Origin of the sequence: Streptomyces sp. NPDC002138 (assembly GCF_040296485.1) — a bacterium.
GTDB lineage: Bacteria > Actinomycetota > Actinomycetes > Streptomycetales > Streptomycetaceae > Streptomyces.
The window spans coordinates 57,119-114,789 of record NZ_JBEOXE010000024.1 but is presented as its reverse complement, the minus strand read 5'-3'; the positions used below and the strand labels follow the sequence as shown (position 1 = coordinate 114,789).

Below are 57,671 nucleotides of genomic sequence, written 5' to 3'. Positions count from 1 at the left end.
TTGACGTAGAACGCCTCCGCGGCCGTGCGGCCGAACAGCGCACCGCGGCGCCACTCCTCGGTGAGGAACGCGGTGACGTTGCGCCGGATCGACGACCAGAGCCGGTCGTCGTTCGGCTCGAAGACCACCCACTGGGTACCCAGGAGGATGGACTCCTCCAGGTAGTTGAAGAGGCGGCGCACGTTCAGGTAGCGCCAGGCCGGGTCGGAGGAGAGGGTGCGGGCGCCCCAGATCCGGATGCCCCGGCCCGGGAAGGCCCGTACGCAGTTCACACCGATCGGGTTGAGCAGGTCCTGCTCGCCCTTGCTCAGGCGCAGTTCCAGGTCCACCGCGCCGCGGATCACCTCGTTGGCGGGGGCCTTGTGCACGCCTCGCTCGGCGTCGCTGCGCGCCCACACACCGGCGACGTGGCCGCTCGGCGGGACGGTCGTGTTGTGCCCGGCGGCCGGGTCGAAGACCCGCACCCACGGGTAGTAGAGGGTGGCGTAGCGGGAGTCGTAGCCCGCCTCGTCGTTGCGCCAGGTGCGCACCTGCTGCGCGGAGAGGCCGGGCGGGGTGTCCAGGACGGCCACCCGGTCGCCCATCTGCTCGCAGTGCGAGATCACCGCGAGCTGCACGGTGCGTACGCCTTCGGAGTCGATGTCGCCGCGCTGGTACGCGCTCATCAGGTCCGGCACCGCGACCATGGTGATCTCGTCGATGGTCTCCAGGCCGGCGAACCCGGTGCGGGCGGCGGAGTCGCCGACGTACTCGGCCGGGTCGAGCCGTGCCACGCCGCCGTGGTCCGTCGGAGCGGGCGACGCGGCGGGGGCGTCGGGCAGGACGACGGTCTGCCCGGCGGGCCGGGTCTGGCTCGCGCCCCGCTGCTCGGTGACCTCGATCAGGTTCGAGGCGCGGGCCTGGGTGACGAGGTAGCCCTTGACGTTCTTGCGGGCGGACACCTCGTAGGTCTCGGCCACCTGCTGGCTCTGGCGGACCAGGACCTTGAAGCGGTCCTCGGCCGGGTTCTCGCCGTCCGCGTCGGCGATCTCCACGGACACGCCGGTGACACCCGGCCGGGCCGCGATCAGGAAGCCGCCGAGCTCGACCGGCTCCGCGGCGCGGGGCTGGGGGGCCGCACCCGGAGCGGCCGGTGCGGAGGCGCCCTGGGCCGGCCCGCCGATGCGGACGACGTACGCGGCGCCACCGCCGTTGGCGAAGTATCCGTAGACGGAGTGGGGCAGATAGGTGCCCTCGGTGAAGCCGCCGAACCGCTGGGTGTACTGGTCCCAGTTGGTGACCAGCGTCGGCTCGTGGAACGGGCCGCTCTGGGCGAATCCCACGAACGCGGCGACGGCGGTGCCGACCCCTTCGATCGGGCGAGCACCGGACTGCACCTCCTCCACGTACACGCCCGGGGTGAGGTACGTCGGCATGCTCGCTCCTTGGGTCACGTTTCACCATCAGGTCTGTCCACAGCCTTTCCGGCGGTCCCCGCCGCGGGCAAGGGCGTTCGGACCCGGCCGGGGGCAAGCACACTGCCCTCCCGGTCGCCCCCGCCGGACCGGCCAGGCACCGCGCCCGGCCCCTCGCCGCCCTGCTCACAGCTGCGTGACCTGGCCCAGGTACGGTCCGAACTCGCCGTCCAGGAGCAGGCGGCCGAGCTTGCGGTACTCCTGGGCGACCGCCGTCACCACCTGACCCATGGTCAGCGGTTCACCCGACGCGGCCGCGAAGTAGGCGGCCGTCACCGCGCAGGCCCGGATCGAGCCTCCGGCCAGCTCGAACCGGTCCGCACAGAAGCCGAGATCGAGGTCGTCGGCCCGGGGCAGCGGGTCGCCCAGGCACCGCTCCCACAGGGCCAGGCGCTGGGCGGCGTCGGGCACCGGGAAGTCCGCGACCACGTCCAGGCGGCGGGTGAACGCCTCGTCGAGGTTGGCCCGCAAGTTGGTGGTGAGGATCGCGATGCCGTCGAACGACTCCATCCGCTGGAGCAGGTAGGCGGACTCCATGTTGGCGTGCTTGTCGTGGGCGTCCTTCACCTCCGAGCGCTTGCCGAAGATCGCGTCGGCTTCGTCGAACAGCAGTACCGCGTTGACGGCCGACGCCTCGGTGAAGATCCGTTCGAGGTTCTTCTCGGTCTCGCCGACGTACTTGTCGACGACCGTGGACAGGTCCACCACGTACAGGTCCATGCCCAGGTCGGCCGCCACGACCTCGGCGGACATCGTCTTGCCGGTGCCGGAGGATCCGGCGAACAGTGCGATCACCCCGCGCCCGCGCCCGCCGCCGGGCCGCATGCCCCATTCCCCGAGCACCTGGTCGCGGTGGCGGGCGCGCACGGCGAGTTCACGCAGCCGGCGGTGGGTGGGGGCGGGCAGTACCAGGTCGTCCCAGCCCACCGCGGGCTCCACCCGGCGGGCGAGACGGGCGAGCCCCGCGCCGTTCTGGGCTCGTACGGCGGTGCGCAGGTCGTCGGGGGAGAGCGGGCGGCCGTCGAGCGCGGCGGTGCGCACCGCGGCGTCGGCGGCGCGCCGCCGCTGCCCGGCGTCGAGGCGGTGCGCGGACACGGACCGGGCGAGCGCGTCGGCGTCCCCGCCGCCCGCGCCGTGTTCTCCGGCGGCCCGCTCCAGCGCGTGCCGCCAGCGGGTGACGTGCCGGTCGGGGGTGGGAGCCGCCACCGTCAGCGTGACGGGGGTGTCGGCCGCCCAGGCGGGTTCCCAGCCGTTCGTGCCGTACGTGAACAGGGGGACGCCGCGCAGCACGGTGCACAGCGTGCGCAGGACGCGGGCCCGCTCGTCGGGCTTGTCGGGCAGTTCCTCCAGCGGCCCGAGCAGCACACCGGCACCCGTCAGACGGGCCTCGCGGGCGGTGGCGCGGGCGAGTTCGGGCACGGCGCGGGCGTGGTCGGCCAGCGCCGCCGCGTCCAGGGCCAGGGGGATGCGCCCGCACGCGTGCAGCGCGGCGGCGGCCAGGCCCTCGGGATCCCCGCCGCGGGCCCGCAGGTGGACATGGCGGCTGCCGCTGCCGGCCGCGGCGACGGCCCGCCGCAGCTCGGCCGGGTCGACGGCCGGGTCGGTGGTGGCCCGACCGAGCACATCGGCCAGACGCGGGTCGGGCGAGGCGTCGCCGAGCAGATGGGCGGTGACCCGGTCCGGGACGGCCAGCACCCTCGACAGGGGCGGCCGCTCGGGCTCCGTGACCTCCAGCAGACCGCCCGCGACGAGCGGTGCGCCGGGGGAGAGCCGGAACCGCGCGGCCGCCACCCCGGTGCGGCCGGCCAGTTCGAGGGCGAGACCGACGGTGGGCCGGCGGCGGGTCAGGTCGTCGTTGAGGTAGCCGTAGAGCCGTTCGAAGCGGGCGTCCAGGTCCGGCGCCATGGCGACCAGGAGCAGGTCCAGGTCGAGCGGCGCCAGCGCGAAGCGCGCGGCGAGGACGTCGAGCGGCGAGCCGGGTGGAGGCGGGGCCGGTGCGAGCGCGGGCAGGCCGGGGCCGTGCGGCGGCTCCAGGATGCGGGACACCGCCTCGGGCGTGAGGTACTGGCCCCGGTAGGGGTCGTCGGGGTCGGGATCGACGGCCCGCCGGAGCTCCACGGCCCGGCGCACCCGCTCCTCGACGAACCGGAGCCGTGCCCACAGGTAGGGGGTGGTGTCGGCCGGGACCGCGGGCGCGGTCGCGGGCTGGACGGTCCGCGTCACGGCTGCCGTTCCCCCCGTCGGCGGCGCGCGGGCACGCTGGGCCGTTCCCGGGAGCCGCCGAAGCCTTCCGGTCCCGGCTCGCTCAGCTCGGCGTAGCGCAGCCGGCGCCCGCTCGCGGCCCCGTCCGGTTCGGCCTGCGGTACGGAGTTCACGACGAGCCCCTCCGTGACGGGCGGGGCCGTGACCCTGCTGATGCCCGCCAGCGGTGCCTTCACGCGCAGCCCGAGGGACGGCTTCAGATCGCCGCCCAGCGCCGACCACACGTCGGAGGCGGCCGGCGCGTCCATGCCGGTGGCGCCCGCGTCCACGTCCACGAGCAGGCCGAGTTCGGCGAGCGTGCCGGTGAGCAGGCGCGGGGGCAGCGTGTCGGTGTGCACGAGGCAGGAGAGCACCTGGGAGAGCAGCCGGTGCTCGTCCTGCGGCCGGCTCGCCCACGCGGTGACCAGATACGTCAGCTCGAACCAGCGCGGCGGGGTGCGGCGCGCGACGACGAACCCGTCCGCGTCGTACACCTCGCCCGCGCCGCTGCCGCGCCGGGTGTGGTCCTCGCGGATGTCGTACAGGAACACACAGACCGTGGGCGCGCTGCGGCGCGCCGCCCAGTCACTGGTCGGGGCGTCGAAGACCACCTCGACGCCCGACGCCTCCAGGCCGGACTCCGCCAGCAGTCCGCGCAGCCCCTCGTCGACTTCGTGGATCACCGGCGGGTCACCCCGTCGGGCGGCTGCACCGAGCCGTTGACCACGAGGAAGTCGGTCTGCACCGGCGAGAAGCCGGGACCGCTCGCGGTGATGACACGGGGGCCCGTCTGGTCCTTGGCCAGGATCAGCAGCTGGCCGATGAACGTGCCGTCGCGCTGCGGGAAGGTCGGTGCCGCCGCTGCGGTGATGCCCGGCTTCCACGTGAACCGCACCGGCACGCCGGGCGGGAAGTCCTCGCCGCGCACCGAGGTGACGAAGCCGGGCTTGCCGATCGGCGGCACGGCGACGATGCGCGGCTGGAGGATGCGCAGTTGCTGCTGGGCGGTGTTGTCGCCGGGGTCGGCGTCCGTGCCGGTGGTGGTCAGGCTGCCGGTGACCACGGTGGTGAGCGCCTTGTCGGGGCTGAGGACGACCCGTAGGACGGTCCGGGCGCCCGGTGCCAGGTCCGGCAGCGCGCACTCCCCGTTCCGGTCGCAGCCCGGCGGCGGCCCGTCGTGGGGCACGCCCTGGGGGAGGCCGATGCGCAGTCGCAGGCCGGTGGCCAGGGCGTTGCGGCCGTTGCTGACGGTGTACGTGACGACGACGCGGCCGCCCACGTAGCCGGGGTTCGGCTGCGCCGTGACGCGCAGCCCGGGGCCGGCCGGGGGCGCGGGCGGCTCCGGCCGCGGCGTGGGCGTGGGCGTGGCGGGCGGCGTCGGAGTCGGAGGCGTGGTGGGCGGAGTCGGACTCGGCGTCGGGGTGGGGGTCGGTGGTACGGGTGCCTCGCGCACCGGCACCACGGTCCGGCCGGCGTTGTCGCTGGGGCGGGGGTCGAGGACGGTGCCGGTGACCGACCAGTCCACCGGCTGGTCCCCGGGGGTGACGCCGGTGAGGGTGACGGTCACCGGCACGGTGACGCCGGGAGGTACCACGCCCAGGGCGCAGGTCAACGCCGCCGCGTCACAGGTGGCGCCGGGTGCGGTGAGCGCGGTGACGCCCACGCCGAGCGGCGGCGCGACGGTCAGCCGGGTACCGGGTGAGGCCGCCGGGCCGTGGTTGACGACGTCCACCCGGACGGTGCCGGAGCCGCCCACGGTGAGCGGCGCCGCCTTGTCGGGAGCGCGCACCGCGAGGTCCACCGACTGCTGCACCCCGGGTTCCTTCTGGCGGCCCGGCAGGCCGGTGACGAGCAGGGTGTGGTCGCCGGAGGCAACGTCCACCAGCTTCAGCTTCTCCGGGCTGTTGGGGGCCCGTGACCCGCGGGCGCTGAGCACCAGGCTCTTGCCGTCGGCGGTCCATGCGGCGTCGCGGGGCTGGAACGGTCCCTTGGCCGTGGGTTCGGGCAGTTCCCGGCCGCAGGCCCCCGGCACGTCGCGGGCGGCGTCGGGCAGCAGGACCCGGCAGGCACCGCCGGCCGCCGAGGCGAGCAGGATGCCGTCGCGCTCGTCGACGCGGCCGCCGCCGTTCTTGCGGTTGAAGGCGATGGTGGCGCCGTCCGGTGAGAACGCCGGGCTGTCGTCGATGACTTCGCAGGCTCCGGGACACAGGGTGGCGCTCAGGTCGCGCTGCCGGTCCAAGTGGTCCACGGGGACGGTCCAGATGTGCTTGTTGCCGCCACCGCCGTTGATGACGAGGTTGCGGGTGAAGGCCAGCGCGGTGCCGTCGGAGGACCACGTGGGCTGGGCGTCGCCGCCCCGGGCCTGGCCGGCGGGCGGGGTGATCTCGCCGCGGATCGCACCGGTGGCGGCGTCCGCGATCAGGATGCGCGGGATGCCCGTGTCACCACCGGCGCCGCCGGGCGAGGTGCGGGTGAAGGCCAGGAACCGGCCGTCCGGGGAGAACGTCGGGTCGGTGTCCCAGTCCCTGGGGCCGCGGCCCGCGAGCGGCAGCGGCGCCGCGCGGGAACCGTCGGCGTCCGCGATCCAGATCCGTTCGATCCGGCCGTCGGGCGTGTCCTCGAAGCGGGTCAGCACGATCCTGCGCCCGTCGGGCGTGTAGTTCTGCCGCTCGGTCCACGGGTCGTACCCGGGAGCGGGCTGGAACAGCGGGTCCTTGGCGGGGTCGGTGTTGCTGTCGGCCGACGGGTCCTCCTTCAGGATGGTCAGGCCGAGGTCGCGGGGGTCGGAGCCGTCCATCCGGGCGTCCTGCAGGGTCGCCACGTGCGTCCCGGCCGCCGAGGTCCGCTCGACCACGACGCCGCCGCCCTTCAGCGGCCCGAGCCAGGTGGCCGAGCCGACCTCGCGGTCCTCGCTGAGCACCACCTGGGGGGTGTCCGCCGAGTGCACGGGCACCTGGAAGACGTGGTCCCAGTCCCCCTCGCAGGTACAGGTGCGGTCCGGGCTGAGGAAGAGCACACCGCTCCCGTCGGGCAGCCATGCCGCCCCGTGGGTACGCCAGCCCGCCTGGGCGCCCGCCAGCAGCGGACCGTCGCCCCGTCCGTCGGTCCACCGCAGGCGGGGCCCGGCCGGTCCGGTGGCGGTGTAGGCGATCACGTCCCGGTTCGCCGCGTCGTCCACGGGCTTCCACACGGGCTCGGTGGCCTCGCCGTTGGCGGGGTCGGTGACGCGGGTGGCGGCGCCGCCCCGCAGCGGCCGTACGTAGACCTGCCGTCCGGTGGCCCGGTCGCTGTCGGAGGAGTACGCCAGACGCCCGCCCTCCGGTGAGACCGTGGGGTGCTCCTCGTTCGCGGGGGAGTCCGTCAGCCGGGTGAGGCCGGTGCCGTCGGTGCGCACCGTCCACAGGTCGCGCTGGGTTGCGCCGGACCCGGTGGACCGGGCGGCCGAGTCGAAGACGACCGACCGGCCGTCCGGGGTCAGCCGGGGGTTCGCCGCGTCCAGGCCGCTGGTCAGCCGGCGCACCGAGCCGTCCGCGGACCGCAGGTACACCTGGGGGGCCGGCTCGTCGCGGCGGCTGGCGAAGACCAACTGGTCGCCCCACGCGGCGGGCTGGAGGTCCTGGTGGGCCGGGCCCTCGCCGAACAGGGGGGTGCTGGACGTGCCGGTCGCCACCCGGCCCAGGCTGCGGTGGCGCGTACCGGCGTACGTGACCCGGGTGTTCCCGGCGTCGGCCGCGACGGTCCGTGTCCCGGCGTCGCGGGGCCCGGAGGCCGCCGTCACCGCGAGCAAGGGGATCAGCAGCAGCAGTGACGACGCGCCGACCCTCCCCCAGGGGGGTCGCCGACCGCCGGATCCACCCGTGCCCATCAGGGTCCACCTCACCGTCCGGTGCAGTAGCTACGTATGACCCCGCCACCTTGCCGGTCCGCACGTGCGGACCGGCAGGGCCGCGGGGCCGGACCTGGGGGAAGCACCCGGTGCGCTTTCGGGCAGTGGCGGGGGCGGCCCGCCGCCGGGCCGGGCCCCGCCGTGCGGTCAGATCAGCCCGTGGCGCAGGGCGTAGCCGACCGCATGCGTGCGATTGCGCAGTTGGAGCCGCGTGATGACCTCGTGGAGCACGTTCTTGACGGTCCGCTCCGAGTACGAGGTCTTGCGCGCGATCTCCGCGGTGTCCAGGCCTTCCGAGACCAGGCGCAGCATGTCCGCCTCGCGCGGGGTCAGGGTGGACAGGGACACCGCGCGCGGGTCGAGCGCCGAACGCTGCAGGCTGCCGACGTGGTCGATGAGCTTCGCGAGCAGGTCACCGGGCAGCACGCCCTCACCGTTCGCTATCGCCAGGACCAGACGCAAGAGCCGGTCCTGGTCGCCCTCGGAGCGCCGGAGCACCGCGGTGACGCCGGATTCGATGGCGCGCTGCAACGCGTCCCCGGATTCGAACGTGCCGACCACGAGCCCGGTGCGCGTGCCGGAGTTGTGCCGCAGCCGGTACAGCAGGGCGGCCGTCTCGTCGTCCACACTGTCCACGGCCACGAGAGACACCTGCGCGTCGGCGGCGTCGGCGTCGTCGACGAGCTCGATCTCCGGCCGCTGGCGCAGCTGGTGGACGACCCCGACGCGCAGGATCGGGTCGGACGCGTACACGGCCACGGTGATCCGTTGGCCGGCGGCCGACGAGGAGGCGGGTCCGTTGTTCTCGGGCTGGGCCATGTGCCGTACCTGTTTCCTGATGCGTATGTCGGAATATTGAGGGCAACCGAGGGTCAACATGGGTCAACGCGCGCGGAGTTGTGGACAGCCCGCGGGGGCATGCGGGCTGCCCGGAGCGTTGCCCTCACGCCCGTGGAAGTGGCCACGGCGTCGCCGTAGCGTGGTGGTGTGATATCCCCAGCGACCTCTCCCAGCCCTGGCACCCCCGGCCTCGACATCCCGCCGGTGTCGGTGACGCCGGGCGGTACCGCGTCCACCAGCCTGACCGTCCGCAACGACAGCGACATCGTCGAGGCGTACCGCCTGGAGGTCGTCGGCGACTGCGCTGGGTGGACCACGGTGGAACCCGAGCGCGTCTCGCTCTACCCCGGTACCTCGGAGACGGTGACGATTCGCCTCGCTCCGCCGCGTTCGTCGCAGGTGCGGGCGGGTGATGTGCCCCTCGCCGTGCGTGTGCTGCCCACCGAGAACCCCGAGGCCGTGCGGGTCCCCGAGACCACCGTCCACGTCGAGGAGTTCCGGGAGCTGCGCGCGGAGTGCGCTCCCAAACGCCGCCGCGGCTGGCTGCGCGGACGCTATCGACTGGCCGTGCGCAACGAGGGCAACTGCCCCGTCACGGTGGCCTTCACGCCCGCCCAGCCGGGCGAGGAGCTGAAGTTCGCCTTCACTCCCGCGGCGTTGACGCTGGAGCCGGGGGAGTCGGCGGACGTGGGGCTGCGGGTCCGCGCCGGCAAGCCGGTGTGGTTCGGGGCGCCGGCGACCTGGCCGTTCAGCGTGGACGTGGCCGAAGCCCGTGACGGGAGCGGTGAGGACGGTGACGAGCGGCCGCAGCCGGACCCCGTCCGGGCGCCGCTGGACGTGGAGTTCGTCCAGATCCCGGTCTTCCCGAAGTGGCTGCTCGCGGTGCTGGCCGCGTTGCTCGCGCTGCTGCTCGCCTGGTTCCTGCTGGTGCGTCCGGCGGTGCGCAGTACGGCCAAGGAGGCCGCCGACGAGGCGGTCCAGAACAAGCCGACGCCCAGTGCGGACCTGAACGGGCAGACCCCGGTGACCGGCGGGGGCAAGCAACCGGTCGGCGGCAAGGGCACCCAGCCCGGTGCGGGCGGAGCCGGTCCGGGATCCGCTACGGGGGGCGGTACGGGGGGCGGTGGCACGGGATCCGGCGGCCAGCAGAGCTCGGCCACCATCGATCTGAAGACCGCCGGTGGGGAGACCGGGACCGGTGTCTACACGGTGCCTGCGGGCAAGGCCTTCGGGATCACGGACATCGTCGTCGCGAACTTCCAGGGCGACGAAGGGGTGGTGACCATCAACTTCGGCGACCGCAAGATCACGACGATCGCGCTCGAGACGTTCCGCAACCAGGACTATCACTGGGTGACCCCCATCAGCATCGCCGAGACCCGGACCGTGACCGTCGAGGTGACCTGCGCGAAGCCCGGCACCCCGGCCAGCGGTCGTCAGGCGCAGGAGTGTCACGAGGTGCTCAACGTGAGTGGAGTGCTGAGCGACCTCCGCTGACCCGAGCGGCACGGACATCGTCGGTCAGGTTGTACGCCAGGCCAAGGCGGCCCTGTGGCCCGGCGTCCGGAAGTCGGTATTCCTGAGGGTGGAACGGGCGTTCTACTCGCGACCGCCGGCTTTCGTTTCCGCAGTGCCCGGAACGGTTAACCCCGGTAAGCACGGACTGGTTGACGAAGGAACAAAGACGACCTGATATCGACTCTCTCCTGTGCTCCGGTCAGTGCGTGGGGACTCCCACCTGCTGGCCGGACGCCAGGACCACCGTGGCCGCGCCGAGGTCGACCGTGTTCGGCAGCATCGCCTGCGGCCGCAGCAGGTCCTTGAGGAGGAAACGCATCAGATCGGCGCCGGACATCGTCTTGAGCCGGTCCGCGAGCTGCGGGTTCACCTCTTCGAGGCGCTGGATCTCCACGACGGCCCGCTCCACCAGGCCGGGCACGATGTCCCGGCCCATCAGGGTGTTGGACCGCAGCCGCTCCGGATGGACCTGCTCCCGCGCACCGGATCCATAGGTCATGGTGCTGTGCGCGTCCGCCAGTGCCTGGGTCTGGGAGAACATGATCTGCGTCCTGCGCTCCTGGTCGGGCTCGTTGCCCATCGCCTCCATGACCGCTTCCATGTCCAGCGAGTCGGCCGCGGCACCCGCGCCGACGTCGAACTTCCGCACCGGCAGCGTGAACCCCTCCGAGAAGCCGTCCTCGCGGGTGTTCAGCTTGCTCTCCGTCTGCGCCGGGTCCTCGGGCCTCGCGCGCACGGTCGGGTACTCGCGCTGCGCGAAGTCGCTGAGCATCAGCCAGCCCTGGCTCATCAGGGGGGACGCGGTGAGCGGGATCTGGATCCGGGCCGCCTCGTCGTCGCCGCTGAACCGCGTCGCCCGGAACGGGCTGTCCTCCACTTCCAGGAAGAAGAAGACGAAGCCCTCGTTCGCCAGAACGTGCTTGTCGTACGCCTCCGAGTTGTTCGGCGCGTCCGGATTCGCCTTGAGCAGCTCGGTCTTGGACTTCATCTGCCCCTGGGCGAGCATCGTCTCGGCCCGCGACCTGCCCGTGTAGTGGCACAGCACGCTCCGCTGGAGCGCGGTCGTCAGCTTGGTCCTGACGTCGGGGACCCAGTTCCGGGCGCCCTGCCCCCCGGAGATCTCCTTGGCCATCCCGGCCCGGTTGAGCTCCGACAACTCGCGGAAGTAGCTCGGCCCGTGCATGTGGAACGCGGCCGCGCTGTCGGCCCACTGCGCCTGCTGCCACAGCATGCCGGACGCGGTCATCGCGCTGAACGCCTCCCCTGCCTCGGCAGGGAACTCGGCGTCGCGCACGAGCTGGTCGTTCACCAGCACCAGTTCCGCCTTGACGATCTCCAGCGCGGCGGTCAGCCAGGGCTTGACGGCCTCCGGCGCGTCCTCCGCGGCCGGGGCGATCTCCTGAGTGAGGCGCGACAGCTCCATCATGCAGTGCATGGGGTCGCGGACGGGATCGCTGTCGTACGCGGCGATGCTCGCCCGCACCTCCCCCACCAGCGGGTCGGCCGTCGGCGCCGGGTTCCGCTGCATGAGCCGGCCGAGCAGCCCCCCGGGACGCGGCGGGTCGGCCGGCAGCGTGGGGCCGAGTTCCTCGGGCCCCTTGCGCTGCACGACGGCCCGCCCGCCGGACCCCGGCGCGTGCGTGCCGTGCTCCTCGCAGGCGGCACGCTGCACCGGCGCGGGAGTGGCCATGACCCGGCTCGCGTTGGCCTCGGCCTCCCGCTCGAAGCGGTCGCCGGGGTCGCTGACCCGCAGCCCGTGGCCGGTGTCCGCCCCCGCGACCGGCCCCTGCCGCTGCTGGATGACGTGGGTGAGCTCGTGGGCGAGGGTGTGCTTGTCCTTCCCGCCGTCCGTGACGACCACATGGCTGCCCGAGGTGTACGCCCGCGCGCCGATCTCGGCCGCGGACCGCTGCGCGAGGGGATCGGAGTGGACCCGTACGTCGGAGAAGTCGGCGCCGAGCCGGTTCTCCATCTCCTCGCGCAGGGCGCCGTCGAGCGGCTGCCCGGGCGACCGGAGCACGTCGTGCGCCGTCGCCCGCTGGACCGGGGCGCCCTCGTGCCCGGGGCCGGCGCCGTGGCCCGCCGCGAGCATGCGTGTCACCGCGGCGTTGCCGATGGACCGCTGGAGCGCCACAAGCGTCGCGCGCGCGGGAGCGGCGGGGGGCCGCTCCTCACCCCGGAGCGGCTGCCGGGACGGGGTGGAGCTGTCCTTGGCGGCATCGGCTGCCGCCTTGTCGCGGGCAGGGGTACGCATGGGGCATGCCTCTCGGGGGATGCGGCGGGACGTACACCTGCTTACCCCGCGAAAGGCGCCTGGCGGCATGCCCCTTCGGGCAGACCAGGGGGAAGACCCCGCCGCTCCTGACGCGCCACCCGCCCGCGGGCGTCCTCTCCCCGGACGCGCTGCCGGTCAGCCAGGCCTGAGGGCGCCTGGCGCCGGGGTGAGGGTGCGCAGGGTGTCCTGGAAGCCGCGGATGAGGGCGGACAGGCCGGTCTCGAAAGCGATCTCGCGGTAGTCCGGCGGGGCGTTCAGGATCGGGCCGAGGCCCGGCAGCAGGTCCTCGGTCCTCAGCGGGAGGTCGGTCGCCGCGTCGACGAGGGCGAGGGCGGACCCGCTGAGGAAGTACTCGACGGACTGGACCAGCGGCAGCAGGTGCTCCTCGGGCCAGCCGCCCTCGCGCAGCAGATCGAAGGCCTGCGCGTAGCGGTTCAGCACCGTCAGGGACCGCACCGGACGGCCCGTCAGCAGCGGGATGGTGCGCGGGTGCGCCGCGAAGGCGGCGCGGTAGGCGCGGGCCCAGTTCTCCACCGCGGCGGTCCACGGACGGACGGTCAGATCCAGGTCCATTTCGGACAGGATGAGCTCGCGTATTCCCTCGAGGATCTCCTCGCGCCCGGAGACGTGGTGGTAGAGCGAGGGGCCCTTGACGCCGAGTCGCGCGGCGATGCGCGGGGTGGACAGGGCGTCGGGGCCTTGCTCGTCCACCAGCTCCAGGGCGGCCCGCACGATGTCTTCCCGGGTGAGCGGCGGTCGGGACGGTCTGCCCATGATCTGTTCTCTTCTCCTCGCCCCGTGGCCTGATCCGGTCGGTCCCCACACGGTATCGGCTGCCCGGGTTTCGGCGGCGATGCCCGGCTGATGTACCGTCACCCCCAGTAAAACTACTGCCTATAGTTTTACGGCCCTGATGACATGGGCCTGACATTCCGGTGCCTGGTGTGTCGGCGCCCCGGCCCTGACGCGACCGCGCGTACGACACCCCTCCCGGCCCCCCGTGTGCATTGCCTTCCTGACGGACCCTCAAAGCCGAAGGTGACCCCTCCGCATGCCCCCACGCACCCGCGGCGCGCTCCCCGCGCTCCTCATAGCCACCGCACTCACGCTCACCGGCTGCGGCACGGCGACACCGAAGACCACGTCGGCCGGCACCACGACCGTGGCCGATCAGGCCGAGCCGGGCGCGACGCCGCCGGCCGAAGCGGTCGCCGCCGACACTGCCACCGCCCCCGCCGAGCCGAAGGCCCGGTACACCCCCACCGCCGGCAGCCTGCCGGTCTCCGTGGTGCCCGAGGGGAAGCCGGCGAAGCTGGCCCTCGTCGCCCCCGCCCCCGCCGGGTCCGGCCGGCCCGCGCCCGAGGCCGGCGCCCCCGACCTCAAGCTGACCTCCTACGACCAGCGGACCGGCGAGGCCGTACTCGCCCCCGCCGAAGGCGCCCCGCAGCCCGGCAGGACCGCGGCCGCGGCCGCCGTCAAGGCCGGGCAGCTGATCGACAGCCCGCCGTCCCCGGCCGCGCCCCGCGGAGCCCTGGTCGCGATCACCGCGGTGAAGCGGGCCGAAGGGGGGAAGACCGCTGTCAGTACCCGTCCGGCCACCGTGTCGGAGCTGCTCGGTGACAGTTCCGCAAGCCTGCACACCGCCCTCGATCCGCGCAGTATCACGGTCGAGCCGCAGGTCAAGGACCTCAAGGTCTCCTTCACCCCGCGGGCCGACGGCGGGAACGGCTCCGTCTCGGGCGGCCTGAAGCTGGATGCGAACACCAAGGTTCCGCTCCCTCACGGGGCCTCCGTGGACCTGTCCGGCTCGGTCCGGATCGACCCGTCCATCGACTTCTCCTACGACGGCCACGCGCTCAGCCCCCGTCAGGCCGGTGTCGGCTTCCAGGTGGGTGCCCGCGCCAACTGGCGTGTCAGCACCGCGATCGCCGGGTCTGCCGAGCCGATCCGGATCCCGCTCGCCAAGCTCCACTCCACCCCCACGGTGATGGCCGGTCCCGTGCCGGTCGTGTTCACCCTGGACCTGACGCTCTACGCCACCGTCGGAGCCGACGGCAAGGTCACGGTCGACGTCGAGCAGCGGCTCGCGGCCGACTGGGGCATCCACTCCGACTACACGAAGGGCAAGGGCTGGACGACGGAGGTCGAGCCCGGCACCACGAACATCTCCCCGGTACGGGCCGAGCTCAACGGCTCGGCGACGGTCCGTACCGGCCTGGATCTCGAAGGCTCGGTCGCCCTGTACGACGCGGTGGGTGTGAAGGCGGCGATCAAGCCGTATCTCCGGTCCGCCGTCGAGGGATCGGTCGTCATCGAATCCGGCGGCGCCGCGCCGGTCGTCCACGGCAAGGCCGGCCTCCACGGCGGTCTCGGCATCGACGGAGCTCTGATGGCCCGCATCGCCATCTTCGGCACCCCGCTCTTCGAGAAGGAGATCCCCCTCGCGGGCTTCCGGCGCGAATGGCCGATCGTGACCCGCTCCACGGGCACCACGACGGCCACCCCCGCCCCCGCCCCGACGAAGAGCTGACGACCCTCACACCACGACCCGGGCGGTCACGGCCGCCGCGAGGCCTTCGGCCGCATGTCGGTCCAGGTCCGCTCGACGTACTCCAGGCACGCCTCCCGGCTGTCCCCGGCGCGGGCGACGGACCAGCCCGCCGGGACGGTGAGGGAGTCCGGCCACAGCGAGTGCTGGTCCTCCTCGTTGACGAGGACCAGGTACGCGCCGTCGTTGTTCTCGAAGGGGTTCGTCATGGGGGCTCCTCAGTGGAGGGGGGACGGAGTCGGTATGCCCAGGTGACGCAGGGCCGAGCGGGCGGCGTGGTAGCCGCACATCCCGTGGACGCCGGGGCCCGGCGGGGTCGCGGCCGAGCACAGGAACACGCCCGGTATACCGGTGCTGTAGGGGTCCAGCGCGGCGCGCGGGCGCAGCGCCATCTGGGCGAGGGTGTTGGCGCCGGTGAGGATGTCACCGCCGATGTAGTTGGCGTTGTACGCCTCCAGCTGCGCCGCGGACGTGGTCGCGCGGGCGAGAACGCGCTCGCGCACCCCCGGCGCGAACCGCTCCAGCTGGCCGAGTACGGCCTCGGTGGCGTCCCCGGTGTAGCCGTGCGGGACGTGCGCGTAGGCCCAGAGGGGGTGCACGTCGCCCGCGGAGCGGACCGGGTCGGCGAGGTACTGCTGGGCGACGAGGACGAACGGGCGCTCCGGCATGCGGCCGCGGGCGACGGTCCGCTCGGCGTGCGCGACCTCCTCCAGCGTGCCGCCCAGGTGCACGGTGACGGCCCGGCGGCAGGCCTCGTCGCGCCACGGCACCCCGCCCTCGACGGCCAGGTCGACCTTGAAAGCGGCCGGGCCGTGCCTCCAGCGCGCGTAGGCGCGCCGGGTGCGGGCGGGCAGCCGGTCGCCGCACAGCGCGAGAGCGGTACGCGGTGCCACGTTCAGCAACGTGACCCGGCTGGGCGGGAGTTCCGCGAGGGAGCGGACCCGCACGCCGGTCTCCACCGTGCCGCCGAGTTCGGTGAGGCGCGCCGCCAGGGCGTTGGTGACGGCCTGGGACCCGCCGTGCGCGACGGGCCAGCCGTGCCGGTGCGCGGCCGCGACGAGCATCAGGGAGATGGCGGCGCTGCCGGGCGCGGTCAGCGGCTGCAGCGCGTGCGCGGCCACACCGGCGAACAGGGCCCGGGCCCCGGGAGTGTGCCAGCGCTCCGCGACGGCGGTGGCGGACCGCAGGGCGCTGAGCCCGAAGCGGGCCAGGGGGAGGGGATGGCGGGGCAGGTGGAGCGGGGGGCCCATCAGCTCGGCGGCCAGGGAATCGTAGTGCCGCGCCAGGGGTGCGAAGAGCCGCCGCCACGCGTCGCCGTCCGCGCCGAGGCCGCGTACGGTCTCGTCCAGCGAACGCCGCAGCACCGCCGCGGGGCCCCGGTCGAGCGGATGCGCGAGGTCGGTTTCGGGCAGGTGCCACGTCAGGCCGTGCCGCTCCAGCCCGAGCGAGCGCAGGAACGGCGAGGCGACGGCCATGGGGTGGACGGCGGCGCAGTGGTCGTGGAGCAGGCCGGGCAGGGTCAGTTCGCTGGTGCGGGTACCGCCGCCGATGGTCCCGGCGGCCTCCAGCACGGTGACCGAGAGCCCGCGCTGGGCCAGGGCGACGGCGGCGGCCAGCCCGTTCGGGCCGGCCCCCACCACGGTAGCGTCCACGGCCGTCACGGCCGTCCACCGGGGCGCCGGAACCGCTGGAGGTAGCCGGGCGAGGGCGAACCGAGCCCGGTGGCGTAGTCGTACCCGGGGCCCGCGTGCAGGCCGTAGTCGCGGCCCAGGGCGTACAGGACGTAGCGCTGCGTCTCGTCGTCCGAGGGCCCGTAGTCGCGTACGGCGGTGAGCGGGCCGGGGCCGGCCGCCGGCGGCTGGTCCGTGACGTCGCGGAAGGCGCCCGTGCCGCCGAGCGAGTACAGCAGCGGGTTGGCGAAGCCGAGGGGATGGCCGGTCTCCTGCTGGGCGTCGGCCTGCAGGGCGGCGAAGGCGGGGGCGGCGGCGGAGGTGCCGCCGAAGCCCACGAGCTGGAACGTCCCGGAGTCGGTCAGCCCGACGAGGACGGGCAGGGCGCCGTCGCCCTCCATGGACACGTCGGGGGTGGCCCGGCGGGCCGGTGTGCCGGCGGCCGGGGCGGGGACGCGGCCGTGCTGGTACCACGGCTCGGGGGCGTCGCCGAGCCCCCCGCCGCCGCCGAAGGCGAAGACCCCGGGGACGGGGCCCCAGGCCCGCTGGGCGCCGGTGCCGGTGAGGACCGACAGCTCGTCGCCCATGCTGGTCTCCCAGGCGTAGTCGCCGTGCTGGTCCAGGGCCAGGGTGGTGCCTCCGACGGAGGTCACCCAGGGCGAGCCGCTGGGGAAGTCCGCCTGGGCCGCGGTGGTCTTCACATCGCAGTTGACTCCGGTCTCGGCCGCGCCGGGCGAGGAATCGCCGCAGTCACCCGCGGCGAAGTAGATGCCGATGCCCTCGGCGGCGGCCTGCTGGAACAGCAGGTTCCAGGCGTTGACCAGGTCCGGCGTCAGATGCCCGGGCTCGGAGTGGATGATCTCCGCCCAGGAGTTGGAGACGGAGTCGGCCAGGTGCCGGTCGATGACGGCGGCCTCGGCGTCCATGAGGTCGTCGTCCAGGCAGGAGTTGGCGCCGATGTAGAGCACGTCGGCGTCGGGCGCGAGGCCGTGGGCCATGTCCACGTCCAGGGCCTGCTCCCCGGCCCAGGCCGCGGGCGGAGCGCACGCGGGGCCCACGTTCCAGTCCTTCGGCGTGACCTGTTGGCGGTACTGGCCAGGGCGGAAGGGCTGGTCGCCGGTGGCCCGGGCGAACCGGTCGGCGTCGGCGGGCATGGTGGGGGACCCGTAGGCGTCCACGATGGCGATGGTGGAGCCCTTGCCGGTCGCGCCGGGGCCGCCCGCCCCATAGGCGCGACGGAGCTGCGCGGGGACGTACGGGCAGGAGGAGTAGGCCGCCGTCCTGCCGTACGCCGGGGGCAGGTCGGCGGCGGGCTTCTGCCCGAAGTGGTCGGAGCAGACGGCGGGCGCGGGGGCGGACGCGTCGGCGGGCGCGCCGGAGGGTGCGCCGACGGGTCCGGTGGCGCGCGAGGAGAGGGGGCGGGCCGCCGCGGGCGCGGACAGTCCGGACACGGCGACGATGTCGGCGCCCAGGGCACCCGGCACGCTCACATCGCCGCTGGGGGCGCTGACGGTCCCGCCGGAGGTCCGGTAGCGGTGGACCGGGCTGCCGAGGGCCTGCTGCACGGCCTTCGCCGGGCCGGAGATCTCCAGGTAGTGCGGGGTGTCCCGGGTCACGGTGAGCCCCGCGCCGGTGAGCCAGTGGGCGATGGCCCGGTGCTCCTGGGGGCTGAGATCGAAACGCCGCCGGTACTGGTCGGGCGTCAGGAAGTGGCGGTAGGAGCGGCTGTGGGGGTCGCTGACGTCCTTGATGAAAGCCGCCAGACCGGCCGGGTCGCGGGAGCCGAGATGCAGGCGGGCGGTGAGGCGTTCCTCGGCGGGTACGGGACCGGTGTCGGCCGAAGTGGTGGCGTAGCCGGGGTGCGAACCGGGCAGGACGTGGCGCTGCTCGGCGGGGGAATCGGCGTGGGCGGCCGACCCGGCGAGCGCGGTGCCCAGGAGCGCGGCGCAGAGCGCGGTGGCGAGCGTGCGGGGCCGTATGCGGGCGTGCGGGGACGAGGGGGACGAGGGGGACGGCGGGGACGACGGGGACACGAAATGCCCTTCTGGGGAGCGGACATGGCGGCGGCGTCCCGCACCGCGGGACGTGGAGGGGCCGTACGACGGCGAGGGCGCGAGGGGGTGCGTGGGCGAGGGCGGTCGGGCGCGAGGGCGGGGGAAGGTCTCGGGTGCCGGGGCGGGTCAGGTGCGCAGGACGCGCGCGCGGTGCAGCGGCCCCGGGATGCCGGTGAACCGGAGGTCGAGGCCGACGCCGTCGCGTTCGGCGTGGATGTGCAGGTGGGGCTCGCTGGTGTTGCCGGAGTTGCCCACCTCGCCGAGCGGCTGACCGGTGCGCACCCGGTCGCCGACGGCCACGCTCACGCTGCCCGGGCGCAGGTGCGCGAGTTTGACGACTTCGGCGCCCGTGTCGATGAACACGTGGTTCCCGTACGGCGGTTCGTAGCGGATCGACCCGGGCGTCTGGTCGGCGTAGCCGTCGGCGGCGGACACGACGAGCCCGTCGCAGGGGGCGTACAGCTGCGCTCCGTAGATCCGGTAGGCCTCCGGAGCGGAGCCGCCGTGCCGCCGGTCCCCGCGTGCTCCGACGCCGATGACGTCGAGCGCCCCGCGCTGTTCGGGTACCGACAGGTGGTGGTTGAGGCCGCGGCCGCCGCCCTGGACGATGAGCCAGGTCCCGCCGCGCAGCGGGAAGTGCAGGGGCGCGGACAGGGGCGCGCCCCATCGGTGGCGGCGCGCCCGGGCCAGGTACCAGACGCAGCCCGCCACCAGGGCGAGGGCGCCCGCGACCTGCATGCCGGCCCGGCCCGCGGGAAGGTGCGCGAGGCGCCAGGCGGAGGAGAGCGCCACGAGCGCGCCCGCCTCCACGGCCCGGCGGATCCACCGGGGCAGCCGGGCCGGGGTGAAGAGCCCTTCCATGACCAGGTAGGCGGCGGCCACGAGGAGCACGTCGGCGCACCAGGCGGTCACGGACGGGGCGCTCCAGCACGCCGCGACGCGCAATGCCAGCAGCAGGCACCACACGGCCCACCCCGCGGCGCCGCGCACACCCGGCGGAACGCGCAGCCGGGCGGGCCGGTAGGGGCCGGGGGAGATGAGCAGGTGGATGAGGTTCCCGTCGGCGTCCGCCCGGGCGAAGGCGAGGGCCCGCCCGGCCGTTCCCCGGACCACCAGCCCGTCGGGGCCGTCGGTGACACCGGTGAATTCGCCCACGTGGTCCCGGGTCGCCGCGACGATCCCGCGCAGCCGCTCGTCGCCGACGGCGGCCACCACGCGGGGGGCCAGCCGGGGCCACTGTCCGGGGTCGGCGAGCAGGAACCGTTCGAGCGCGCGGGCCGCGTCGGCGTGCTCCGGATCAGGCATCGGCGGCGCTGGCGTGGGCCTGGAGCAGGCTCACCGCCGGGTCCGCGACGGGTGACGGCCCGGAGGGTTCGGTCGCCCGGCCGCGCGGGAGGAAGCGCGAAGCGAAGCCGCCGACCCGGGCTCCGAGGGACTCGTAGTCCTCGTCGCGCAGGCAGGTGCAGTCCGCGCCGATCATCAGCAGGCCGAAGCACACCAGTCCCATGAGGGCCATGATGCCCAGGTGCATGCCTTCCAGCGCCAGGGTGTTGGCCTTTCGCACCCAGCCGCGGGCGGACAGGATCGCGAAGGGGAGGGCCAGTTCGATGAAGATGGTGAAGTAGCTGACGGCCGTGGTGACATACGCGTTCGTCATCAGATGCGCATAGGCCGGCCATATCTGGAAACCCGTGAGCCGGCTGATGTAGTACATGGCCACACCGTCCTGCCACATCTTCCCGGTGATCTTCCAGTACCCGGCCGCGAAATAGAGGACCGCCGTCTGGAAGACGATCAGATAGGCCGCCAGGTTGTGCAGGACCGTCGGCAGGGAAGGCCCCGCGTCCTCGCGGAACTTCGCACGGCGCCGTTTCGCGCCGGGCGCGAAATAGGCGTTCGACACGGTGAAGACCATGAAGATGACGAGGATTTGCGCGAGGTTGTCGCCGCCTTCGAGCACATCCTGGTTCCGGTTGTGCAAGGACCACATGAGGACGGCCTGGAGCAGGGTGAGTGCCCGGCCGCCGTAGACCATGTAGACGGCGGATACCAGGATGGTCCCGTGGAACACGATCTCGAACCACACCGTGGAATGGCTGAAGAAGTAGAGGGAGAAGCTTCCGTGGGACAGCGCCGCCTTCGCGGTCTCGATCGAGTTGTAGGAGTCGGGCCCCCACAGGAACCGCCGGTTTCCATAGTCGGAGAGGCAGTACATGACGGTCGCGAGGCCGATCACGATGCGCAGCAGCGCTATCCCGATCAACCGGTGCTTGCGCCCCGCCAGCCGCAGCAGTACGGCGTCGAGCCGGGCCATGCCGGACTTCCCCCATGCGCGGATCACCGGGCCACCCCCGGAACGTAGTCCATCCAGGAGGTCTCAAGAATGGACTTGACCGGCTGGTCGGGCCGGGGACTCGCATAGCGCTGGGAAAAGGGAATCATGGCTTTGTTCTTGAACGTGGCCTGCACCGAGACGATCCGCGCCTGCGGATACATCGAGTCGGCCTGGGTGGACAGGAATCGCTGGATCTCCTTGAACTCCGACGTGTATTGCTTGTCCAGGAGGTCCTGTGCTTCCTTGCGATCGGCCTCGGGGAGGTTCTTGAAGTTCGTCACCGCGCTGGCGTAGCGGTTGGCCGCCGCGTCGAAGGCCAGCGGCAGGCCGGGGAGTTTCGTCGGGTTGAGCGGGAATGCGCGCGGCGTCCGGTCGATGGCGTCCTCGATCTCCACGGGAGTCGTCTCCACGATGTCGTCCGATCCGGCGGGCTTCATGCGCACGGTCATGTAGATCAGGTCGTTGTTGCTGCCCGGGGTGGGTCCGAAGAGCTGCCAGTCCTGCCAGAAGTAGGGCTGGAGGGCCTTGGTGGCCATGCCCTGGACGCGCGATTTCACCGGTGAGTCGGGCGCGTTGTAGGCGAGACAGGCGACCGTGTACAGCGCCACCGGCACGAGCGCCAGCGCGGTGCAGACGCGCAGCCGGGCCGTGATCGCGCGCTCGGGAGCCGGCGCCGGGCCGCCACCGGTGCTCCTGGGGGCCCGCCCGAAGGCTTTCATGGTGGGACACCTCCGTTTCCGTATCGGGGTTGTTGACGCGGTGAGGGGTGCCCGACGGCGCGGGGGCCGCCGCCGGGCACGCATTCAGATGGTGCGGTGCCGGGTGCCGGGCCGTGTGCGAACGGCCCGGCACACCGGGTCAGTTGGCGTCGTACTGAACGTCGCCCGCGATGACGCCGTGCGCGCCCTTCGGGCTGATGGCGGGACCGCCGCTGGAGGACGAGGAGGAGGACTCGCTGGACGAGGACCTGACCTTGGTCGTGACCTTCACGGCGGCCTCGGTGGCCTTCACCGCGGTGGCCGCGACCACGCTCTGGGCGACGGCGTGCCAGAACTGCGGCTGCACACCGTCGTTGACGACGGTCGCGGTGGCAACGGAGTGCTGGGCCGCCGCCTTCTGTACGGGCAGGGAGGTGGCCGACGCGCTGGCCGTGCCGAGACCGATGGCCCCGGTCGCGGCAAGGGCGGTGACGACGGTTCCTGCGATGAGACGCTTGGCGTTCACTGTGCTCGCCTTCTGTATGTCATTGATGCGTGTGGGATGGGTGTGTGAGATTGATCCGGGCATGGGGAATCCCGGCCCGGAACATGAGAAGACCGCTCGAATGGATTCGCTCGCGAAACGGTGCGCTGCACGCGGCTCCATGGCTGACGTGCAAGCGGTGAGGTGAAATCCGGAAGAGTGGTCAGCTCCCCCGACGGAAAGAAGCGCCGGTCCCCCTCGCGGATGCCGCGGGAAGGTCGGAAATCTGCAGCTTCCTGTTCCCCCGCTATGCGGTCATCCTCGGGTCGATGCCCGATGAATGCGGCTGGGGCGCCTTTCCTGAAAAGTAACTTAGCAGGGTGATCAATAGCGAGGCAATCGAGATCGTGGTCACGGAGCGTGGCGACCCCACGGATCCTCAGGTGGACCTCAGATCCATGGAATTCTCTTTACCTGTGCGCGGCATCCTGAAATCGGGCAGTATGCCCGATTCATCGGTGTGCGGAACTCCCGGAACGGCGGGATCCCGGCCGAATCGGGGTGGCCTGACCGGCGCTCCGACAGGGCCTGTCAGCTGCGGAGATTAAAGCGGAATCTTTACATCCATCCTTGAATCTTTACCGGCCTAAAGGGTTCGGTGTCGCCGTCCGGCGGCCCGGCTCGAATGGGAGTCACTATCTGTCATCACGCCTCGGGATGGGCGGACTTGAGCCTTGGCGCGGCCGGGGCGGGGCGAGCCGAACCGGTGGCTCCGAGCGTCTCCCGGAGGGGCCGGAATGGGTCATCCGACGCGTGGTAGTGTCCAGAATTGGTGACCCGGTGTAGACCAGCCGGGCCGACCTCGGAGGAATCCAGGCGGCCCGGTGACGCCGGATCGCCACCGGCGCGGCTGCTGTTTTATCCGCACATCAAGCCCGGGATCGCCGGACCGCCGGTTCCCAGGATTCCGGGCCTTTTCACCACGGGGGATGAGAAGGATCGTGTATTTTCGCGTTCTCGGAGCACTAGCAGTAGAGACCGATGACGGGACACCGCACACACCGCAGGCGTTGAAACTCCGCGCCCTGTTAGCGCTGTTGTGCCTGAACGACGGGCGCCCGCTCTCCGCGTCGCAGCTCATCGACGGCCTCTGGTCGGGCACTCCGCCGCGTACCGCGTCCACCGCGCTCCAGGTGTACGTGTCCCGGCTCCGCAAACATCTGGCGGGTGCGGGCTTCGACGCCTCCGGGCTGCTGACCCGCCCGCCCGGCTACATGATGGAACTGGTCCCGCTCACCCTGGATTTGCACCGCTTCGCATCGCTGTCCTCACGGGCGGCGGAGCTGCGGGGGGCGGGCCGGCTGGAAGAGGCCTCGCTGCTGCTCTCCCAGGCGCTCGGACTGTGGACCGGCCCCGCCCTGGCGGACCTGCGCACGGTTCCGCTCCTGCAGAGCATGGGCCACCAGCTGGACGAGAAGCGGTCGGCGGCCCTGGAGGAGCGGGCCGAGACGGAGCTGCTCCTGGGGCGGCACAAACCGCTGATCGGCGAGCTCTACGGGCTGATCGACGAACAGCCCATGCGGGAGACCTTCTACGGACTTCTGATGCTCGCGCTGTACCGCAGCGGCCGGCCGGCCGAAGCCCTGATGATCTACAACCGCATCAGGCGTGTCCTCATCGACGAAATCGGCATCGAACCGGGGCCCAGGCTGCGGCAGTTGCAGCAGTCGGTCCTGGCGCGGGACGCCGGTCTCGAAGAACACACCCTCGCCCACCTCGCCTGCTGAACGGCCGACTTCCCGGCTGACCTCAGCCCTACGACCCCTCCGGCCCTACGACCCCTCCGGCCCCGCGACGCACTCGGCTCGCGGGGCCGGAGGCATCACGCCCGCCCGCCGCGCCCGCCCGCCCGCGCTCGCCCCCACTTCGGCAGCCCGAGGGTGACGAAGGCCTCCGCCTGCAACGCCGCGAGCCCGATCCGGGGCAGATCGCGGGTGTGCGGGAACAGCACGTACCGCGGCACCCACTCGGGCTGGAACTTCGCGTTGAACTTGTACAGCGACTCGATCTGGAACCAGCGCGAGAGCAGGACGAGCAGCCCCCGCCAGGCCCGCAACACCGGGCCCGCGCCCAGGCGTTCGCCCCGCGCCAGAGCCGAGCGGAACATCGCGAAGTTGAGCGAGACCCGGCGTATGCCGAGCCCGGGCGCCGCCTGCAGGACGGCGACGATCAGCAGCTCGTTGAGGCCGGGATCGGCGGCGCGGTCCCGGCGCATCAGCTCCAGCGAGATCCCCTCGGGCCCCCACGGCACGAAGTGCAGCACGGCCGCGAGGTCGTCGGCATCCGCCGCCCCGCCGGTCCCGCCCTCGTCACCGGCCGGGGACCTGTGCGCGGTCACCACCACACAGCCGGTGTCCCGCGGGTCGCCGAAGCGGCCGAGGGCGGTGGAGAAACCCCGCTCGATGTCGGTACCGCGCCAGCGGGCCGCGGCGTCCGCGATCCGCGCCCGCTCCGCTTCGTCGAGATCGCAGACCCGGCGGACCTGACAGAAATAGCCGCCTCGTTCGACACGTTTGACCATCTGCCGCACATTGCGCATGGCCCGCCCGCTCATCGAGAAGTCGGCCGTGTGCACGACCGCCTCGTCACCGAGCTCCAGGGCGTCCATCCCCGCCTCGCGCGTCCACACCTCGCCGCCGGTCTCGCCGCACCCGATCACGGCGGGCACCCAGGCGTGCCGCCCGGCCTCCTCCATGAACGCCTTGACCGCCCCGGGCCAGGCCTCGACATCGCCGATGGGGTCGCCGGAGGCCAGCATCACACCGGACTCGACGCGGTAGGCGATGGCCGCCTTGCCCGTCGGCGAGAACAGCACGCTCTTGTCGCGCCGCAGCGCGAAGTACCCCAGCGAGTCGCGCGCCCCGTGCCGATCCAGCAGCTGACGGACCCGCGTCTCGTCCTCGGCGGAGAGCTCCGCCACCGGCTTCTCGGGCCGCAGGAACAGGTAGGACGTGGTCAGCAGAGTGATCAGGCCGAGCGCGCCGAGCGAGTAGCCGACCAGGTCCCCCACCCGGTCCGAGGTGTAGCGCACCGGCCCCTCGAGCCCGACGAGCCCGTACGCGGTGTGCCGCAGCCGCTCCGCCAGGGAGGGCGAGCCGGCCTCGTAACGCGGGTGCACGGTGGTGATCAGCAGCCCCAGTACGAGGGAGGCGCCGCCCACCACCAGGAAGTTCAGCAGCGCCCGCCAGCGGGTGCGCGGGTCGGACAGCGCGTAGAACTCCCGCCGGTACAGCAGCATCACCAGGAGCAGCGCGAACGACACCAGGCCCGCCGCCGTGGTGTGCCACCGCAGCAGGTGCAGCAGCCCGCCCACCGGCAGCAGCACCACGACCGCCCGCCAGGCCCGCCGCTTGCGGCGGCGCAGCGCATGCGCCAGCAGCACGAGCAGCACGCCCACCATCAGCGAGCCGACCGCGGCCACCGTGGTGGTGCCGCCGGGCAGGTGACCGGCCAGCAGGCGCACCCGGTTGTGGCGGAAGCCGGGGAAGACGGCGGCCGCGAGGTCGATCAGCCCGATCAGCAGACAGGCGTACGCGGCGAGGGTGGGAACGCGCGGCCGGGATGCGGGGGTCGCCCGGTCACGGAGAGTGCGCGACGCGGGGCGACGGCTCGTGGCCGAACCCGGACGCGGGGGCACTGGAATGTTCATAGAGCGCGAATCTAAAGCCAGGCACGGCGATTCTCCTCATCCTGGAGAATGAGATCCCGCCGGGGTTAATCGGCGCTTTAGCGGCGCGCAATGCAAGAGGTGTGTATGCAAGATTTTAGCGCGCGGGTTTAGCCTTCTTCTCGCAGGTGGGGGCAGTTGGAGCTGTGCTTGCGGGGAGGGATCGCGACGACGCGATTTCCGCTCCCCGGTGTTTCCGTACACCCTCCGTATTCCGCCCTCGCATTCGGCGAGAAGCCGCCGACGGGCGCGCAACATGAGGAGTGATGGAGAAGTGTCAGGGTCCGGATCCGGCGGCATGCACCTTCCCGTGTCAACGGCCCAGCGCGAGATGTGGCTGGCCGAACAGATCGATCCGGCGGCTCCGCAGCAGCGCATCGGTGAGTACCTGGAATTCCACGGGCCCATCGACCGGCGGGTCTTCGAGACGGCGGTGCGCCAGGCCGTCGCGGAGGCCGTCCCGATGCACGCCCGGTTCGTCGAAGAGGACGGCGAACCCCGGCAGCGCGTGATCTCCTTCGACGACTGGGAGTTCCCGGTCCTCGACGTCAGCGGCGAACCGGACCCCGGGGCCGCCGCGCGGGCCTGGATGCGGGCCGACCTGGCCCGCCGGATGGACCTCTCCCGAGGGCCGCTCTTCTCCTACGCCCTGTTCACCCTCGGACCGGACCACAGCTTCTGGTACCTCAGCGCCCACCACGCCGTCGCGGACGGGCACACCGGCGCGCTCATCGCCCAGCGCGTGTCCGAGATCTACACCGCCTTGACCGCGGGACTCCCCGTACCGGCCTGCCCGTTCGGGGACATCCGGGAGATGCTGGCGGACGACGCGGACTACCAGGCCTCCGAGCGGGGCGCGGCGGACCGGGCGTACTGGACGGCCCGGTTCGCGGACGCCCCGGACGTCGCCACCCTCGCCTCCGGACGGGCCGGCGGCCCCGCCGCCCAGGGGCAGATCAGCCACACCGGCAGCCTCTCGGCCGCGGAGACCGAGGGGCTCAAGGCCGCCGCCCGCGCGGCCCGCACCCACTGGTCCGTCCTCGTGATCGCCGCGGCGGCCGCCCAGGTCCAGCGGATCTCCGGCGAAGAGGACGTCATCCTGAGCCTGCCGATGGCCGCCCGCACCGACGCCGCGGCGCGCGCCATGCCGGGGATGTACTCCAACGTCCTGCCCCTGCGCGTCACGGTCCGCCCCGAGCGGACGGCGCACGAACTCATGCGTGAAGTCGCCGGTGCCTTCCGGGAGATGATCCGCCACCAGCGGCACCGGGGCGAGCACCTGGGGCGCGACCTCGGGCTGCCGGACACGGGACGCTACCGGACCGGCCCGATGGTCAACATCATGGCCTTCGACTACGACGTGCACTTCGCCGGGCGGCCCGCCACCGCCCACCACCTGACGCAGGGCCTCGTCGAGGACCTGTCGTTCACCGCCTTCGACCGCGCGGACGGCCGGGGGCTGCGCATCGACCTCGTCGCCAACTCGGCCCGCTACGGAGCCGACGAGCTGGCCGCCCACCACGCCCGGTTCCTGCGCCTCCTGCGCGCCTTCGGCACGGACCGGGACGCGCCGGTCGGCTCCGTCGAGCTGCTCACCGACGGCGAGCGGGTCCGGCTGCTCACCGAGCTCGGCAGCCCCGAGCACAAATACCCGGAAGCCACCCTCCCCGAGCTGTTCGCCCGGCAGGCCGCCGACACCCCCCACCTGCCGGCCGTCGTCTCGGCGGAGACCACGCTGACCTACCGGGAGCTGGACACCGCCTCGAACCGGCTCGCGCGGCTCCTCATCGCGCGCGGCGTCGGACCCGAGCGGATCGTCGCCCTCGCGCTGCCCCGCTCGGCCGCCCTCGCCGTCGCCGTCCTCGCCATCCTCAAGGCAGGCGGCTGCTACCTCCCCCTGGATCCCGAATACCCCGCCGAGCGGCTGTCGTTCATGCTGGACGACACCGCACCCGCCGTCGTACTGACCACCGCGGACACCGCCGGTCGGCTGCCGGACACGGACGCCCCCCGGCTGCTCCTCGACGCGCCCGACACCCTGCGGGAGCTGGCGGTCCTGGCCGACACGGAGATCGACGACGAGCAGCGGCCGGCCCGGCTCGACCCGGCGCATCCCGTGTACGTCATCTACACCTCGGGCACCACCGGCCGCCCCAAGGGCGTGGTGATGCCCGGGCAGGCCATGGTCAACCTCCTGTCGTGGCACGACGAGGCCTTCCCCTCGGCGGCCGGTACCCGGATCGCGCAGTTCACCGCGCTCAGCTTCGACGTGTCCGTCCAGGAGATCCTGTCCGCGCTGCTGTTCGGCAAGACCCTGGTCGTGCCGTCCGACGAGGTCCGGCGCAACCCCGAGCTGCTCGCCGCCTGGCTCGACGAGGAGCGCGTGAACGAGCTCTTCGCCCCCAACCTCGTCCTGGAGGCCCTGTGCGAGGCGGCCCTCGACCAGGGCCGGACCATCCCGTCGCTGCGGCTCCTGGCCCAGGGCGGCGAAGCGCTCACCCCGAGCCGCCGGGTGCGCGCGTTCGTACGCGGCCGGGCCGGGCGCCGCCTGCACAACCACTACGGCCCGAGCGAGACCCACCTGGTGACGGCCCACACCATGGCGGCGGACGTCGACACCTGGCCGGCCGCCGCCCCGATCGGCCGGCCGATCCCCAACATCAGGGCGTACGTGCTGGACACCGGCCTGCGCCTGGTGCCGGAGGGCGCTCGGGGCGAGCTGTACCTCGCCGGGGCCGGGGTGGGGCGGGGCTACCTGAACCGCCCCGGGCTCACCGCCGTGCGGTTCGTCGCCGACCCGTACGGGCCGCCCGGAAGCCGGATGTACCGCACCGGCGACGTGGTCCGCTGGCTCCCCGACGGGGACCTGGAGTACCACGGCCGGTCCGACGACCAGATCAAGATCCGCGGCTTCCGGATCGAGCCCGGCGAGATCAAGGCGGCCCTCGCCGCCTGCCCCGGCATCGTCCACGCCGAGGTCGTCGCCCGCGAGGTCCGGCCCGGGGACAAGCGCCTCGTCGGGTACGTCGTGCCCGAGACGCCGGGCTGCGACACGGACGCGGTCCGCGCCTTCGTCCGGGGAAGGCTGCCCGCCCACATGGTGCCCTCGGCCGTCGTCGAGCTGGCGGAGCTTCCGCTCACGCCGAACGGAAAGCTGGACCGCCGGGCGCTGCCCGAACCGCGGTTCACCGGCGCCGCCCCGGCCCGCGAACCCGCCACCGAGCAGGAGCGCGTCCTGTGCGGGCTCTTCGCCGAGGTGCTGGAGCTGCCCGCGGTCGGCGTCGACGAGAACTTCTTCGACCTCGGCGGGCACTCCCTCATCGCCGCCCGCCTCGTCGCGCGGATCCGGGCCGCCCTCGGCGTGCCCCTGGAGGTGGCCGCCCTGTTCGAGTCCCCGAGCCCGGCCGGGCTCGCACGGCGGATCGCCGACCCGTCGGCCGACACCGCGCCGCGCTCCCTGCTGGCGCTGCGCGCGGAGGGCTCCCGGCCCCCGCTGTTCTGCGTCCATCCCGCCGCCGGGATGGGCTGGCCGTACGCGGGTCTCCTGCCGCACCTCGGACCCGACCAGCCCGTGTACGCGCTCCAGGCGCGCGGCCCCGGGGAGGCGCCGGGCCTGCCGGCCACCGTCGAGGAGATGGCCGCCGACTACGTGGCCCTGATCCGGGCCGTCCGCCCGGAGGGTCCCTACCGGATACTCGGCTGGTCCTTCGGCGGTCTGGTGGCGCACGCCATGGCCACCCTCCTGGAGGGTGCGGGCGCGGAGGTCGACCTGCTGGTGATGGTGGACTCGTATCCCGTGGAAGAACGGCTGCTGGCCGGCCTGCCCCGGTTCAGCGAGGACGAGTTCGACCGCTCCCTGCTCCAGTCGGCCGGCGACGACACGTTCCTCCTCGGGGACGACCGGGCCCGCGCCGCGCTCCTCGACGTCTACCGCAACGACCTCGACCTGATGGCCGGCTTCAGGCCCGGCAGGTTCCGGGGCGACCTGCTGTTCTTCCAGGCCGCGGAGACCGACCCCGACGACCCGTACGAACCCGGCCGCAGCACGGCGGCGGCCTGGTCGGGCCACATCGGCGGCGCCGTCGCGTCCCACGACGTGCCGGCCACCCACCACCGCATGATGCGGCCCCCGGCCCTGGCCGAGATCGGCCCGGTCCTCGCCGCGCGGCTGCGCTCCGCCGACGCGGACGCGTAAGCGCCCCCACCGCCCCCACCCACGCCACCCCCCACCCACACCGGCGCACCGGCGCCCCGAGGACCCGGAGGTCCCCCCGCATGGCAGTCACTCCGACCACCCGCTCCGATTCGGCGGCCGCCGACGTCGATCCGGCCGATGTACGGTCGCTGGCCCGCCGTGGCATCGAGGGCCGGACGGACTACCACGGCCCCCGGATCCTGCGCAGGCTCGCGGACGGCCAGCGGGGCGGCCCGTACGCGCACATCGAGGTCCGCCCGTCGGGACCGCTGATCGGCGCCGAGATCCACGGCGTCGACCTGCGCACCCCGCTGAGCGACGAGGTGTTCGCCGAGCTCGACCGCGCCCTGCTCGAATGGAAGGTGCTGTTCTTCCGCGACCAGGACATCACCGCCGAGCAGCAGCGGGCCTTCGCCTCCCGGTGGGGCGCGATCGACGGGCACCCGTTCCTGGCCCCGGGCACCGGCGAGGACGTCGTACGGCTGGAGAAGGGCCGGCAGAACCCCGGCTTCGAGAACGTCTGGCACTTCGACTTCCCGTGGATCGAGCGGCCCCCGCTGGGCGCCGTCCTGCGCATGGTGGAGCTGCCCCGAGGGGGCGGCGGCGACACGCTGTTCACGGACGCGGCCGCCGCGTACGACAACCTCCCCGACGAGGTGAAGGCGCGCATCGACGGGCTGAGGACGGTCAACGACTTCACCCCGTCGGCGAACTACCGCGAGCTGATGACCGACGCGCAGCGGGCGCACTTCCAGGCGCTCTACCCGCCGATGGAGCACCCGCTGGTGCGCACCCACCCGAAGACCGGGCGCAAGACGCTGTTCCTGACGTCGATCTTCACCACGCACATCGTGGGCCTGCCGGCCGACGAGAGCGAGGAACTGCTCGCCTACCTCTTCCGCCAGCTGGAGTACCCCGAATACCAGGTGCGCTTCCGGTGGGAGGAGAAGTCCGTCGCCTTCTGGGACAACCGGGCCGTGCAGCACTACGCGACCTCGGACTACCACCCGGAGCGCCGTGTCGCGGACCGGACCGCCATCGCCGGCGATCGGCCGATGTGATGACCGGATCCGTGACGACGGGATCCGCGACGACCGGATCCGTGACGACCGGGCCCCTGGCCGTGGTCAGCGGCGGCACCCGGGGCATCGGCCTCGCCCTCAGCCTGCGGCTGGCCCACCTCGGCCACCGGGTGGCCGCCCTCTACCGCGGCGACCACCCGGCCGCGAAGGAAGCGGCCGCGCTCGGCGGGGGCCGGATCGAGACCCACCAGGTCGACATGACCCGCCCCGACCAGGTGCGGGCCGTGTCCGAGCGGCTGCTCGCCGAGCACGGCGCGCCCGAGGTGCTGGTGAACAACGCCGGTATCAACCGGGACCGGCCCTTCCTGGAACTCACCGACGAGGACTGGGACCAGGTCCTGGCGACCAACCTGTCCGGACCGTTCCACCTGACCCGGGCCCTGGCCCCGGCGATGGTGGCCGCGGGCCGCGGCACCATCGTCAACGTCGGCGCGACCACCGGCATCCGGCCGCGGGCCAACGGGGTCAACTACTGCGCCAGCAAGGCCGGTCTGCTGCACTTCACCCGGTGCCTGGCGCTGGAGCTCGCCCCCGCGATCCGGGTCAACTCGCTCATCCCCGGGTTCACCGACACTCCGGAAGTGGTCGAACGCTACGGCCTGGAGGACCCCGCCCGGCGGGCCGACGTGCTCGGACAGATCCCGCTGCGCTCCCTGGGCACCGTCGAGGACATCGCCGACGCGCTGGAGTTCCTCGTCGGCCGCGCGGGCCGCTACGTCACGGGGCAGCAACTGATCATCGACGGCGGCAACTTCATGGGCTGAGCCTCCGGCCCGCCCCACCGCACCGCCGCCCACCGTCACACGAAGGAACATCATGCGACTCAGTGAAGACCAAATCGCCCGGTACCACGAGGACGGATTCCTCCTCGTGGAATCCGCGCTGGACGAGCGGGAGATGGACCGCCTGCGGGCCGCCTTCCAGCGTGACTGCGAGGTCCGCGGTCCGCAGGTGATCAGGGAGGAGTCCGGGGACGAGGTGCGCGCGGTGTACGCCTCGCACCACCGCCAGCCCGAGTACGCCGGCCTGATCCGGGACCCCCGCGTGCTCGGACCGGTGCGCCAGCTGCTCACGGACGACGTGTACGTCTACCAGTTCAAGATCAACGCCAAGCCGGCCTTCGGCGGCGAGAAGTGGTCCTGGCACCAGGACTACGTCGCCTGGCGCATCGCCGACCAGCTGCCCGCCCCGCTCCAGGTCAACGTCGGCGTCTTCCTCGACGCCGTCGACGAGTTCAACGGCCCCGTGATCTTCCTGCCCGGATCGCACCGCTCCGGCCTGGTGCGCGACAGCCGCACGGCCGAAGCCAAGTCCGCCCAGCACCTGGACCCGGACGACATCGCGCTGACCCCCGACCAGCTCTCCACGCTGGTCGCCGAGCGCGGCATGGTCAGCCCCAAGGGCCCGGCCGGCTCCCTCGTCTTCTTCTCGCCCGAGATCGTGCACGGCTCGGCGCCCAACATGTCGCCCTTCCCGCGCCGCCTGCTCATCACCACCTACAACGACACCACCAACCTGCCGAGCTGGCCCGGTGAACCGCGCCCCGACTACGTCGTGTGCCGGGACACCGAGTCCCTGCGCGTCCTCGACGCCCCCTTCCTCGACGCCCTCGAAGGAGTCTCGGCATGACGCGCGCGAAGGCTGTGGTCCTGGAGGAGTTCGGCAAGCCGCTCGAGCTGCGGGAGTACGAGGTCCCGGCCGCTCCGGCCGGGGGCATGCTCGTCGCCTGCCGCCACGGCGGCATATGCGGCACCGACCTCCACCTCCAGCAGGGCCACCTGACGATCCCCACCCCGCTGGTCCTCGGCCACGAGGGCCTCGGCACCGTCCACGAGCTCGGCCCGGACGCCCCCGCGCACGATGCGACCGGCGCCGCGCTGCGCGCCGGCGACACCGTGATGTGGGCCTCCTCGATCGCCTGCGGCTCCTGCGTGCCGTGCCGGCTGCACCGCGAGCCGACCCTGTGCGAGAACCGGCGCACCTACGGAGTCAACCGCTCGACCACGGGCGGCCCCGAACTCTCGGGCGCCTGGGCCGAGTTCATCGTGCTGCAGGCCGGTACCACCGTCGTGAAGCTGGACGACGGCATCGACCCGCTCGCCGCCATGTCCCTGGCCTGTGCGGGGCCGACCGTCGTGCACGCCCTCCACGAGCGGCGGCCGGTGCGCCTCGGCGAGACGGTCGTGGTCCAGGGCAGCGGCCCGGTGGGCCTCGCGGCCGCCGCGTTCGCCCAGCTGTCCGGCGCCGCCAAGGTCATCCTCGTGGGCGGTCCCGAGAGCCGGCTGGCCCTCGCGGCCGCCGCCGGGATCGGCGACGTACACCTCGACATCACCGCGCCCGGCGGCGCCGAGACGGTCCTGGAGCGGGTCCTCGCGGAGACCGGGGGAGCCGGGGCCGACCTCGTCATCGAATGCGCGGGCGTGCCCGCGGCCGTCGCCCAGGGCCTGACCATGGCCCGCCGCGGCGGCTCGTACCTGGTCATCGGCCAGTACACGGACGCGGGCGACACCCTGCTCAACCCGCACCAGATCGTGTACCGGCAGCTCGATGTCGTCGGCTCCTGGGCGTTCACCGGCGCGCACCTCGTCGAGTACGTGCGGCTGCTGCCCGCCCTCACGGCCCGCTTCGACCTCGCGAGCCTGGTGTCGTCCTACCCGCTGCACGACCACGGGCCCGCGCTCGCGGCCGTCGCGGACGGTTCCGTGATGAAGGCGGTCCTCACGAACCAGTAGGGGGACGAGGGGTGTGGTGTGTGCGGAGCCGCCGGGGACCATCCGGCGGCTCCGCACGCGTGTGGGTCAGTGGGGCGCCGCCACCGGGACGGCGTCGGTCGTCCCGGCTCCGGCCCCGACATCGGCCCCGACATCGGACCCGGCAGCGGACCCCGCGCCCTCGGTCCCCGTACCGCCGTTCTGCCGCCCCGCGTTGATGAGGGTGAAGGCGACGGCCGCGGCCATGACGAGGATGCCGACCGCCCACCAGATCGCGGTGGCGTAGCCGTGCACGGCCGCCTCGTTGGCGAGCCGGGCCCGGTCCGCGGCCGTACGGGCGTGCTCGGCCAGCCAGTCGGTGGTGGCACCGGCCGCGATGGTGTTCAGCAGGGCGGTGCCGATGGAGCCGCCGACCTGCTGGGAGGTGCTGACCATGGCCGAGGCCACACCGGCGTCCTGCGGCCGCACGCTGCGGGTGGCCAGGCTCATCGCGGGCATGAACGCCGTGCCCATGCCCAGGCCGAGGAGCACCTGCGCGGGCAGGATCACACCGGCGTAGGAACTGTCGACCGTGATCTGCGTGAGCAGCGCGATGCCGAGCGCCGAGGTGAGGAAGCCAGGACCCATCAGGAGCCGCGGTGGCAGCCGGGTCATCAGCCGGCTGCCGATCTGGGTCGACCCGATCACCATGCCGATGATCATGGGCAGGAAGGCGAATCCGGTGAGGACCGGCGTGTACCCCTTCACGATCTGGAGGTAGTAGGTCAGGAACAGGAAGAGCCCGAACATGCCGATGACGGCCAGTCCCAGGGAGAGGTAGATCCCGCCCCGGTTGCGTTCGGTCACCACCCGCAGCGGCAGCAGCGGGGCCGCGACCCTGCTCTCGACCAGCACGAACGCGCCGAGCAGGACCGCCGAGGCGACGAACAGCGCGACGGTGGCGGGGGCGGTCCAGCCGTCGGCCTCCGCGCGGGTGAACCCGTACACGAGCGACAGCAGGCCGAGGGTGGCGAGCACGAGACCGGGGAGGTCCAGACGGCCGCTCTTGCGGGCACCCACCGGCTCGCGCACCACGGCGACGGCGCCGCACGCGGCCGCGACGGCGAACGGAATGTTCACGAACAGGGCCCAGCGCCAGTTCAGGTACTCGGTCAGCGCGCCGCCCAGGATCAGGCCGACGGCGCCACCGGCTCCGGAGATCGCGCCGTAGATCCCGAACGCCTTGGCCCGCTCCCGGGGTTCGGTGAAGGTGACCGCGAGCAGCGAGAGCGCGGCGGGGGCGAGCAGCGCGCCGAACACGCCCTGCAGGGCGCGGGCGCCGAGCAGCATCGCCGGGTTGACCGCGAGGCCGCCGAGCGCGGACGCGCCCGCGAAGCCGAGCAGGCCGATGATGAACGCGCGTCTGCGGCCGGTGAGGTCGGAGATGCGGCCGCCGAAGAGCAGCAGGCTGCCGAAGGCCAGCGAGTAGGCGGTGATCACCCATTGCCGGTTGCCGTCGGAGATGCCGAGGTCGTGCTGGGCGGAGGGCAGGGCGATGTTCACGATGGTCGTGTCGAGCACGACCATCAACTGGGCCATGCCTATGAATAACAGCGCTTTCCAGCGCCGCGGGTCCGACTGGGGGGTTGCGTGCATGACGTCTTTCGGTTGACCGGGCGGCCGGGGTGGGCCGGGTTCGTTCGGGCGTTCGGGCGTTCGGGTGCCCAGGTCCTCAGGGGGCCGGGTTCAGCGAGGGCAGCAGGGCGGGCAGGAGATCGGTGAGTACGTCGACGGCGGCGCCCAGCACTTCGTCGCTGCCGGGTCCACCCGTGGCGGTCCGGGCGAGGATGCCCTCGCGGGAGGCGAGCAGGAAGGTGGCGAGGCTCTGCGCGCCGTCCTTCGTGCCGTGGTGCTCGAGCAGCAGCGCGAGGGCCCCGGTGACGGCCTTGTCGTGCTCGTGGAGCCGCGCGCTGAGCTCCGGGCTGCGGGCCGCGTCGAGCCGGAACTCCAGGAAGAGCAGGATCCAGCCCCGCTCGTCCGGGTCCACCGCCAGGAGCAGCTCCCCGATCCGGCGGGCCGAGCCCGGGGCCGGCTCGTGCAGCAGGCTCTCCAACTGGTCCAGCCTGTGGGCGGAGTGGCGGTCGAACAGCGCGAGGACCAGGTCCTGCTTGCTCTCGAAACTGGAGTAGAAGGCGCCCCGGGTGTACCCGGCCGCCGCGCACACGTCCTCGATGGTGGTCTTCGCGTACCCGCGCTCGACCAGCACCCGACCGGCGGCGTCGAGCAGCCGCGCACGGGTGTGGACGCGCCGGCGGGGCGGCCGGTCGGAATCGGCGGAAACAGTCTTGGATGGAGCCACGCGGGAACGATACAGCATGTATTTAATACACCGTGTATCGAGCTGTCGCTGCGTCACATGGCCGTGCGATCAGAAGAGTCGGCGCCCGGGACCGTCCGTGGGGCGCCCTATCATGCGGTGATCATCACGGCATGGGGGGCGGGGCGACGCGTGAGCGCGTACACGGGCGGGAACGGCGGCAGAGGCGGCCAGAGGAACGGGTACGGGCCCGGGAACGGATACGGGCGGGGGAATGGGAACGGGCCCGGCGGCGGGCGGCGGCGGGGCTGCGTCGGCTTCCTGCTGCTGCCGGTCCACCTCGCGGGGCGCCTGCACCGGCCGACCCGGCCCGACCGGCTCGTGGACCACGCCATCGAACGGGCCCAGATCGCCCGCTCGCTCATCGGGCTGTTCGCCACGTTCTGGCTGCTCTACTCCTACCCGGTCCGGGAGTCGGCTCAGGGCCTGCTGGAGGACCGGCTGGCCGAACTGATCGTCAGCGCGGGCCTGTTGCTGGTACTCGCCCCGCTCATGATCGGCGCCTTCGTGTACTGCGCCCGGCCGCCCGGCCCCGCCTTCTACCGGCGCAGGCTGCGCGGACCGCTGATCTCGCTGGGCGCGCTCCTCGCCACCGCCGCCGTGTTCTGGGGCGCGGTGCTCCAACAGGGCCTGGCGACCACGGTGTTCGGGGCCGGCGCGATGGGCATGCTGCTCACCCCGGTGATCGGGATCCTGGGGCTCTTCTCCCTCCCCTTCACCCTCGCGTCGGCGGCGCTCTGCGTGCACCACGCCTTCCGCACCGCCGACGTCCACGAGGTGCTGCCGCCCCTGATATCGCCCGTGCTGGTGTGGGCGCTGGCCGCCGTACAGGTCTTCGAGAACGCGCCCGTCGACGCCCCGCTCCCGGTCCGGATCCTCTTCCTGCTCGGACCGCCGCTGTCGGTGACCGCCCTGTCCGGCTGGGAGGTGCGACGCCTGCGGGTGCGGTACGGGATCACCCTGCGCGGGGCCCTGGGGCGGGCGGAACCCGGTGTCAGCTCGCGGGCGGGTTCTGCCGGACGAGGGTGAACACCGCGCCCTCCGGGTCGGCGACCAGCGCGAGCCGGCCGAGCGGGCCGTCGTACGGCGCGTCGATCACCCGGCCGCCGAGCTCCACGACCCGCCGCACGGCCGCGTCGGGGTCGGCGACCTCGAAGAAGGTCATCCAGTGCGCGCCGCGCTCGCGCGGCAGCGCGCGGCCGACGCCGTGCACCGAGGCGACCGGGCGCCCTTCCAGGTGCAGGGTCAGGTGGTCGAGGTCGGGTGCGTCCGCGGTCTCGCAGTCGTGGCCGAAGACCGTCTCGTAGAACTTGCCGACGGTCAGGGTGTCCTGGGTGATCAGCTCGTTCCACACCGGGGTGCCGGTGCCTCCGGACGTCCGGGTGCCCATGTGGCCCTCGGCCTGCCAGATGCCGAAGATCGCGCCCGCCGGGTCCGAGCAGATCGCGACCCGGCCGGCGGCGCCCGCGTCGAGCGGACCGACGGCGACGGTGCCGCCGCAGGCGCGGATGGCCTCCGCCGTCGCGTCGGCGTCGTCGGTGGCGAGGTACGTCGTCCAGGCCACCGGGAGCTGACGGTCCGGCGGCATCTCGCCCATGCCCGCCACCTCGTGGCCGTCCAGCAGGGCCCGGACGTACGGGCCGAGCTGCGCGGGGCCCGGGGCGTACTCCCAGCCGAACAGATCGGTGTAGAAGTCCTCGGTGCTTCCGAGGCTGTGCACCATCAGGCTCACCCAGCACGGTGTGCCGGGAGTGCGCCGCGTTGCTCCCGCTGCCTCGGTCATGTCAGGTGTCTCCTCCGTCGTTCCGCGCCCCGTGTCGGGGCTGATGTTTCCACCCCGCGGGCCCTCGCGCGCCCCGACCGGGCCGCTTTTCCGGGTACCGCGACAGAGATGACCGAATCACTACGGCCCGCCGATGTCGGGCGTGTTACCTGGGCCGACCGGGTGGGGAGGAAGATGGGCCGCATGACTGTGAAGCCCGCGAAGTCCCCGATCCTCACCGTGTCCGAACTGATGGCCGAGCTGGCGGGAAACCGGCCGCCGGTACTCCTGGACGTCCGCTGGCAGCTCGGCGGTCCCGACCTGCGTGCCGCGTACGAGGCCGGGCACCTGGCCGGTGCGGTGTACGTCGACCTCGATCAAGAACTCGCAGGTCCCGCGGGGTCGGGTGGCCGGCACCCGCTGCCGGACCCGGAGGCCTTCGGGGCGGTCATGCGGCGGGCCGGGGTCTCGGCCGGGACGCCCGTGGTCGTGTACGACGGCGGCCAGGGCTGGGCGGCCGCCCGCGCGTGGTGGCTGTTGCGCTGGACGGGTCACGGGGAGGTCCGGGTTCTGGACGGGGGCCTGGACGCGTGGACGGCGGCCGGGGGTGCGGTGACGGCCGAGCCGTCGGTGCCGGTGGAGGGTGATTTCAAGCCAAACCCGGGTGCGGAGGGCGGGCCGGGGCTGCTGGACGCGGACGGCGCGGCCGCGCTGGCGCGGGCCGGGGTGCTCCTGGACGCGCGGGCGGGGGAGCGGTACCGGGGTGACGTGGAGCCGATCGACCGGGTCGGGGGGCACATCCCCGGGGCGGTGTCCGCGCCGACCTCGGAGAACGTCGGGGCGGACGGGCGGTTCCTGGCGGCGGAGGTGCTGCGGGGGCGCTTCGCGGGGCTGGGGGCCGAGGTGGGGGGTGCGGTGGGCGTGTACTGCGGGTCGGGGGTTTCCGGGGCGCACGAGGTGCTGGCGCTGGAGATCGCCGGGGTTCCGGCCGCCCTGTACGCCGGCAGCTGGTCGGAGTGGTCCGCGGACCCCACCCGCCCGGTAGCCACGGGCCCCGCCCCCCAATAACCCGGTCCGCACCACCTCCGGCCGCACTGGCCATGGCGCGCCCCGGCCACCCCCGGCCACCCCGGCCCGCCCTGCCTCCGGCGCCGCCTCAATCGCCGGCGGGGCTGGGTGTGGCGCGGCTCGGTCCGCTTCCGGCTGTGCCTCAGTCGCTGCCGAGGTGGGTGGGCGCGGCTTGCGGTGCCTCCGGCGGCGCCTCAATCGCCGGCGGGGCTTGGGGTGGCGGCGCCTTCACGGGTGGCAACCCCAGCCTGCCCGGCGTTTGAGGGCCCGCCGGAGGCGCGTGGCGGGTTGGACGCGGGAATGCCTCGGCCCGCCCGGAGCTTGCGCGCCCCGCCGGGGGCGTGCCGACACCTCAGCGCGCCCGGCGATGGAGGCCCCCGCCAGGGGTGCGTGATGCCACCTCAGCCTGCCCGGCGTTTGAGGGCCCGCCGGAGGCGCGCGGCGGGTTGGACGCGGGAATGCCTCGGCCTGCCCGGAGCTTGCGCGCCCCGCCGGGGGTGCGATGGCACCTCCGCCTGCCTCGGGGTTGAGGGCCCGCCACGGGTGCGTAGCGGGGCCCTCAGCCCGCCCCGAGGCAGGGGCACCCGGGCGGGGGAGCTACTCCTGCTTCTTGCGGCGGGTGCCGAAGACGATTTCGTCCCAGCTCGGGACGGCGGCGCGGCGGCCGGGGCGGACGCCGTCGGCTTCCGCCTGACGGTCCGTCGTGCCCGTCAGCCGCTCCCGGTGCCCCGCCACCGTCCGCGGCATCAGGACATCCGCGTACGCGGCCCCCGCCGAAGCGGCGGTCGCCGCGGGCGGCTCCACCACCGGCTCGTCCGGCTCCACCGGCTCGGCCGAAGGCCGCTCCGGCACGACCAGGTCGCCCCGGAAGCTCGGCACCGCCTCCAGCAGGCTGGTCAGCGAATCCCGCTCCTCCTCCGGCTCCGGCGGAGGAGGCGGCGCGGGCCGCTCCAACTGCCGGTCGAGGGCACGGTCCAGCGGCCGGTCCCGCGGCAGCCGCGCGATCCTCGGCACGAACGGGAAGCTCGGCTCCGGCGTCGCGGGCAGGTCGTCCGACTCGCCGATCAGGGAGCGGGCCTCGTCGTCCACGGCCACGACCAGGCGGCGCGGAGGATCGTAGGTCCAGCTCGCGGAGTGCGGTTCGGCCGCCACCCGGTAGACCAGCAGGACCTCCCACGTGCCGTCGTCACGGCGCCAGGAGTCCCACTGGACGGATTCCTTGTCGGCCCCGCGCAGCGTCAGCCGCTCTTGCACGGCCTCGCCGAGCTGGGGTCCGGTGTTGGTGTTCTCGCCGGGACGTCGCACGGAGGTCTTCCGGGCCCGCTCGGCCATGAACGCGCGCTCCGCGAGCACGGGGCCCTCGAAGCGGCGTACCCGGTCGACGGGGATGCCCGCGAGTTGAGCGACCTCCTCCGCGGAGGCACCGGCTCGTATCCGGGCTTGGATGTCGCGGGGGCGGAGGTGGCTCTCCACCTCGATCTCGATCTGGTTCAGGCGCGCGCGGTCGTTGCGCACGGCTGCCCGCAGCCGCTCATCGATCGGAAGGGTGTACTCCGTGCTGTCCGCAGCTTTGAGCACCAGTCGTGTGCCGTCATTGGAGACGGCCACGACACGCAGTTCGGGCATGGGGACCTCCCGGGTGGTGCCTGCCGACGTCACGTGCGTCGCTGCTTCCGCTAGTCGAGTGTGGCCTGCCCGGGTGCAGCCTGCCACAACCTTGCCGAGTTCATCCGGCGTGTCGGGCATGCGCCCTTGATCGCCGTTATGGCACGGTTACCTGTTGGCCACACACAGTGACCGGACAGTCACTCTGCGCATCAGGAATCCGTGAGATTCCGCGGCATTGCCGGTTTCGAGCGCCGATTCTGCACCAGCCGGCCCCCTCTCCCGAGTCCGGACATCCGTAAGGAAGGACGGCCCCAGGGCTCGCCACAGTACTCCATTCGGGCCATGCGGGTGGACCGGCGCGCCGCCGAACTTGTCCGGGGCGGGGGCAGTTGAAAGGGCGTCCTTCCGCCCGTGCCTGGACCTCCGTCCGATTTCAGGTGTCTTGCTTCACAGAATCACCAGAAATGGAACTATCCGTTTCGCTCACGGGTCAGTAACTGCAGGAAGCAGTGAAACGGATGGGTCCGGGCGCGCAGAGGATGGGGATGGGTCACAAGACGACGCGGGGTGCCGAAACGATGGAGCCGATCCGGGGTCAGGAGGTCCCGGAGTCCGAGAAGAAGAAGCTGGACCTGAGCGCGGCTCAGGTCGCGGGGTCCTCCCTGGCCACCGTCGCGGCCGCGCTCCTCGCGTCGAAGCTCGGCGTGTACGGGACGATCCTGGGCGCGGGCGTGGTCAGCGTGGTCGCCACGGCGGGCGGACCGGTCATCGGCCACTTCTTCCGGCGGACCGGCGACCAGCTGCGCGAGACGGCCCGCCCCCGCGCCCGGCAGGTACCGGTCGCGGACCCGGCACCGGGCGGCCCGCCGCCCGGCGAGGAGTTCGGCCGCGCCACCACGCACGGCACCCGGGTCCGCGGCTGGAAGCGCACGGCGGTCGCGGCCGGGACCGCCTTCGCCGTCTCGCTGGGCGGCATCGCGGCCTACGAGGCGCTCTCCGGCGGGTCGGTGGGCGACCGCCCCCTGTACACCGCGGTCACCGGCGGCTCCGGGAGCGGCGGCGGGAAGCAGGACCCGCCCGCCGGCCCCGACGGCCGGCCGAGCCCCGGCGCCGGCGGTGAGCGGGAGCACGGCGAGGAACCCGGGGCCGGGAGTTCCCCGAGCCCGTCGCGGTCCCGCGGCGGGCAGGACCCGAGCCCCGCCCCGAGCCCCTCGCGCTCCACCGGGCCGACGCCGAGCCCCGCCCCCTCGCGGTCCGCGGACCCGACGCCGACGCCCCCGCGGCCCACGCCGCCCCCGGAGAAGCCGTCCCCGGCGACCGGCGGCGGGGAGAGCGGCGGCCCCTCCTGACCCGGGGTCAGTCGCCCAGTACGCGCCGCAGGTAGTCGTTCGCGAACACCCGCTCCGGGTCCAGCCGGTCCCGCAGCGCGGTGAACTCACCGAAGCGCGGGTAGGCCCGGGCGAAGTACTCGGCGTCCCGGGTGTGCACCTTGCCCCAGTGCGGACGGCCGCCGTGCGCCGTGAAGATCTGCTCGGCGGCGGTGAAGTACGCGTGGTAGGGCGTGCCCTTGTACATGTGCACCGCGATGTAGGCGGTGTCGCGACCCGAGGCCGTCGACAGGGTGATGTCGTCCGCCGGGGCCGTGCGCACCTCCACCGGGAAGCTGATCCGCAGGCTGGAGCGGTCGACCATCGCCTTGAGCTCCCGCAGCGCCTCGACGGCCCGCTCGCGCGGAAGGGCGTATTCCATCTCGACGAAACGCACCCGGCGCGGGCTCGTGTAGACCTTGTACGGGATGTCGGTGTAGGTGCGCGCCGAGAGGGCGCGGCTGGCGATCCGGGCGATGCCGGGGATGGCGGCCGGGACGGCGCGGCCGAGGGAGTTGACGGCCTGGAAGATCCCGTTGGAGAGCAGCTCGTCCTCGACCCAGGCGCTGACCGCGCCGGGCGGGGCGGCGGGGCCCTGGCTGCGGTTGTTGCGCTTGGTGTTGCAGTTGCCGGTGTGCGGGAACCAGTAGAACTCGAAGTGCTCGTTCTCCGCCACATGCTGGTCGAACTCGGCGGTCACCCGGTCGAAGGCCATGGGCTCCTCACGGGCGGTCAGGAAGAACAGCGGCTCGACGGCGAAGGTGATCGCGGTGACGACACCCAGGGCGCCGATGCCGAGCCGGGCGGCCGCGAAGACGGCGCGTTCCTCGTCGTCTCCCTCCTCCGAGCAGGTCAGCAGCCGTCCGTCGGCCGTGACCAGCTCCAGCGCGCGGATCTGCGCGGAGAGGGAGGCGGAGTCCCGGCCGGTGCCGTGGGTGCCGGTGCTCGTGGCGCCGGAGACCGTCTGCTCCATGATGTCGCCCATGTTGGTGAGCGAGAGGCCCTCCCGGGCCAGGGCGACGTTGAGGTCCTTCAGGACCGTGCCCGCCTCCACCGTGACCGTCCCGGCGGCCCGGTCGATCCCCCGGATCCCGGCCAGGGCCTGCGGGCGGACCAGGACGCCGTCGGTGGCGGCCGCGGAGGTGAAGGAGTGGCCGGTGCCGACCGCCTTCACCCGCAGGCCGTCCGAGGCGGCCCGGCGGACCACCTCCTGAAGCTCCCCGACCGAGGCCGGGGTCACGACACGGGCGGGTGTCGCGGAGACGTTGCCCGCCCAGTTACGCCACGCTGTGGCCGGTGCCGTGCCGCCGCCCGGTCCGCTCTTGCTCGCTGTCCCCGTCGTCGCCATCGCTAGAGGGCTCCTCCCCTTGCGCCGGCCTCGTCAGCCGGCGGTAACCCGCGAACGCCACCGCCGCCGCGGCGGCCCCCGCCGCGATGGAGACGACGTACCCGCTGCGCGCGCCGGAGGCGTCGATGACCCAGCCGGCCACGGAAGAGCCGACCGCGACACCGACCGCGAGGCCGGTGCTGATCCAGGTCATGCCCTCGGTCAGCTTCGCGCGCGGTACGTGCGCCTCGATCAGGGCCATCGTGGTGATCATCGTGGGAGCGATGGCGAGGCCCGAGACGAAGAGCGCCACGGCCAGAAACGGAAGGTTCCCGGCCAGTAGGAGGGGGATCATACTCACGGCCATCGCACATATGCCCAGTACCCACCTGCGTTCGGCCATGCCCTTGAGGTGCAGCAGGCCGAAGGCGATCCCGGCGAGGCAGGAACCGAGGGCCCAGACGGCCAGGATCACGCTCGCGAGCGGCTTGTGGCCCCGCTCGTCCGCGAAGGCCAGGGTGGCCACGTCGATCGAGCCGAAGATGGCCCCCGTGGCGACGAAGGTGCCCATCAGGACCTGGAGTCCGGGGGAGCGCAGGGCCGAGGTCCGGTCGGTGTGCTCGTCGTGCGGGTGCGGTTCGGGCTCGGTGGCCCGCTGCGCCGTCAGCCACCACACGCCCACCAGCAGGCAGACCGCGGCGATCAGCGGGCCCGCCTCGGGGAACCAGGTGGTGGACAGCCCGATGGCGATGATCGGGCCGAAGATGAAGCAGATCTCGTCGACCACGGACTCGAAGGAGTACGCGGTGTGCAGGCTCGGGGTGTCCCGGTAGATCGCCGTCCAGCGCGCGCGGATCATCGAGCCCACGCTCGGGACGCAGCCCGCGAGGACGGCGAAGACGAAGAGGGTCCAGTCCGGCCAGCCGTTCGCCGCGGCCAGCAGCAGTCCGGTCACCGCGACGACCGCGAAGAGGGTGGCGGGGCGCAGCACGCGCCGCTGGCCGTAGCGGTCGACCAGCTTGGAGACCTGGGGCCCGACCGCGGCGGCGGAGAGGGCGAGGGAGCCGGTGAGCGCGCTGGCGAGCCCGTACCGCCCGGTGATCTCGGAGATCATCGTGAGGATGCCGACGCCGACCATCGACAGCGGCATCCTGCCTATGAAGCCGGCGGCGCTGAACATCTTGCTGCCGGGAGCGGCGAAGATCGCGCGGTAGGGACTGGGCAAGGTGCCCTCCGTGGGGACGTCGGTGGCCCGTACAGGTTACGACCGCGGTGCGGTGCCCGCAGGGGGAGTCACCAGCGGCAACTTAGGCTGACCTTACCTGCGTGCCGGGTCCGGGTTGACGGGCGAGGCCGTTTCCCGGGCGCCGCGGGCGGGTGGCAGGATTCGAGGCATGTCAGACCAGCACCCCGCCGCTGCCCGCGCCACCGGTCCCGAGACCGGAGCCGCCGGACCCGCCGCCCCTTACGACGCCCTGCTGCTGCTGTCCTTCGGCGGCCCGGAGGGCCCGGACGACGTGGTGCCCTTCCTGGAGAACGTCACGCGCGGGCGCGGCATCCCGCGCGAGCGGCTCAAGGAGGTCGGCAAGCACTACTTCGGCTTCGGCGGGGTCAGTCCGATCAACGGGCAGAACCGCGAGCTGCTCGCCGCGCTGCGCGAGGACTTCGCCGAGCACGGGCTGGACCTGCCGGTCTACTGGGGCAACCGGAACTGGGCGCCGTACCTGGACGACGTCATGCGCGAGATCGCCGCCGACGGGCGCCGCCGCGTCGCCGTCCTCGCGACCAGCGCCTACGCCTCGTACTCCGGGTGCCGGCAGTACCGCGAGAACCTCGCCGACGCGCTCGCCAAGGTCGAAGCGGAGGGCCTGGAGCGGCCCCGGGTGGACAAGCTGCGGCACTACTTCAACCACCCCGGCTTCGTGCAGCCCATGATCGACGGGGTGCTCGCCGCGCTGGAGTCGCTGCCGCCGGAGTCCCGCGCGGGCGCCCACCTCGCCTTCACCACCCACTCCATCCCGGACGCCGCGGCCGATTCCTCGGGCCCGGCCGAGGACCACACGGAGCACGGCGAGGGGGGCGCGTACGTCAAGCAGCACCTGGACGTCGCCCGCGTGATCGCGGACGCGGTGCGGGCGGCGACGGGGGCCCCGCGGCCCTGGAAGCTCGTCTACCAGTCCCGCAGCGGCGCCCCGCAGACGCCCTGGCTGGAACCGGACATCTGCGACCACCTGGAGGCCCTCCACGAGGCCGGGGCCGCCGCGGCGGTGATGGTGCCCATCGGCTTCGTCTCCGACCACATGGAGGTCCTGTACGACCTCGATACGGAGGCGACCGCGAAGGCGGCGGAGCTCGGGCTCCCGGTGGCCCGTTCGGCGACCGTCGGCGCCGACCCGCGGTTCGCGGCCGCCGTGCGCGAGCTGGTGCTGGAGCGGGCGGCCGCCGAGCGCGGCGAGCCGGTGGAGCGCTGCGCGCTCGGGCTGCTCGGGCCGAGCCACGACCTGTGCGCGGTGGGCTGCTGCCCGGCGCGCGCGCCCCGGCCCGCGGCCGCGGGCGCCGACAGTCCGTTCGCGGACGCGTGAGGAGACCGCTGTGACGCCCGTGACCCCTGTGACGCCCGTGCCGCCCGTGAGCGACGAACTGCTCGCCGAACTGCTGGAGGTGGCCCTGGAGGCCGCCCGGCGCGCCGGTGAGCTGCTCAAGGACGGCCGCCCGGCCGACCTGGCGGTGGCGGCGACCAAGAGCAGCCCCATCGACGTGGTCACCGAGATGGACATCGCCGCGGAGAAGCTGATCGCCGGACTCCTGGCGGAGCGCCGGCCCGCGGACGGGATCCTCGGCGAGGAGGGCGCGGACACGCCCGGCACCAGCGGGGTCCGCTGGGTCGTGGACCCGCTGGACGGGACCGTGAACTACCTCTACGGCCTGCCCAGCTGGGGGGTCTCGATCGCCGCCGAATACCGGGGCGAGACGGTCGTGGGCGTGGTCGCGGCCCCGATGCGCGGCGAGACCTGCCACGCGGTGCGCGGCGGCGGGGCCTGGATGGGCGGCGCCCGGCTGTCCTGCCGGGCGCCCGCGCCCCTGGACCAGGCGCTGGTCGCGACCGGTTTCGCGTACGTACAGACGCGGCGCGCGCACCAGGCGGAGGTGGCCCGGAAGATCGTTCCGCTGGTACGGGACATCCGCCGCGGCGGATCGGCCGCGCTGGACCTGTGCGACGTCGCGGCGGGGCGGCTGGACGCCTACTACGAGCGCGGGCTGAACCCCTGGGACCTGGCGGCCGGGGACCTGATCGCCCGCGAGGCGGGTGCCCTGACGGGTGGCCGGCCGGGGGAGGCGGCGTCCGGGGAACTGGCGCTCGCCGGATCTCCGGCCGTGTTCGCCTCGCTCCAGCCGCTGCTCGAGGAGGCGGGGGCGTGGCACGACTGACGGCCCGCGCCGGGCACGCGCCCGCGGTGTGAACCCGTGGTGTGCGGGGGCCCGAACGCCGTCCGGCTCCGGCGCGGAGCGCGCCGGAGCCGGACGGGTCGGACGGAGGGTGAGGGTCGGGGCCGGGCCGGAGCCCAGGGCCGGTGGGTCGGTCGGTCAGGCGGCGGAGGCCGGGACCTGCACCTGCACCTGCACGCCGTGTTCGGCGGCGAGGCGCTGGAGGTCTTCCAGCTCCGCCTGTTCGACGTCCGCGAGGAAGTCGTCACCGGCCTCGCGAGCCCGCATGAGGTCGGTCTGCGTGCTCCTGATGCGCTGCAGGAGACCCGCGGTGAATGCGTCCATGATGCGCCCCCTCTTCGTGGGTCGGCGGCGGCGAGCACGAGGCGCGCCACTGGCAAGGAGTGATCGGGGTGTTCTGACGTCCTCCCCGGCACCCTGGGCGCAGAAACCTCGCGAGGCCGAGGAATAACCCGCCGCCCCCCGGTGGGGCCCCTCAGGGGCGCCTCAGGGGCGCCTTACAGCCGGTTTACGGCTGAAAGGGGCAGGATGGACGACGCAATACACGTGTGCCCTCAAGGGCTCGGAGGAAGGAAACGACGTGCGCGTACTCGTCGTCGAGGACGAGCAGCTGCTCGCCGATGCGGTGGCCACCGGACTGCGCCGCGAGGCCATGGCGGTGGACGTCGTGTACGACGGCGCGGCCGCCCTGGAGCGCGTCGGTGTGAACGACTACGACGTGGTGGTGCTGGACCGGGACCTCCCGCTCGTGCACGGCGACGACGTCTGCCGCAAGATCGTCGAGCTGGGCATGCCCACCCGGGTGCTGATGCTGACCGCCTCCGGTGATGTCAGCGACCGCGTCGAGGGCCTGGAACTGGGCGCCGACGACTACCTGCCCAAGCCGTTCGCGTTCACCGAGCTGACCGCCCGGGTGCGCGCGCTGGGGCGGCGTACGACCGTCGCGCTGCCGCCCGTGCTGGAGCGGGCCGGGATCAAGCTGGACCCGAACCGGCGCGAGGTGTTCCGGGACGGCAAGGAGGTGCAGCTGGCGCCGAAGGAGTTCGCGGTGCTGGAGGTCCTCATGCGCAGCGAGGGCACGGTCGTCTCCGCGGAACAGCTGCTGGAGAAGGCCTGGGACGAGAACACCGATCCCTTCACCAACGTCGTCCGGGTGACCGTCATGACGCTGCGGCGCAAGCTCGGAGAGCCCCCGGTCATCGTGACCGTGCCGGGCTCCGGATACCGGATCTGACGCGGATGGCAGCCTCTCCGGCGCCACCCGCGGCGCCACCGAAACCGACCTGGGACCCCGGCCAGCCCGAGGGTCCTTTCCCTTGGCTCAGGCCGACGATCCGCATACGTCTCACGCTGCTCTACGGCGGCATGTTCCTGATCGCCGGGATCCTGCTGCTGTCGATCATCTACCTGCTGGCCGCCCAGGCCCTGCGGGAGGGCAACGGCCTGCCGTTCAAGATCGTGGGCGGCACCAAGGTCGAGGTCTCCAGCAGCACCTGCCCGGGCGTGCAGTCGATCGAGCAGTCGCTCGACCGCTTCAACCAGGTGATCACCGAGTGCGTCAACGTCCAGCGCAAGCACGCGCTGGACGACCTGCTCAGCCGTTCGCTGATGGCCCTGCTGGGCCTCAGCATCATCGCGTTCGCCTTCGGCTACGCGATGGCCGGCCGGGTGCTGTCGCCCCTCGGCAAGATCACCCGGACCGCGCGGCGCGTGGTCGGCTCGGACCTGACCCGGCGGATCGAGCTCGACGGGCCCGACGACGAGCTCAAGGAGCTGGCCGACACCTTCGACGAGATGCTCGACCGGCTGGAGCGGGCGTTCACCGCGCAGCAGCGGTTCGTCGCCAACGCCTCGCACGAGTTGAGAACACCGCTCGCCATCAACCGGACCCTGCTGGAGGTGCACCTCTCCGATCCTGGGGCGCCGGTGGAGCTCCAGCAGCTCGGCAAGACCCTGCTGGCCACCAACGAGCGCAGCGAGCAGCTCGTCGAGGGCCTGCTGCTGCTCGCCCGCAGCGACAACCAGATCATCGAGCGCAAGCCGGTGGACCTCGCGGAGGTCGCTTCCCGGGCCCTGGACCAGGCGCGCGTCGAGGCGGCGGCGAAGGGGGTGGAGATCCGCGGCGAGCGCGCCCTGGCGGTCGTACAGGGCAACGGCGTGCTCCTGGAGCGGATCGCGCTCAACCTGGTGCAGAACGCCGTGCGGTACAACGTGCCGGAGAACGGCTGGGTCGAGGTCACCACCGAGGTGCAGCACGGTCTGGCGGTGCTCCTGGTATCGAACACGGGTCCCGTGGTTCCCGCGTACGAGATCGACAATCTCTTCGAGCCGTTCCGGCGGCTGCGCACGGAGCGCACGGGCAGCGACAAGGGCGTCGGGCTCGGTCTCTCCATCGCGCGCTCGGTCGCCCGGGCGCACGGCGGGCGGATCCACGCCGAGCCCCGGGAGGGCGGTGGCCTCGTGATGCGTGTCACTCTGCCCATCTGAAACTCCCGACCTCTGTTCGCTCTTGGCTGAATGCGAGGGCGGCCAGGGGGGTGGATTCTGTGTGATCGATCACAGTGTCGAGTGGGGGGTCATGTACGTTCAGTGACCCCTGGGGCGGCCGGAAAGCCCGGGAAGTCCGGGTTTCCGGCCCCCCGCATGGCGGGAAATACACGAGGTGGCGCTCGTGCAAGGCGACCCCCGGACCGTGTACGGTCCCGGTCGTCATCCCAGCTGAACGCCGCGTAAGGCGAGCGGCTGGGTGTCGATTGAGTAACAGACCTTGATGTGAGGCAAAATCTCCGCCTCAGGTCGGGCACAAGTCCGGCCTCTCGCGCGTTACGTGCGCTGAGACACCGCTAAATCCCAGAGGGGGAGAGCGAAAAATGGCAACGGACTACGACACCCCACGCAAGACAGACGACGATGTCGACAACGACAGCATTGAAGAGCTGAAGGCTCGTCGTAACGAGAAGTCGTCCTCGACCGTCGATGTCGACGACTTCGACGCGGCGGAGGGCATGGAGCTTCCCGGTGCGGACCTCTCCAACGAGGAGCTGGCCGTCCGGGTCCTGCCCAAGCAGGCCGATGAGTTCACCTGCACGAACTGCTTCCTGGTTCACCACCGCAGCCAGCTGGCCCGGGAGAAGAACGGCCAGCCGATCTGTCGCGACTGCGACTAGGAGCGTCGGCCGTGACGGGCTCGACGCCTTTTCGCAGGCTGCGCCTGCGAAAACAGCATGATGATCCGGTGGAAACGCACGAGGGCGCCACGGACCCGGCAACGGGCCCCGAAGCACCCGGCGTGCCCGCCTTGCCCTCCGGGGCCGCAGGGCCCCGGCCCTCGGTCGCGGAGGCTGCCGAGGAGCCTCGGCGAGCCGCTGCGGCTCGTCGGCTGCACGCCGTCAAGAGCGGGGTGCGCAAGGGCGGTGAGGGAGTCAGGGCCGCGGCCCTCTTCGTCACCGACCGGATCATCGAGAACGCCCCGCGCGTTCCGGTACGGGACCTCGCGACCCTGCGCGCGCAGTTCCCGGGCCTCGGTCCCGATCAGCTTGCCGACAAGCTGATCGCGGGTGCCGCCAACGCCAGCTCGACCGTCGGCGCGGGGATCGGTGCGGCGGCGATGCTGCCCGTGCCGCCCGCCATGCCGGCGGAACTGGCCGCGGAGATCACCGGCGTCGCGGCGATCGAGCTCAAACTGATCGCCGAGCTGCACGAGGTCTACGGCCTGCGGCCGCCCGGCACGCTCAAGGAGCGCAGCCTCGGCTACCTCACGGCGTGGACGGAGGAGCGGGGCGTGGACCTCTCCCGGCCCACCACGCTCAACGCCGCCCTGGGCGGCCAGATGAAGCGCGAGCTGCGCCAGCAGATCATGAAGCGCATGGTGCGCAACCTGCCGAACCTGATGCCGTTCATGGTCGGCGCGGCCGTCGGCGCGGTGATGAACCGCCGCGACACCCGCAAACTCGCCGAGAAGGTCCGCAGCGACCTGCGGGCCCGGGCCGTGCCCTGGAGCGCGCTCAAGCAGCTGCCGCCCCTGGAGCAGCCCCTCCAGGCCCTTCCCGAGGCCACCAGGGCCGCCCTCGAGGGTCCCGGAACGCAGGCGCACGACTGAGGCCCCTGTGACGGGCGGGGCGCTTGGGGCTGTTTTACGGGGGTGGATCTACGCGGTCCGGTCTACTCGGTCGGTCCTGTTTGCGCGGTCCGGTCTACTCGGTCCGGTTCGCGCGGTCCCGTCCAGGCGGTCGGTTCACGCACGCGCCGCGCGCAGCGCCGCCGCCAGGGCCTCGGGCTCCCGCGTCGAGACGTACACGTACGGCGTCGGGTCCGTCGGGTCGGTGACCTCGACCCGGACCGCCGTCGGCACGTAGCTGCGCATCAGCATGAAGGCGCGGGTGTCCGCCTTGTACGTCCGCCAGGCGCGCGCCTCCTCGGCGTCCAGCACCTCCGGCTCGCCCAGCGCCGACACCGGGATCCGCGCGTCCCCGATGCTCAGGGCGCCGTTCACGACCCGGACGCGGGCGGACCCGTACGCACTCACCGCCAGCCCCGCGAGGGCCGTCCCGCCGACCAGCCCGGCCAGCAGCGGCAGGGTGCCCAGGGGCAGCAGCATCAGCGCGCACGACAGACCCAGCAGTACGGAGATGCCCCACCAGGTGCGGGGGGCGGTCAGTCGTTCGTCGTGGTGCGCGGGGGAGAGCTGCATGGCTCCAAGCTTGGCACGGGGCGACCCGCGCCCGGCGGCGCGGGTAAGGTCTGCGCCTGTGAGTGGACGAAACACAGCGTTGACGCCTCCCGCCGATGCCACGGCGCCGGTGCGGCACCCCGATGCCCCGGCACCCGGCGAACTCCTCGGCGCGCACTACGAGCACTGTTTCGGCTGCGGCGGGGGCCAGCCGCACGGGCTCCACCTGGAGGCCAGGGCCGGCGAGGGCGTGCGGGTCACCGCCGAGTTCACCGTCAAGCCCGCCCACCAGGGCGCCCCGGGCCTGGCCCACGGCGGTGTGCTCGCCACGGCGCTCGACGAGACCCTCGGCTCCCTGAACTGGCTGCTGCGCCTCATCGCGGTGACCGGTCGGCTGGAGACCGACTTCGTGCGGCCCGTGCCCGTCGACACCGTGCTGTACCTCGAGGCCGAGGTCACCGCCGTCGCCGGACGGAAGATCTACTCCACGGCGGTCGGCCGGATAGGCGGCCCGCAGGGCCCGGTGGCGGTCCGCGCCGAGGCCCTGTTCATCGAGGTCAAGGTCGACCACTTCATCGACAACGGACGGCCCGAGGAGATCCGGGCGGCGATGGCCGACCCGGACCAGGTCAAGCGCACTCGCGCCTTCGAGGTGAACCCCTGATGTCCCAGAACGCCCACGCATCCGTCGACGTACTGATCCGCCGCGTCGACCCCGAGGTACCCCTGCCCGCCTACGGTCACCCCGGCGACGCCGGATGCGACCTGGTCACCACGCAGGCCGCGGAACTGGCTCCCGGCGAGCGGGCCGTGCTGCCCACCGGGGTGTCGATCGCGTTGCCCGACGGCTACGCCGCCTTCGTGCACCCGCGCTCCGGACTGGCCGCACGCTGCGGGCTCGCGCTCGTGAATGCCCCGGGGACGGTGGATGCCGGGTACCGTGGGGAAATCAAGGTGATCGTGGTCAATCTCGACCCGCGCGAGAGCGTGCGGTTCGAGCGTTTCGACCGCATTGCCCAGCTGGTTGTCCAGCGGGTCGAGAGGGTGCGCTTCCACGAGGTGGCGGAACTTCCCGGCTCGGCGCGGGCCGAGGGGGGTTTCGGCTCCACCGGTGGTCATGCGGCCGTGGCCGGAACCGACGCTGGTCAGCAGGGTGGGAATGGCTACGCTTCGGTCGTAACCGACCGGGAAGGACAGTGACGTGTTCGGACGTCGCAAGAAGAACGACTCCGTCAATGACGGCAGCGCGGCCGAGCAGGTCGACGGCATCGAGGCCGAGGGCCAGGACGTCGCCGACGACTCCGCCGCGGACGCGCCGCGCAGGCTGAACCTGCCGCCGGCCCCGCGTCCGGACGGCCCCTGGGACGACTCCGAGGTCATGGCCCCGGCCGAGGGCCGGGTCGACCTCGGCGGCATCCTGGTACCCGGTGTCGAGGGCATGGAGCTGCGCGTCGAGGTCGCCGGGGACGCGATCGTCGCCGCGACCGTCGTGCTGCACGACAGCGCGGTGCAGCTGCAGGCCTTCGCCGCGCCCAAGAAGGAAGGCATCTGGGGCGAGGTCCGCGAGGAGATCGGCGCGGGCATCACCCAGCAGGGCGGCATCATCGAAGAGGTCCAGGGTCCGCTGGGCTGGGAGCTGCGCGCGCAGGTCCCGGTTCCGCTGCCCGACGGCCAGACCGGCGCCCAGCTGGTCCGCTTCGTGGGTGTCGACGGCCCGCGCTGGTTCCTGCGCGGTGTCATCTCCGGCCAGGGCGCGGTGCGTCCCGAGGCCGCCGGCGTGCTGGAGCAGATCTTCCGGGACACCGTCGTGGTGCGCGGCGAGGGTCCGATGGCCCCGCGCGACCCGATCGTCCTGAAGCTGCCGAACGACGCCCAGATGGTGCCGGACGGCGTGCAGACGGAGGAGCAGGAAGGTTCGCGCTTCTCCGGCGGCATGGGTCAGCTGGAGCGCGGTCCGGAGATCACCGAGGTCCGCTGAGCACCCGTACGACGCGTTTTCGGCCGTGGGCCGCATCCCCCAGGGGGTGCGGCCCACGGCCGTGTCCGGGTGACGGGAGCGCGTCAGGGAAGCGTCAGGGATGTCCGTACGGGTGGTCATCCGCGCGTACGGAGCCGACGCGTCCCCGAGAATGGGCACATGGGACGCGGCAAACTACGGATCTACCTCGGCGCGGCTCCCGGTGTGGGCAAGACCTACGCGATGCTGTCCGAGGGCCACCGGCGGGTGGAGCGCGGCACCGACTGCGTCGTGGGCTTCGTCGAGCACCACGGGCGCCCGCGCACCGAGGTGATGCTGCACGGCCTGGAGCAGACGCCGCGCCGCGAGGTGACGTACCGCGACGCCGTTTTCACCGAGATGGACGTGGACGGGCTGCTCGCCCGCAAGCCCACCATCGCGCTCGTGGACGAGCTGGCGCACACCAACGTGCCGGGCTCGCGCAACGCCAAGCGCTGGCAGGACATCGAGGAGCTGCTGAAGGCGGGCATCGACGTCATCTCCACGGTGAACATCCAGCACCTGGAGTCCCTCGGTGACGTGGTCGAGGCGATCACCGGGGTCCGCCAGCGGGAGACCGTCCCCGACGAGGTGGTCCGGCGGGCCGACCAGATCGAGCTGGTCGACATGTCGCCGCAGGCGCTGCGGCGCCGGATGGCGCACGGCAACGTCTACCAGCCCGACAAGGTCGACGCGGCGCTGTCCAACTACTTCCGCCCCGGCAACCTCACCGCGCTGCGCGAGCTGGCGCTGCTGTGGGTGGCCGACCGGGCCGACGAATACCTCCAGCAGTACCGCGGCGAGCACAACATCCGCTCCACCTGGCAGGCCCGCGAGCGGATCGTCGTCGGCCTGACCGGCGGCGCGGAGGGGCGCACGCTCATCCGCCGCGCGGCCCGGATCGCGGCCAAGGGCTCCGGCAGCGAGATCCTGGCCGTCTACATCGCCCGCAGCGACGGGCTGACGGCGGCCTCGCCCAAGGAGCTGGCGGTCCAGCGGACCCTGGTCGAGGACCTTGGCGGAACGTTTCACCATGTGATCGGCGACAACGTCCCCGACGCCCTGCTGGAATTCGCCAAGGGGGTCAACGCCACCCAGATCGTCCTCGGCTCCAGCCGCCGCAAGGCCTGGCAGTACGTCTTCGGACCCGGGGTGGGCGCCACCGTCGCCCGCGACTCCGGGCCCGACCTCGACGTCCACATCGTCACCCACGAGGCGGTTGCCCGGGGGCGCGGGCTGCCCGTCGTGCGCTCCGCGGCCCGGCTGGGCCGCAACCGGATCGTGGCCGGCTGGACGGTCGGCGTGCTGCTGCCCGGGCTGCTCGCCCTGGTGCTCACGCACATCGACACCGACCCGGGCATCGCCAACGAGATGCTGCTCTTCCTGTCGCTCACGGTCGGCTCCGCCCTGCTCGGCGGGCTCTATCCGGCGCTCGCCTCGGCAGCCCTCGGGTCCCTGCTGCTCAACTACTACTTCGCCCCACCGGTGCACCGGTTCACCATCTCCGACCCCAAGAACATCGTGGCCATCGCGGTCTTCTTCGGGGTGGCCGTCTCGGTCGCCTCCGTGGTCGACCTCGCTGCCCGGCGCACCCACCAGGCGGCCCGGCTGCGCGCCGAATCCGAGATCCTCTCCTTCCTGGCGGGCAGCGTCCTGCGCGGCGAGACCACCCTCGACGCCCTGCTGGAGCGGGTCCGGGAGACCTTCGCCATGGAGTCCGTGGCCCTGCTGGAACGCGAGAGCGACGTCGAGCCCTGGGTCCCGGCGGGCAGCGTCGGCCCGGACCCGGTGGCCCGGCCCGAGGACGCCGATGTGGACATGCCCATCGGGGACCACATGGCGCTGGCCCTGAGCGGGCGGGTGCTGCCCGCCGAGGACCGCCGGGTACTGGGCGCCTTCGCCGCGCAGGCCGCCGTCGTACTGGACCGCCAGCGCCTGGTCGGCGAGGCCGAGGGCGCCCGCCGGATGGCCGAGGGCAACCGGATCCGCACCGCCCTGCTCGCCGCCGTCAGCCACGACCTCCGCACCCCGCTCGCCTCGATCAAGGCCTCCGTCAGCTCGCTGCGCTCCGATGACGTGGAGTGGTCCGAGGAGGACCGGGCCGAGCTGCTGGCGGGCATCGAGGAGGGCGCCGACCGGCTCGACCACCTGGTGGGCAACCTGCTCGACATGTCCCGGCTGCAGACCGGCACGGTCACCCCGCTGATCCGGGAGATCGACCTCGACGAGGTGGTCCCGATGGCGCTGGGCGGCGTACCGGAGGGCAGCGTCGTGCTCGACGTGCCGGAGTGGCTGCCGATGGTCGCGGTGGACCCGGGGCTGCTGGAGCGGGCCGTGGCCAACGTCGTCGAGAACGCCGTCAAGTACAGCCCGGGCGGGGAACCGGTGACCGTCGCCGCGAGTTTCCTCGGTGACCGGGTCGAGGTGCGCGTGGTGGACCGCGGGCCCGGCGTCCCCGACGAGGCCAAGGACACGATATTCGCCCCCTTCCAGCGCCACGGGGACGCCCCGCGCGGCGCCGGGGTCGGCCTCGGCCTCGCGGTCGCCCGGGGCTTCGCCGAGGCCATGGACGGCACCCTCGCTGCCGAGGACACCCCCGGCGGGGGGCTGACGATGGTGCTCACCCTGCGCGCGGTCAGGACCGCCCCGGCCGGGCCCGCCGCCCCGGGCCCCGCCCCGGCCCCCGAAGACGTTCCGCTCCCTCCGACAGCCGTACGACAGAAGGCAGGACCTCAATGACCCGGGTGCTCGTGGTGGACGACGAGCCGCAGATCGTCCGAGCCCTCGTGATCAACCTCAAGGCGCGCAAGTACGAGGTCGACGCCGCCGCGGACGGGGCGCAGGCCCTGGAGCTCGCCGCGGCCCGTCACCCCGACGTGGTCGTCCTCGACCTCGGCCTGCCCGACATGGACGGGGTCGAGGTGATCAAGGGGCTGCGCGGCTGGACCCGGGTGCCCATCCTGGTGCTCTCCGCCCGCCACAGCTCCGACGAGAAGGTCGAGGCCCTCGACGCGGGCGCCGACGACTACGTCACCAAGCCCTTCGGGATGGACGAGCTGCTGGCCCGGCTGCGCGCCGCCGTCCGCCGTGCCGAACCGGGCGCGGGCGCCGGCGAGGACGAGGTGATCGTGGAGACCGCGGGCTTCACCGTGGACCTGGCCGCGAAGAAGGCGGTGCGGGAGGGGCGCGACGTACGCCTGACGCCCACCGAGTGGCACCTGCTGGAGGTCCTGGTCCGCAACGGGGGCAAGCTCGTCAGCCAGAAGCAGCTGCTCCAGGAGGTCTGGGGGCCCTCGTACGGCACCGAGACGAACTACCTGAGGGTCTACATGGCCCAGCTGCGCCGCAAACTGGAGGCCGACCCCTCGCACCCGCGGCACTTCATCACCGAACCGGGCATGGGATACCGCTTCGAGAGGTAGCCGACGCGCCGGTACGCTTCCTGTATGAGTGCTGAACCGCGTCCCGAGAAGCCCGCGAAACCGGCCAGGCCGGGGGGCCGGTTCCGCCGGATGATAGAGCGGCTTTCCACCTCCCAGGAAGAGCTGCATTCGGCGGAGCTGCAGGAGGACGCAGAAGCCGCGGGGTGCACGCGGATCTGCGACTGCCACGACCGCCAGATAGTCAAGGTCACCGGTACGCTGCGCACGGTCACACTGCGGCCGAGGGCGGGCGTACCGGCGCTCGAGGCGGAGCTGTTCGACGGCTCCGCCGCGCTGGACGTCGTCTGGCTCGGCCGTCGCTCGATCGTGGGTATCGAGCCGGGCAGGCGCATGATCGCCTCCGGGCGGATCTCCATGAGCCATGGGCGCCGGGTCCTCTTCAACCCGAAGTACGAACTCCGACCGCTCGGACAGGAGCACTAGCCGGTGACGTCACTCGACAAACCGACCCATCAGCCGACCGGCGGGCAGCCGGGGGCCCAGGCCCCCGACGCCCAGCCGACCGCGGACCAGAAGGCCGTGACACAGGCGGCGCTCTTCGATGCCTTCGGCGGCATCCGGGGCACGGTGGAGACCATGCTCCCGGGCCTGCTCTTCGTCATGATCTACACGATCAACAAGAACGTGACGATGTCCGCCATCGCGGCGGGCGCCGTGGCGGTCCTGCTGGTCATCGTGCGGCTCGCCCGCAAGGACACCGTCAAGCACGCCTTCAGCGGCGTCTTCGGCGTCGGCGTGGGCGTGGCCTTCGCCCTCTTCACCGGCACGGCCAAGGGCTTCTACCTGCCCGGCATGATCTACGGCGCGGGCCTGGGCGTGGCCTTCACGCTCTCCGCGCTGGTGGGCTTCCCGCTGCTCGGCGTGATGCTCGGGCCGGTCTTCAAGGAGAACCTGTCCTGGCGCACCCGCA

Annotated in this window: 47 protein-coding genes (2 of these 47 running past the window's edge); 24 read left to right on the top strand and 23 right to left on the bottom strand. The window is 72.9% G+C overall.

The features are described from left to right. The 5 genes from ABT084_RS18040 to ABT084_RS18020 all read right to left on the bottom strand — a co-directional run. Positions 1–1,415, bottom strand: the 5' portion of a protein-coding gene (locus ABT084_RS18040) for a phage tail sheath family protein (protein WP_351044479.1). 145 nt of this gene lie to the left of the window's left edge; 1,415 of the gene's 1,560 nt are visible here — the first part of the coding sequence; the start codon lies at positions 1,413–1,415; its stop codon lies beyond the left edge, outside the window. A gap of 165 nt (positions 1,416–1,580) precedes the next feature. Then, complete coding sequence (locus tag ABT084_RS18035; RefSeq protein WP_351044477.1) at positions 1,581–3,677, bottom strand: ATP-binding protein; 2,097 nt, start codon at positions 3,675–3,677, stop codon at positions 1,581–1,583. Beyond that, positions 3,674–4,378: a Pvc16 family protein gene (locus ABT084_RS18030; protein WP_351044474.1), complete on the bottom strand. Its 705-nt coding sequence runs from the start codon at positions 4,376–4,378 to the stop codon at positions 3,674–3,676. Before ABT084_RS18030 ends, ABT084_RS18035 begins: the two co-directional genes overlap by 4 nt. Next, on the bottom strand, positions 4,375–7,560 hold the full coding sequence (locus ABT084_RS18025; protein WP_351044471.1) for a hypothetical protein: 3,186 nt from the start codon (positions 7,558–7,560) through the stop codon (positions 4,375–4,377). Before ABT084_RS18025 ends, ABT084_RS18030 begins: the two co-directional genes overlap by 4 nt. A 168-nt stretch (positions 7,561–7,728) precedes the next feature. Then, entirely contained in the window at positions 7,729–8,400 is a 672-nt protein-coding gene (locus ABT084_RS18020; protein ID WP_351044469.1) for a helix-turn-helix transcriptional regulator, read from the bottom strand. A 168-nt stretch (positions 8,401–8,568) separates the two neighbouring features. On the opposite strand from ABT084_RS18020, the gene ABT084_RS18015 reads away from it, so the two are divergent. Then, positions 8,569–9,918 (top strand): COG1470 family protein, encoded by a 1,350-nt coding sequence (locus tag ABT084_RS18015; RefSeq protein WP_351044466.1) that lies wholly within the window; start codon positions 8,569–8,571, stop codon positions 9,916–9,918. Positions 9,919–10,138: 220 nt separating this feature from the next. Here the strand turns inward: ABT084_RS18015 and ABT084_RS38030 are convergent, their stop codons facing one another. Then, positions 10,139–12,193: an eCIS core domain-containing protein gene (locus ABT084_RS38030; RefSeq protein WP_502968966.1), complete on the bottom strand. Its 2,055-nt coding sequence runs from the start codon at positions 12,191–12,193 to the stop codon at positions 10,139–10,141. A gap of 156 nt (positions 12,194–12,349) precedes the next feature. After that, entirely contained in the window at positions 12,350–12,988 is a 639-nt protein-coding gene (locus ABT084_RS18005) for a TetR/AcrR family transcriptional regulator (protein WP_351044465.1), read from the bottom strand. Between the two features lie 277 nt (positions 12,989–13,265). Between ABT084_RS18005 and ABT084_RS18000 the strand changes: the two genes are divergently transcribed. Continuing rightward, the gene (locus ABT084_RS18000; protein ID WP_351044463.1) at positions 13,266–14,744 is read left to right on the top strand and encodes a hypothetical protein; all 1,479 of its coding nucleotides are present in this window, start codon (positions 13,266–13,268) and stop codon (positions 14,742–14,744) included. 26 nt (positions 14,745–14,770) lie between these two features. On the opposite strand, the gene ABT084_RS17995 is transcribed toward ABT084_RS18000, so the two are convergent. From ABT084_RS17995 to ABT084_RS17965, 7 genes are all read right to left on the bottom strand, one after another. Next, positions 14,771–14,971, bottom strand: a complete 201-nt coding sequence (locus ABT084_RS17995; RefSeq protein WP_351044460.1) for an MbtH family protein — start codon at positions 14,969–14,971, stop codon at positions 14,771–14,773. 9 nt (positions 14,972–14,980) lie between these two features. Next, a complete protein-coding gene (locus tag ABT084_RS17990; RefSeq protein WP_502968965.1) occupies positions 14,981–16,414 on the bottom strand; it encodes a phytoene desaturase family protein in 1,434 nt (477 codons plus the stop codon). 5 nt (positions 16,415–16,419) lie between these two features. Further along, positions 16,420–18,465 (bottom strand): S53 family peptidase, encoded by a 2,046-nt coding sequence (locus ABT084_RS17985; RefSeq protein ID WP_351044454.1) that lies wholly within the window; start codon positions 18,463–18,465, stop codon positions 16,420–16,422. Between the two features lie 147 nt (positions 18,466–18,612). Beyond that, positions 18,613–19,791 (bottom strand): M23 family metallopeptidase, encoded by a 1,179-nt coding sequence (locus ABT084_RS17980; RefSeq protein ID WP_351044451.1) that lies wholly within the window; start codon positions 19,789–19,791, stop codon positions 18,613–18,615. Then, positions 19,784–20,827 (bottom strand): HTTM domain-containing protein, encoded by a 1,044-nt coding sequence (locus tag ABT084_RS17975; RefSeq protein ID WP_351044448.1) that lies wholly within the window; start codon positions 20,825–20,827, stop codon positions 19,784–19,786. Before ABT084_RS17975 ends, ABT084_RS17980 begins: the two co-directional genes overlap by 8 nt. Then, positions 20,824–21,540 (bottom strand): DUF5819 family protein, encoded by a 717-nt coding sequence (locus ABT084_RS17970; protein ID WP_351044445.1) that lies wholly within the window; start codon positions 21,538–21,540, stop codon positions 20,824–20,826. The genes ABT084_RS17975 and ABT084_RS17970 overlap by 4 nt, the downstream gene beginning before the upstream one ends. 139 nt (positions 21,541–21,679) lie before the next feature. Next, positions 21,680–22,045: a hypothetical protein gene (locus ABT084_RS17965; protein ID WP_351044443.1), complete on the bottom strand. Its 366-nt coding sequence runs from the start codon at positions 22,043–22,045 to the stop codon at positions 21,680–21,682. A 1,028-nt stretch (positions 22,046–23,073) separates the two neighbouring features. Between ABT084_RS17965 and ABT084_RS17960 the strand changes: the two genes are divergently transcribed. Continuing rightward, positions 23,074–23,790, top strand: a complete 717-nt coding sequence (locus ABT084_RS17960) for an AfsR/SARP family transcriptional regulator (protein WP_351044440.1) — start codon at positions 23,074–23,076, stop codon at positions 23,788–23,790. A 95-nt stretch (positions 23,791–23,885) separates the two neighbouring features. Here ABT084_RS17960 and ABT084_RS17955 read toward each other — a convergent pair whose 3' ends face one another. Beyond that, the gene (locus tag ABT084_RS17955) at positions 23,886–25,712 is read right to left on the bottom strand and encodes a phosphatidylglycerol lysyltransferase domain-containing protein (RefSeq protein WP_351044437.1); all 1,827 of its coding nucleotides are present in this window, start codon (positions 25,710–25,712) and stop codon (positions 23,886–23,888) included. A 328-nt stretch (positions 25,713–26,040) separates the two neighbouring features. Between ABT084_RS17955 and ABT084_RS17950 the strand changes: the two genes are divergently transcribed. From ABT084_RS17950 to ABT084_RS17930, 5 genes are all read left to right on the top strand, one after another. Beyond that, a complete protein-coding gene (locus ABT084_RS17950; protein ID WP_351044434.1) occupies positions 26,041–29,925 on the top strand; it encodes a non-ribosomal peptide synthetase in 3,885 nt (1,294 codons plus the stop codon). A gap of 80 nt (positions 29,926–30,005) precedes the next feature. Continuing rightward, the gene (locus tag ABT084_RS17945) at positions 30,006–30,986 is read left to right on the top strand and encodes a TauD/TfdA dioxygenase family protein (RefSeq protein WP_351044431.1); all 981 of its coding nucleotides are present in this window, start codon (positions 30,006–30,008) and stop codon (positions 30,984–30,986) included. Positions 30,987–31,027: 41 nt separating this feature from the next. After that, positions 31,028–31,771 (top strand): SDR family NAD(P)-dependent oxidoreductase, encoded by a 744-nt coding sequence (locus tag ABT084_RS17940; protein ID WP_351044429.1) that lies wholly within the window; start codon positions 31,028–31,030, stop codon positions 31,769–31,771. A gap of 52 nt (positions 31,772–31,823) precedes the next feature. Beyond that, on the top strand, positions 31,824–32,636 hold the full coding sequence (locus ABT084_RS17935) for a phytanoyl-CoA dioxygenase family protein (protein ID WP_351044427.1): 813 nt from the start codon (positions 31,824–31,826) through the stop codon (positions 32,634–32,636). After that, on the top strand, positions 32,633–33,739 hold the full coding sequence (locus ABT084_RS17930; RefSeq protein WP_351044425.1) for a zinc-binding dehydrogenase: 1,107 nt from the start codon (positions 32,633–32,635) through the stop codon (positions 33,737–33,739). Before ABT084_RS17935 ends, ABT084_RS17930 begins: the two co-directional genes overlap by 4 nt. A gap of 66 nt (positions 33,740–33,805) precedes the next feature. Here ABT084_RS17930 and ABT084_RS17925 read toward each other — a convergent pair whose 3' ends face one another. Then, the gene (locus tag ABT084_RS17925) at positions 33,806–35,353 is read right to left on the bottom strand and encodes an MFS transporter (protein WP_351044423.1); all 1,548 of its coding nucleotides are present in this window, start codon (positions 35,351–35,353) and stop codon (positions 33,806–33,808) included. A 76-nt stretch (positions 35,354–35,429) separates the two neighbouring features. Further along, the gene (locus ABT084_RS17920) at positions 35,430–36,056 is read right to left on the bottom strand and encodes a TetR/AcrR family transcriptional regulator (RefSeq protein ID WP_351044421.1); all 627 of its coding nucleotides are present in this window, start codon (positions 36,054–36,056) and stop codon (positions 35,430–35,432) included. A 150-nt stretch (positions 36,057–36,206) separates the two neighbouring features. On the opposite strand from ABT084_RS17920, the gene ABT084_RS17915 reads away from it, so the two are divergent. After that, a complete protein-coding gene (locus tag ABT084_RS17915) occupies positions 36,207–37,103 on the top strand; it encodes a hypothetical protein (protein ID WP_351044419.1) in 897 nt (298 codons plus the stop codon). Here ABT084_RS17915 and ABT084_RS17910 read toward each other — a convergent pair. Continuing rightward, entirely contained in the window at positions 37,069–37,857 is a 789-nt protein-coding gene (locus ABT084_RS17910) for a VOC family protein (RefSeq protein ID WP_351044416.1), read from the bottom strand. The two genes, ABT084_RS17915 and ABT084_RS17910, sit on opposite strands and share 35 nt — an antisense overlap. A 183-nt stretch (positions 37,858–38,040) precedes the next feature. Here ABT084_RS17910 and ABT084_RS17905 point away from each other — a divergent pair, with 183 nt between their 5' ends. Next, positions 38,041–38,904 carry a sulfurtransferase gene (locus tag ABT084_RS17905; RefSeq protein WP_351044413.1) on the top strand — a complete coding sequence of 288 codons (864 nt, stop codon included), beginning with the start codon at positions 38,041–38,043 and terminating at the stop codon, positions 38,902–38,904. 597 nt (positions 38,905–39,501) lie between these two features. Here ABT084_RS17905 and sepH read toward each other — a convergent pair. Continuing rightward, positions 39,502–40,530, bottom strand: coding sequence for a septation protein SepH (gene sepH, locus ABT084_RS17900; protein ID WP_351044410.1), 1,029 nt, complete (start codon positions 40,528–40,530; stop codon positions 39,502–39,504). 527 nt (positions 40,531–41,057) lie between these two features. On the opposite strand from sepH, the gene ABT084_RS17895 reads away from it, so the two are divergent. After that, positions 41,058–41,861, top strand: a complete 804-nt coding sequence (locus ABT084_RS17895; protein WP_351044407.1) for a hypothetical protein — start codon at positions 41,058–41,060, stop codon at positions 41,859–41,861. Positions 41,862–41,868: 7 nt separating this feature from the next. Here ABT084_RS17895 and ABT084_RS17890 read toward each other — a convergent pair whose 3' ends face one another. Further along, complete coding sequence (locus tag ABT084_RS17890) at positions 41,869–43,227, bottom strand: D-arabinono-1,4-lactone oxidase (RefSeq protein ID WP_351044404.1); 1,359 nt, start codon at positions 43,225–43,227, stop codon at positions 41,869–41,871. Then, entirely contained in the window at positions 43,157–44,431 is a 1,275-nt protein-coding gene (locus ABT084_RS17885; protein ID WP_351044401.1) for an MFS transporter, read from the bottom strand. The genes ABT084_RS17890 and ABT084_RS17885 overlap by 71 nt, the downstream gene beginning before the upstream one ends. Before the next feature lie 169 nt (positions 44,432–44,600). Between ABT084_RS17885 and ABT084_RS17880 the strand changes: the two genes are divergently transcribed. Together ABT084_RS17880 and ABT084_RS17875 are read left to right on the top strand one after the other, a co-directional pair. Next, positions 44,601–45,788: a ferrochelatase gene (locus ABT084_RS17880; RefSeq protein WP_351044398.1), complete on the top strand. Its 1,188-nt coding sequence runs from the start codon at positions 44,601–44,603 to the stop codon at positions 45,786–45,788. A 46-nt stretch (positions 45,789–45,834) separates the two neighbouring features. After that, positions 45,835–46,635, top strand: coding sequence for an inositol monophosphatase family protein (locus ABT084_RS17875; protein WP_351044502.1), 801 nt, complete (start codon positions 45,835–45,837; stop codon positions 46,633–46,635). 156 nt (positions 46,636–46,791) lie between these two features. Here the strand turns inward: ABT084_RS17875 and ABT084_RS17870 are convergent, their stop codons facing one another. Then, positions 46,792–46,977 carry a hypothetical protein gene (locus tag ABT084_RS17870; RefSeq protein ID WP_351044396.1) on the bottom strand — a complete coding sequence of 62 codons (186 nt, stop codon included), beginning with the start codon at positions 46,975–46,977 and terminating at the stop codon, positions 46,792–46,794. A gap of 256 nt (positions 46,978–47,233) precedes the next feature. Between ABT084_RS17870 and ABT084_RS17865 the strand changes: the two genes are divergently transcribed. The 4 genes from ABT084_RS17865 to ABT084_RS17850 all read left to right on the top strand — a co-directional run bounded on the left by ABT084_RS17865 (position 47,234) and on the right by ABT084_RS17850 (position 50,752). Beyond that, positions 47,234–47,887: a response regulator transcription factor gene (locus ABT084_RS17865; protein ID WP_283449645.1), complete on the top strand. Its 654-nt coding sequence runs from the start codon at positions 47,234–47,236 to the stop codon at positions 47,885–47,887. A 5-nt stretch (positions 47,888–47,892) separates the two neighbouring features. After that, positions 47,893–49,140: a sensor histidine kinase gene (locus ABT084_RS17860; RefSeq protein WP_351044392.1), complete on the top strand. Its 1,248-nt coding sequence runs from the start codon at positions 47,893–47,895 to the stop codon at positions 49,138–49,140. 383 nt (positions 49,141–49,523) lie between these two features. Continuing rightward, on the top strand, positions 49,524–49,820 hold the full coding sequence (locus ABT084_RS17855; RefSeq protein WP_283449648.1) for a DUF4193 domain-containing protein: 297 nt from the start codon (positions 49,524–49,526) through the stop codon (positions 49,818–49,820). Positions 49,821–49,831: 11 nt separating this feature from the next. Further along, complete coding sequence (locus tag ABT084_RS17850) at positions 49,832–50,752, top strand: hypothetical protein (RefSeq protein ID WP_351044389.1); 921 nt, start codon at positions 49,832–49,834, stop codon at positions 50,750–50,752. A gap of 135 nt (positions 50,753–50,887) precedes the next feature. On the opposite strand, the gene ABT084_RS17845 is transcribed toward ABT084_RS17850, so the two are convergent. Beyond that, on the bottom strand, positions 50,888–51,343 hold the full coding sequence (locus ABT084_RS17845) for a DUF3093 domain-containing protein (RefSeq protein ID WP_351044386.1): 456 nt from the start codon (positions 51,341–51,343) through the stop codon (positions 50,888–50,890). 58 nt (positions 51,344–51,401) lie between these two features. Here ABT084_RS17845 and ABT084_RS17840 point away from each other — a divergent pair, with 58 nt between their 5' ends. The 7 genes from ABT084_RS17840 to ABT084_RS17810 all read left to right on the top strand — a co-directional run. After that, entirely contained in the window at positions 51,402–51,986 is a 585-nt protein-coding gene (locus tag ABT084_RS17840; RefSeq protein WP_351044385.1) for a PaaI family thioesterase, read from the top strand. Then, positions 51,986–52,522, top strand: coding sequence for a dUTP diphosphatase (gene dut, locus ABT084_RS17835; RefSeq protein ID WP_351044382.1), 537 nt, complete (start codon positions 51,986–51,988; stop codon positions 52,520–52,522). Before ABT084_RS17840 ends, dut begins: the two co-directional genes overlap by 1 nt. Before the next feature lies 1 nt (position 52,523). After that, positions 52,524–53,300 carry a DUF3710 domain-containing protein gene (locus ABT084_RS17830; RefSeq protein ID WP_351044379.1) on the top strand — a complete coding sequence of 259 codons (777 nt, stop codon included), beginning with the start codon at positions 52,524–52,526 and terminating at the stop codon, positions 53,298–53,300. Positions 53,301–53,459: 159 nt separating this feature from the next. Beyond that, on the top strand, positions 53,460–56,057 hold the full coding sequence (locus ABT084_RS17825; RefSeq protein WP_351044376.1) for a DUF4118 domain-containing protein: 2,598 nt from the start codon (positions 53,460–53,462) through the stop codon (positions 56,055–56,057). After that, entirely contained in the window at positions 56,054–56,740 is a 687-nt protein-coding gene (locus tag ABT084_RS17820; protein WP_351044373.1) for a response regulator, read from the top strand. The genes ABT084_RS17825 and ABT084_RS17820 overlap by 4 nt, the downstream gene beginning before the upstream one ends. A 24-nt stretch (positions 56,741–56,764) precedes the next feature. Further along, positions 56,765–57,184, top strand: coding sequence for an OB-fold nucleic acid binding domain-containing protein (locus ABT084_RS17815; protein ID WP_330333123.1), 420 nt, complete (start codon positions 56,765–56,767; stop codon positions 57,182–57,184). A gap of 3 nt (positions 57,185–57,187) precedes the next feature. Beyond that, positions 57,188–57,671: the 5' portion of a DUF3159 domain-containing protein gene (locus tag ABT084_RS17810; RefSeq protein WP_502968964.1), read on the top strand. 299 nt of this gene lie beyond the right edge of the window; 484 of the gene's 783 nt are visible here — the first part of the coding sequence; the start codon lies at positions 57,188–57,190; its stop codon lies off the right edge, out of view.

Coding starts and splice junctions, on each gene's coding strand:
- ABT084_RS17890 (WP_351044404.1), bottom strand. CDS start 43,227: ATGGCGACGACGGGGACAGCGAGCAAGAGCGGACCGGGCGGCGGCACG.
- ABT084_RS17930 (WP_351044425.1), top strand. CDS start 32,633: ATGACGCGCGCGAAGGCTGTGGTCCTGGAGGAGTTCGGCAAGCCGCTC.
- ABT084_RS17935 (WP_351044427.1), top strand. CDS start 31,824: ATGCGACTCAGTGAAGACCAAATCGCCCGGTACCACGAGGACGGATTC.
- ABT084_RS18005 (WP_351044465.1), bottom strand. CDS start 12,988: ATGGGCAGACCGTCCCGACCGCCGCTCACCCGGGAAGACATCGTGCGG.
- ABT084_RS17855 (WP_283449648.1), top strand. CDS start 49,524: ATGGCAACGGACTACGACACCCCACGCAAGACAGACGACGATGTCGAC.
- sepH (WP_351044410.1), bottom strand. CDS start 40,530: ATGCCCGAACTGCGTGTCGTGGCCGTCTCCAATGACGGCACACGACTG.
- ABT084_RS17825 (WP_351044376.1), top strand. CDS start 53,460: ATGGGACGCGGCAAACTACGGATCTACCTCGGCGCGGCTCCCGGTGTG.
- ABT084_RS17970 (WP_351044445.1), bottom strand. CDS start 21,540: ATGAAAGCCTTCGGGCGGGCCCCCAGGAGCACCGGTGGCGGCCCGGCG.
- ABT084_RS17860 (WP_351044392.1), top strand. CDS start 47,893: ATGGCAGCCTCTCCGGCGCCACCCGCGGCGCCACCGAAACCGACCTGG.
- ABT084_RS17815 (WP_330333123.1), top strand. CDS start 56,765: ATGAGTGCTGAACCGCGTCCCGAGAAGCCCGCGAAACCGGCCAGGCCG.
- ABT084_RS18025 (WP_351044471.1), bottom strand. CDS start 7,560: ATGGGCACGGGTGGATCCGGCGGTCGGCGACCCCCCTGGGGGAGGGTC.
- ABT084_RS17845 (WP_351044386.1), bottom strand. CDS start 51,343: ATGCAGCTCTCCCCCGCGCACCACGACGAACGACTGACCGCCCCCCGC.
- ABT084_RS17910 (WP_351044416.1), bottom strand. CDS start 37,857: ATGACCGAGGCAGCGGGAGCAACGCGGCGCACTCCCGGCACACCGTGC.
- ABT084_RS17880 (WP_351044398.1), top strand. CDS start 44,601: ATGTCAGACCAGCACCCCGCCGCTGCCCGCGCCACCGGTCCCGAGACC.
- ABT084_RS17955 (WP_351044437.1), bottom strand. CDS start 25,712: ATGAACATTCCAGTGCCCCCGCGTCCGGGTTCGGCCACGAGCCGTCGC.
- ABT084_RS17895 (WP_351044407.1), top strand. CDS start 41,058: ATGGGTCACAAGACGACGCGGGGTGCCGAAACGATGGAGCCGATCCGG.
- ABT084_RS17980 (WP_351044451.1), bottom strand. CDS start 19,791: ATGCCTGATCCGGAGCACGCCGACGCGGCCCGCGCGCTCGAACGGTTC.
- ABT084_RS38030 (WP_502968966.1), bottom strand. CDS start 12,193: ATGCGTACCCCTGCCCGCGACAAGGCGGCAGCCGATGCCGCCAAGGAC.
- ABT084_RS17995 (WP_351044460.1), bottom strand. CDS start 14,971: ATGACGAACCCCTTCGAGAACAACGACGGCGCGTACCTGGTCCTCGTC.
- ABT084_RS18000 (WP_351044463.1), top strand. CDS start 13,266: ATGCCCCCACGCACCCGCGGCGCGCTCCCCGCGCTCCTCATAGCCACC.
- ABT084_RS18020 (WP_351044469.1), bottom strand. CDS start 8,400: ATGGCCCAGCCCGAGAACAACGGACCCGCCTCCTCGTCGGCCGCCGGC.
- ABT084_RS17870 (WP_351044396.1), bottom strand. CDS start 46,977: ATGGACGCATTCACCGCGGGTCTCCTGCAGCGCATCAGGAGCACGCAG.
- ABT084_RS17925 (WP_351044423.1), bottom strand. CDS start 35,353: ATGCACGCAACCCCCCAGTCGGACCCGCGGCGCTGGAAAGCGCTGTTA.
- ABT084_RS17905 (WP_351044413.1), top strand. CDS start 38,041: ATGACTGTGAAGCCCGCGAAGTCCCCGATCCTCACCGTGTCCGAACTG.
- dut (WP_351044382.1), top strand. CDS start 51,986: ATGTCCCAGAACGCCCACGCATCCGTCGACGTACTGATCCGCCGCGTC.
- ABT084_RS17945 (WP_351044431.1), top strand. CDS start 30,006: ATGGCAGTCACTCCGACCACCCGCTCCGATTCGGCGGCCGCCGACGTC.
- ABT084_RS17820 (WP_351044373.1), top strand. CDS start 56,054: ATGACCCGGGTGCTCGTGGTGGACGACGAGCCGCAGATCGTCCGAGCC.